This window comes from Stenotrophomonas beteli, assembly GCF_001431665.1.
Classification (GTDB): Bacteria; Pseudomonadota; Gammaproteobacteria; order Xanthomonadales; family Xanthomonadaceae; genus Stenotrophomonas; species Stenotrophomonas beteli.
In genome coordinates, this window is the sequence record NZ_LLXV01000037.1 from 1 (window position 1) to 56,071 (window position 56,071).

Annotated in this window: 50 protein-coding genes and 1 riboswitch (1 of these 51 cut by a window edge); of the genes, 31 read left to right on the forward strand and 19 right to left on the reverse strand. The window is 67.4% G+C overall.

Annotated elements, in window-relative coordinates:
- Positions 1–85 precede the first annotated feature (85 nt).
- The 3 genes from ARC23_RS09335 to ARC23_RS09345 all read left to right on the forward strand — a co-directional run bounded on the left by ARC23_RS09335 (position 86) and on the right by ARC23_RS09345 (position 2,552).
- The gene (locus ARC23_RS09335) at positions 86–403 is read left to right on the forward strand and encodes a DUF4156 domain-containing protein (RefSeq protein WP_057496977.1); all 318 of its coding nucleotides are present in this window, start codon (positions 86–88) and stop codon (positions 401–403) included.
- 101 nt (positions 404–504) lie between these two features.
- On the forward strand, positions 505–1,521 hold the full coding sequence (locus ARC23_RS09340) for a 3-oxoacyl-ACP synthase III (protein WP_057496978.1): 1,017 nt from the start codon (positions 505–507) through the stop codon (positions 1,519–1,521).
- Between the two features lie 140 nt (positions 1,522–1,661).
- Positions 1,662–2,552, forward strand: a complete 891-nt coding sequence (locus ARC23_RS09345; RefSeq protein WP_057496979.1) for an alpha/beta fold hydrolase — start codon at positions 1,662–1,664, stop codon at positions 2,550–2,552.
- 100 nt (positions 2,553–2,652) lie between these two features.
- Here ARC23_RS09345 and ARC23_RS09350 read toward each other — a convergent pair whose 3' ends face one another.
- Entirely contained in the window at positions 2,653–3,084 is a 432-nt protein-coding gene (locus ARC23_RS09350) for a YkgJ family cysteine cluster protein (RefSeq protein WP_057496980.1), read from the reverse strand.
- Between the two features lie 104 nt (positions 3,085–3,188).
- Between ARC23_RS09350 and oleC the strand changes: the two genes are divergently transcribed.
- The 3 genes from oleC (at position 3,189) to ARC23_RS20445 (ending at position 6,073) form a co-directional block, all read left to right on the forward strand.
- A complete protein-coding gene (gene oleC, locus ARC23_RS09355) occupies positions 3,189–4,847 on the forward strand; it encodes an olefin beta-lactone synthetase (protein ID WP_057496981.1) in 1,659 nt (552 codons plus the stop codon).
- Positions 4,844–5,836: a 2-alkyl-3-oxoalkanoate reductase gene (gene oleD / locus ARC23_RS09360; RefSeq protein ID WP_057496982.1), complete on the forward strand. Its 993-nt coding sequence runs from the start codon at positions 4,844–4,846 to the stop codon at positions 5,834–5,836. The genes oleC and oleD overlap by 4 nt, the downstream gene beginning before the upstream one ends.
- Positions 5,837–5,917: 81 nt before the next feature.
- A complete protein-coding gene (locus ARC23_RS20445; protein ID WP_005407633.1) occupies positions 5,918–6,073 on the forward strand; it encodes a DUF1328 domain-containing protein in 156 nt (51 codons plus the stop codon).
- Positions 6,074–6,149: 76 nt separating this feature from the next.
- Here ARC23_RS20445 and ddlA read toward each other — a convergent pair whose 3' ends face one another.
- The gene (gene ddlA, locus ARC23_RS09365; RefSeq protein ID WP_057496983.1) at positions 6,150–7,244 is read right to left on the reverse strand and encodes a D-alanine--D-alanine ligase; all 1,095 of its coding nucleotides are present in this window, start codon (positions 7,242–7,244) and stop codon (positions 6,150–6,152) included.
- 377 nt (positions 7,245–7,621) lie between these two features.
- On the opposite strand from ddlA, the gene ARC23_RS09370 reads away from it, so the two are divergent.
- From ARC23_RS09370 to ARC23_RS09385, 4 genes are all read left to right on the forward strand, one after another.
- Entirely contained in the window at positions 7,622–8,257 is a 636-nt protein-coding gene (locus ARC23_RS09370; RefSeq protein ID WP_057496984.1) for a ubiquinone biosynthesis accessory factor UbiJ, read from the forward strand.
- Entirely contained in the window at positions 8,254–9,909 is a 1,656-nt protein-coding gene (gene ubiB, locus ARC23_RS09375; RefSeq protein WP_057496985.1) for a ubiquinone biosynthesis regulatory protein kinase UbiB, read from the forward strand. The genes ARC23_RS09370 and ubiB overlap by 4 nt, the downstream gene beginning before the upstream one ends.
- A gap of 5 nt (positions 9,910–9,914) precedes the next feature.
- Positions 9,915–10,493 (forward strand): O-methyltransferase, encoded by a 579-nt coding sequence (locus ARC23_RS09380; RefSeq protein ID WP_057497018.1) that lies wholly within the window; start codon positions 9,915–9,917, stop codon positions 10,491–10,493.
- A 109-nt stretch (positions 10,494–10,602) separates the two neighbouring features.
- Positions 10,603–11,346 carry a pseudouridine synthase gene (locus ARC23_RS09385; protein WP_057496986.1) on the forward strand — a complete coding sequence of 248 codons (744 nt, stop codon included), beginning with the start codon at positions 10,603–10,605 and terminating at the stop codon, positions 11,344–11,346.
- 76 nt (positions 11,347–11,422) lie between these two features.
- On the opposite strand, the gene ARC23_RS09390 is transcribed toward ARC23_RS09385, so the two are convergent.
- Positions 11,423–11,941, reverse strand: a complete 519-nt coding sequence (locus ARC23_RS09390) for a DUF2059 domain-containing protein (RefSeq protein ID WP_057496987.1) — start codon at positions 11,939–11,941, stop codon at positions 11,423–11,425.
- Positions 11,942–12,075: 134 nt separating this feature from the next.
- Between ARC23_RS09390 and arfB the strand changes: the two genes are divergently transcribed.
- The 3 genes from arfB (at position 12,076) to dcp (ending at position 15,382) form a co-directional block, all read left to right on the forward strand.
- Positions 12,076–12,507, forward strand: a complete 432-nt coding sequence (gene arfB, locus ARC23_RS09395) for an alternative ribosome rescue aminoacyl-tRNA hydrolase ArfB (protein WP_057496988.1) — start codon at positions 12,076–12,078, stop codon at positions 12,505–12,507.
- 46 nt (positions 12,508–12,553) lie between these two features.
- Positions 12,554–13,114, forward strand: a complete 561-nt coding sequence (locus ARC23_RS09400; protein WP_235652498.1) for a lysophospholipid acyltransferase family protein — start codon at positions 12,554–12,556, stop codon at positions 13,112–13,114.
- Between the two features lie 111 nt (positions 13,115–13,225).
- Entirely contained in the window at positions 13,226–15,382 is a 2,157-nt protein-coding gene (gene dcp / locus ARC23_RS09405; protein ID WP_057496990.1) for a peptidyl-dipeptidase Dcp, read from the forward strand.
- A 185-nt stretch (positions 15,383–15,567) separates the two neighbouring features.
- Here dcp and ARC23_RS09410 read toward each other — a convergent pair whose 3' ends face one another.
- Positions 15,568–16,014 (reverse strand): 3-dehydroquinate dehydratase, encoded by a 447-nt coding sequence (locus tag ARC23_RS09410; RefSeq protein WP_004153636.1) that lies wholly within the window; start codon positions 16,012–16,014, stop codon positions 15,568–15,570.
- A 3-nt stretch (positions 16,015–16,017) separates the two neighbouring features.
- Positions 16,018–16,419 (reverse strand): hypothetical protein, encoded by a 402-nt coding sequence (locus ARC23_RS09415; RefSeq protein ID WP_057496991.1) that lies wholly within the window; start codon positions 16,417–16,419, stop codon positions 16,018–16,020.
- 275 nt (positions 16,420–16,694) lie between these two features.
- On the opposite strand from ARC23_RS09415, the gene lepB reads away from it, so the two are divergent.
- Positions 16,695–17,321, forward strand: coding sequence for a signal peptidase I (gene lepB, locus ARC23_RS09420; protein WP_057497019.1), 627 nt, complete (start codon positions 16,695–16,697; stop codon positions 17,319–17,321).
- Positions 17,322–17,442: 121 nt separating this feature from the next.
- Positions 17,443–18,699 carry an MFS transporter gene (locus tag ARC23_RS09425; protein WP_057496992.1) on the forward strand — a complete coding sequence of 419 codons (1,257 nt, stop codon included), beginning with the start codon at positions 17,443–17,445 and terminating at the stop codon, positions 18,697–18,699.
- 97 nt (positions 18,700–18,796) lie between these two features.
- Here the strand turns inward: ARC23_RS09425 and ARC23_RS09430 are convergent, their stop codons facing one another.
- Together ARC23_RS09430 and ARC23_RS09435 are read right to left on the reverse strand one after the other, a co-directional pair.
- The gene (locus ARC23_RS09430; protein ID WP_057496993.1) at positions 18,797–19,714 is read right to left on the reverse strand and encodes a LysR family transcriptional regulator; all 918 of its coding nucleotides are present in this window, start codon (positions 19,712–19,714) and stop codon (positions 18,797–18,799) included.
- Between the two features lie 311 nt (positions 19,715–20,025).
- A complete protein-coding gene (locus ARC23_RS09435; protein ID WP_057496994.1) occupies positions 20,026–20,994 on the reverse strand; it encodes a LysR family transcriptional regulator in 969 nt (322 codons plus the stop codon).
- A gap of 110 nt (positions 20,995–21,104) precedes the next feature.
- On the opposite strand from ARC23_RS09435, the gene aceB reads away from it, so the two are divergent.
- The 4 genes from aceB to ARC23_RS09455 all read left to right on the forward strand — a co-directional run bounded on the left by aceB (position 21,105) and on the right by ARC23_RS09455 (position 28,082).
- Positions 21,105–22,727, forward strand: coding sequence for a malate synthase A (gene aceB, locus ARC23_RS09440; RefSeq protein WP_057496995.1), 1,623 nt, complete (start codon positions 21,105–21,107; stop codon positions 22,725–22,727).
- 64 nt (positions 22,728–22,791) lie between these two features.
- The gene (gene aceA / locus ARC23_RS09445; RefSeq protein ID WP_019337654.1) at positions 22,792–24,093 is read left to right on the forward strand and encodes an isocitrate lyase; all 1,302 of its coding nucleotides are present in this window, start codon (positions 22,792–22,794) and stop codon (positions 24,091–24,093) included.
- A gap of 416 nt (positions 24,094–24,509) precedes the next feature.
- Complete coding sequence (locus tag ARC23_RS09450) at positions 24,510–25,553, forward strand: GGDEF domain-containing protein (protein ID WP_057496996.1); 1,044 nt, start codon at positions 24,510–24,512, stop codon at positions 25,551–25,553.
- A gap of 15 nt (positions 25,554–25,568) precedes the next feature.
- Positions 25,569–28,082, forward strand: coding sequence for a putative peptide modification system cyclase (locus ARC23_RS09455; RefSeq protein ID WP_057496997.1), 2,514 nt, complete (start codon positions 25,569–25,571; stop codon positions 28,080–28,082).
- Between the two features lie 7 nt (positions 28,083–28,089).
- Here ARC23_RS09455 and ARC23_RS09460 read toward each other — a convergent pair whose 3' ends face one another.
- The gene (locus ARC23_RS09460) at positions 28,090–28,374 is read right to left on the reverse strand and encodes an NHLP-related RiPP peptide (RefSeq protein WP_057496998.1); all 285 of its coding nucleotides are present in this window, start codon (positions 28,372–28,374) and stop codon (positions 28,090–28,092) included.
- Positions 28,375–28,493: 119 nt separating this feature from the next.
- Between ARC23_RS09460 and ARC23_RS09465 the strand changes: the two genes are divergently transcribed.
- Positions 28,494–29,657 (forward strand): putative peptide maturation dehydrogenase, encoded by a 1,164-nt coding sequence (locus ARC23_RS09465; protein WP_057496999.1) that lies wholly within the window; start codon positions 28,494–28,496, stop codon positions 29,655–29,657.
- 51 nt (positions 29,658–29,708) lie between these two features.
- On the opposite strand, the gene ARC23_RS09470 is transcribed toward ARC23_RS09465, so the two are convergent.
- Genes ARC23_RS09470 through ARC23_RS09480 form a run of 3 tightly spaced genes read right to left on the reverse strand, consistent with a single transcriptional unit; the run spans position 29,709 to position 34,517 of the window.
- Complete coding sequence (locus ARC23_RS09470; protein ID WP_080393056.1) at positions 29,709–31,724, reverse strand: acetyl-CoA carboxylase biotin carboxylase subunit; 2,016 nt, start codon at positions 31,722–31,724, stop codon at positions 29,709–29,711.
- Positions 31,725–31,732: 8 nt separating this feature from the next.
- Positions 31,733–33,343 carry a carboxyl transferase domain-containing protein gene (locus ARC23_RS09475; RefSeq protein ID WP_057497001.1) on the reverse strand — a complete coding sequence of 537 codons (1,611 nt, stop codon included), beginning with the start codon at positions 33,341–33,343 and terminating at the stop codon, positions 31,733–31,735.
- A 10-nt stretch (positions 33,344–33,353) separates the two neighbouring features.
- Entirely contained in the window at positions 33,354–34,517 is a 1,164-nt protein-coding gene (locus tag ARC23_RS09480; protein ID WP_057497002.1) for an isovaleryl-CoA dehydrogenase, read from the reverse strand.
- Positions 34,518–34,676: 159 nt separating this feature from the next.
- On the opposite strand from ARC23_RS09480, the gene ARC23_RS09485 reads away from it, so the two are divergent.
- From ARC23_RS09485 to ARC23_RS09495, 3 genes are all read left to right on the forward strand, one after another.
- Complete coding sequence (locus ARC23_RS09485) at positions 34,677–35,291, forward strand: TetR/AcrR family transcriptional regulator (protein ID WP_057497003.1); 615 nt, start codon at positions 34,677–34,679, stop codon at positions 35,289–35,291.
- Between the two features lie 201 nt (positions 35,292–35,492).
- Complete coding sequence (locus ARC23_RS09490; protein WP_057497004.1) at positions 35,493–36,011, forward strand: c-type cytochrome; 519 nt, start codon at positions 35,493–35,495, stop codon at positions 36,009–36,011.
- Positions 36,012–36,159: 148 nt separating this feature from the next.
- Positions 36,160–37,608 carry an ExeM/NucH family extracellular endonuclease gene (locus tag ARC23_RS09495; protein WP_057497005.1) on the forward strand — a complete coding sequence of 483 codons (1,449 nt, stop codon included), beginning with the start codon at positions 36,160–36,162 and terminating at the stop codon, positions 37,606–37,608.
- A 301-nt stretch (positions 37,609–37,909) separates the two neighbouring features.
- Here the strand turns inward: ARC23_RS09495 and ARC23_RS09500 are convergent, their stop codons facing one another.
- Positions 37,910–38,767 (reverse strand): EamA family transporter, encoded by an 858-nt coding sequence (locus ARC23_RS09500; protein ID WP_057497006.1) that lies wholly within the window; start codon positions 38,765–38,767, stop codon positions 37,910–37,912.
- Positions 38,768–38,810: 43 nt separating this feature from the next.
- On the opposite strand from ARC23_RS09500, the gene ARC23_RS09505 reads away from it, so the two are divergent.
- Both ARC23_RS09505 and zapE read left to right on the forward strand, forming a co-directional pair.
- On the forward strand, positions 38,811–39,482 hold the full coding sequence (locus tag ARC23_RS09505) for an alpha/beta hydrolase (protein WP_057497007.1): 672 nt from the start codon (positions 38,811–38,813) through the stop codon (positions 39,480–39,482).
- A complete protein-coding gene (zapE, locus tag ARC23_RS09510) occupies positions 39,479–40,579 on the forward strand; it encodes a cell division protein ZapE (RefSeq protein WP_057497008.1) in 1,101 nt (366 codons plus the stop codon). Before ARC23_RS09505 ends, zapE begins: the two co-directional genes overlap by 4 nt.
- Before the next feature lie 100 nt (positions 40,580–40,679).
- On the opposite strand, the gene ARC23_RS09515 is transcribed toward zapE, so the two are convergent.
- Positions 40,680–41,516 (reverse strand): DUF2884 family protein, encoded by an 837-nt coding sequence (locus tag ARC23_RS09515; RefSeq protein WP_057497009.1) that lies wholly within the window; start codon positions 41,514–41,516, stop codon positions 40,680–40,682.
- 536 nt (positions 41,517–42,052) lie between these two features.
- On the opposite strand from ARC23_RS09515, the gene ARC23_RS09520 reads away from it, so the two are divergent.
- Together ARC23_RS09520 and ARC23_RS09525 are read left to right on the forward strand one after the other, a co-directional pair.
- The gene (locus tag ARC23_RS09520; RefSeq protein WP_057497010.1) at positions 42,053–44,455 is read left to right on the forward strand and encodes a ribonucleoside-diphosphate reductase subunit alpha; all 2,403 of its coding nucleotides are present in this window, start codon (positions 42,053–42,055) and stop codon (positions 44,453–44,455) included.
- Positions 44,456–44,585: 130 nt separating this feature from the next.
- Positions 44,586–45,605, forward strand: coding sequence for a ribonucleotide-diphosphate reductase subunit beta (locus tag ARC23_RS09525; protein WP_005420683.1), 1,020 nt, complete (start codon positions 44,586–44,588; stop codon positions 45,603–45,605).
- Between the two features lie 166 nt (positions 45,606–45,771).
- Here the strand turns inward: ARC23_RS09525 and ARC23_RS09530 are convergent, their stop codons facing one another.
- On the reverse strand, positions 45,772–46,407 hold the full coding sequence (locus tag ARC23_RS09530) for a LysE family translocator (RefSeq protein ID WP_057497011.1): 636 nt from the start codon (positions 46,405–46,407) through the stop codon (positions 45,772–45,774).
- A 91-nt stretch (positions 46,408–46,498) separates the two neighbouring features.
- Between ARC23_RS09530 and ARC23_RS09535 the strand changes: the two genes are divergently transcribed.
- The 3 genes from ARC23_RS09535 to ARC23_RS09545 all read left to right on the forward strand — a co-directional run bounded on the left by ARC23_RS09535 (position 46,499) and on the right by ARC23_RS09545 (position 49,016).
- Complete coding sequence (locus ARC23_RS09535) at positions 46,499–46,903, forward strand: acyl-CoA thioesterase (protein ID WP_057497012.1); 405 nt, start codon at positions 46,499–46,501, stop codon at positions 46,901–46,903.
- 43 nt (positions 46,904–46,946) lie between these two features.
- A complete protein-coding gene (locus tag ARC23_RS09540; protein WP_057497013.1) occupies positions 46,947–47,753 on the forward strand; it encodes an NAD-dependent protein deacetylase in 807 nt (268 codons plus the stop codon).
- Between the two features lie 162 nt (positions 47,754–47,915).
- The gene (locus ARC23_RS09545) at positions 47,916–49,016 is read left to right on the forward strand and encodes an NADH:flavin oxidoreductase/NADH oxidase (RefSeq protein ID WP_080393057.1); all 1,101 of its coding nucleotides are present in this window, start codon (positions 47,916–47,918) and stop codon (positions 49,014–49,016) included.
- A 3-nt stretch (positions 49,017–49,019) separates the two neighbouring features.
- On the opposite strand, the gene ARC23_RS09550 is transcribed toward ARC23_RS09545, so the two are convergent.
- Entirely contained in the window at positions 49,020–49,931 is a 912-nt protein-coding gene (locus ARC23_RS09550; RefSeq protein WP_057497021.1) for a LysR family transcriptional regulator, read from the reverse strand.
- Between the two features lie 114 nt (positions 49,932–50,045).
- Between ARC23_RS09550 and purU the strand changes: the two genes are divergently transcribed.
- Positions 50,046–50,897 (forward strand): formyltetrahydrofolate deformylase, encoded by an 852-nt coding sequence (gene purU, locus ARC23_RS09555; RefSeq protein WP_057497022.1) that lies wholly within the window; start codon positions 50,046–50,048, stop codon positions 50,895–50,897.
- Positions 50,898–51,030: 133 nt separating this feature from the next.
- Here purU and pncA read toward each other — a convergent pair whose 3' ends face one another.
- The 4 genes from pncA to ARC23_RS09575 all read right to left on the reverse strand — a co-directional run.
- The gene (pncA, locus tag ARC23_RS09560) at positions 51,031–51,657 is read right to left on the reverse strand and encodes a bifunctional nicotinamidase/pyrazinamidase (protein ID WP_057497014.1); all 627 of its coding nucleotides are present in this window, start codon (positions 51,655–51,657) and stop codon (positions 51,031–51,033) included.
- A gap of 857 nt (positions 51,658–52,514) precedes the next feature.
- Positions 52,515–53,201, reverse strand: coding sequence for an epoxyqueuosine reductase QueH (locus ARC23_RS09565; protein WP_080393058.1), 687 nt, complete (start codon positions 53,199–53,201; stop codon positions 52,515–52,517).
- A 160-nt stretch (positions 53,202–53,361) separates the two neighbouring features.
- Positions 53,362–53,592, reverse strand: a riboswitch (cobalamin riboswitch).
- Between the two features lie 78 nt (positions 53,593–53,670).
- Complete coding sequence (locus tag ARC23_RS09570; RefSeq protein WP_057497015.1) at positions 53,671–55,080, reverse strand: nicotinate phosphoribosyltransferase; 1,410 nt, start codon at positions 55,078–55,080, stop codon at positions 53,671–53,673.
- Between the two features lie 64 nt (positions 55,081–55,144).
- A protein-coding gene (locus tag ARC23_RS09575; protein WP_057497016.1) for a bifunctional nicotinamide-nucleotide adenylyltransferase/Nudix hydroxylase crosses the window boundary here: on the reverse strand, positions 55,145–56,071 show its 3' portion. The gene runs 123 nt beyond the window's last position; only the last 927 of its 1,050 coding nucleotides appear in the window; its start codon lies off the right edge, out of view — the gene reads right to left on this strand; its stop codon occupies positions 55,145–55,147.

The window sequence follows — 56,071 nt, forward strand, 5'->3', positions numbered from 1 at the left end:
CGCAGGGGGCTCTGCCCCCGGCCCCGGCTACCCCCGATTCAGGCTGTTCAGGCAGAATCCCCCCAACCCCTTCCAGGATCTGCCCATGCGCATTCTGCTGCTGTCCTCCCTGCTGCTTACCGTCACCGCCTGTACCTGGGTGCCGATCGAACCGGCCGGCAAGGCGACCCGCGTGCTGCCGGCAGGGCCGGTACCGGCCGGCTGCATCGCCAAGGGCGAGGTGGTGGTGTCGGTCAAGAGCAAGGTCGGCTTCTACAACCGCAACCCGCTGCGCGTGCAGGAGGAGCTGGAAACCCTGGCCCGCAACGAGGCCCCTAGCGCCGGTGCCAACGCCGTGCAGGCCGCTGCCGCGCCCGCCGACGGCAGCCAGCGCTTTGCCGCGTTCCAGTGCCCGCCGCGCTGAACGCTTCACCATACGGGCAAGGCTGAATTCGTAAAGATGCGGTGAAAGCCCGGGGGTTATAGAATAGCGCCCCCTTTGCCTGAGCCTTGGCGCTAACCTCGATGCTCTTCAAGAATGTCTCGATCGCCGGCCTGGCACACGTCGATGCGCCGCATACGCTGACGACCAAGGAAATCAACGAACGCCTGCAGCCGACGCTGGATCGCCTGGGCATCCGCACCGACGTGCTTGGCGATATCGCCGGCGTCCACGCGCGCCGCCTGTGGGACAACGGCGTGCTGGCCTCGGACGCGGCCACCATGGCCGGCCGCAAGGCGCTGGAAGATGCCGGAATTGAAGCGACCCAGGTTGGGCTGCTGGTCAATACCTCGGTCAGCCGTGATTACCTGGAGCCGTCGACCGCGTCGATCGTGTCGGGCAATCTTGGCGTCAGCGACGAATGCATGACCTTCGACGTCGCCAATGCCTGCCTGGCCTTCATCAACGGCATGGATATCGCCGCGCGCATGATCGAGCGCGGTGATATCGACTATGCGCTGGTGGTGGATGGCGAGACCGCCAACCTGGTGTACGAGAAGACCCTGGAGCGGATGACCGCCCCGGATGTGTCCGCCGATGATTTCCGCAATGAGCTGGCGGCGCTGACCACCGGTTCGGGTGCGGCGGCGATGGTGATGGCGCGCTCGGAACTGGTGCCCGATGCGCCGCGCTACAAGGGTGGCGTGACCCGCTCGGCCACCGAGTGGAACCAGCTGTGCCTGGGCAACCTGGACCGCATGGTCACCGACACCCGCCTGCTGCTGATCGAAGGCATCAAGCTGGCGCAGAAGACCTTCGCCGCCGCCAAGATCGCACTCGGCTGGGCGGTGGAAGAACTGGACCAGTTCGTGATCCACCAGGTCAGCCAGCCGCACACCGCCGCGTTCATCAAGAACTTCGGCATCGACCCGAAGAAGGTCATGACCATCTTCGGTGAGCACGGCAACATCGGTCCGGCCTCGGTGCCGATCGTGCTGAGCAAGCTCAAGCAGCTGGGCAAGCTGAAGAAGGGCGATCGCATCGCGCTTCTGGGCATCGGCTCGGGCCTGAACTGCTCGATGGCTGAAGTGGTCTGGTAAGCAACCCGCTGCCCGATCTCCTGTAGAGCCGAGCCATGCTCGGCTCACGCGCGCAGCGCGGCTCTTCCGCAGCGGACCGGAGAGCAGCCGAGCATCGGCTCGGCTCTACATTGCGCCGCGACTCTCCTTAGGTGCTCCGCATGCGCGATCTTCCCGGTTACCCCGCCCACCCGCAGCGCTTCGAGGTTCGCCCCGGCCTGTCGATGAACTATCTCGACGAAGGCCCGCGCGACGGCGAGGTGGTGGTGATGGTGCATGGCAACCCGTCGTGGAGCTATTACTGGCGCACCCTGGTGGCCGGCCTGTCGGACAGGTACCGCTGCATCGTGCCGGACCACATCGGCATGGGCCTGTCGGACAAGCCCGATGACAGCCGCTACGAATACACCCTGCAGTCGCGCGTGGATGATCTTGATGCACTGCTCAGGCATCTGGGCATCACCGGCCCGGTCACCCTGGCCGTGCACGACTGGGGCGGCATGATCGGCTTCGGCTGGGCGCTGTCGCACCACGACCAGGTGAAGCGCCTGGTGGTGCTCAACACGGCCGCTTTCCCGATGCCGGCGGCGAAGAAGATGCCGTGGCAGATCGCGCTGGGCCGCCACTGGAAGATCGGCGAGTGGATCATCCGCACCTTCAACGCCTTCTCCTCCGGCGCCTCGTGGCTGGGCGTGGAGCGCAAGATGCCGGCCGATGTGCGCCGCGCCTATGTGTCGCCGTACAACAGCTGGGCCAACCGCATCAGCACCATCCGTTTCATGCAGGACATCCCGCTGTCGCCGGCCGACAAGGCGTGGTCGCTGCTGGAACGCGCCGGCAAGGCACTGCCCTCGTTCGCCGACCGCCCGGCCTTCCTCGGCTGGGGCCTGCGCGACTTCGTGTTCGACCACCATTTCCTGAAGGGTTTCCAGGCCGCGCTGCCGCAGGCCCAGGTGCACGTCTTCGAGGATGCCGGCCATTACGTGCTGGAAGACAAGCACGAGGTGCTGGTGCCTGGGATCCGCGCGTTCCTGGACGCCAACCCGATCTGATCGGTTCCCGGGGCGGATCCCGGTAGTGCCGGCCGCTGGCCGGCCAGCGCGCACTACGCGCCGGGTTCATGAGGTTGCCGGCCAGCGGCCGGCACTCCCCCTACGCGGCGACTGGCGCCTGCGGTGGCGAGGACGGGCTGTTGCCGTTGTCATCCGGATGGTCGTCGTCGTTGTCGGCCGCGTCGCGCCAGCGCCAGTCGGCCGGTGTCAGCGGGTCCAGCCCATAGGCGATGCGTGCCTTGTCACACTGCGGGCTGGCCTTGCCGTACTCCCACGATGCGTCCACCTCGCGGCATACGCTGGGCCGGTTGGGGTGGATGGTGCAGCGCGAATACACGCCGATCTGCGCATCCAGCGCCACGCAGCGCACCGGCTTGGAATGGGTGCCGCGCATGCACAGGCGGTGCGGGTCCAGTACTTCGGTGAGCTGGTGTGGCACGCCGCCGGGGGTGACCTCGTCCGATTCCATCCAGTGGAAGGCCACGCGGTATTGGGTGCAGCAGGCGCCGCAGGTCATGCAGGGATGTTGCATGGGCAAGCCGCCTCGGGCGGCAGTCGGAATCGGGAACGAGGGAGCGGATTTTCCACGAAGCGGGCCGTCGCGCAAGAAATTCCGTAAGCGGCGACAATGAACGGATGAACCGACCCTGCAATATCGCCGCACGGCTGCCTGAACTGGCGCGTGAACGCCCCGACCAGATCGCCATCCGCTGTCCGGGCCGCCGTAGCGCCGGCAATGGCATGGCCGCCTACGATGTCACCCTCACCTACCGTCAGCTGGACGCCCGCAGCGATGCCATGGCCGCCGGCCTCGCTGGCTACGGGATCGGCCGTGGCGTGCGCACGGTGGTGATGGTGCGGCCGTCACCGGAGTTCTTCCTGCTGATGTTCGCGCTGTTCAAGCTGGGTGCGGTGCCGGTACTGGTCGATCCGGGCATTGACCGGCGCGCGCTGAAGCAGTGCCTGGACGAGGCGCAGGCCGAAGCCTTCATCGGCATTCCGCTGGCCCATGTGGCGCGGCTGGCGCTGCGCTGGGCACCCTCGGCCACCCGCCTGGTCACGGTTGGGCGCCGGCTGGGCTGGGGTGGCACCACCCTGGCCGCACTGGAGCGCGCCGGGGCCAGCGCCGGGCCGATGCTGGCCGGCACCGATGGCGAGGACATGGCCGCGATCCTGTTCACCAGTGGCTCCACCGGTGTGCCCAAGGGCGTGGTTTACCGCCACCGCCACTTCGTCGGCCAGATCCAGCTGCTGGGCAGTGCCTTCGGCATGGAAGCGGGCGGGGTGGACCTGCCGACCTTCCCCCCGTTCGCGTTGTTCGATCCAGCGCTGGGGCTGACCTCGGTGATTCCGGACATGGACCCGACCCGGCCGGCACAGGCCGACCCGGCGCGCCTGCACGATGCCATCCAGCGTTTCGGCGTGACCCAGCTGTTCGGCTCGCCTGCATTGATGCGGGTGCTGGCCCGGCACGGCCGGTCGCTGACGGGCGTGACCCGGGTGACCTCGGCCGGTGCGCCGGTGCCGCCGGACGTGGTGGCCACCATCCGCAGCCTGCTGCCGGCCGACGCGCAGTTCTGGACGCCTTACGGTGCCACCGAGTGCCTGCCGGTGGCGGTGGTCGAAGGCCGCGAGCTGGAGCGTACGCGGGCGGCCACCGAGGGCGGTGCCGGCACCTGCGTGGGCAGCGTGGTTGCACCGAACGAGGTGCGCATCATCGCCATCGACGATGCGCCGCTGGCCGACTGGTCGCAGGCGCGCGTGCTGGGCGTGGGCGAGGTGGGTGAGATCACCGTGGCCGGGCCGACGGCCACCGACAGCTACTTCAACCGCCCGCAGGCCACCGCGGCGGCGAAGATCCGCGAGACGCTGGCCGATGGCAGCACGCGCGTGGTCCATCGCATGGGCGACGTCGGTTATTTCGATGCGCAGGGTCGCCTGTGGTTCTGCGGTCGCAAGACCCAGCGCGTTGAAACCGCGCGCGGGCCGCTGTACACCGAACAGGTCGAGCCGGTGTTCAACACCGTGGCCGGCGTGGCGCGTACTGCGCTGGTCGGCGTCGGTGCCCCGGGTGCGCAGGTACCGGTGCTGTGCGTGGAACTGCAGCGTGGCCAGTCCGACAGCCCGGCCCTGCAGGACGCCCTGCGCGCGCAGGCCGCCGCCCGCCTGCCCGAGGCCGGCCTGCAGCACTTCCTGGTGCATCCGGCGTTCCCGGTCGATATCCGTCACAACGCCAAGATCGGCCGCGAGAAGCTCGCCGCCTGGGCCAGCGCCGAACTGGAGAAGCGCGCATGAAGATCCTGGTCACCGGTGGGGGTGGTTTCCTGGGCCAGGCGCTGTGCCGCGGGCTGGTTGAACGCGGCCACCAGGTGCTGGCGTTCAACCGCAGTCATTACCCGGCGCTGCAGGCCCTGGGCGTGGGCCAGATCCGCGGCGACCTGGCCGATGCGCAGGCGGTACTGCATGCGGTGGCCGGAGTCGATGCGGTATTCCACAACGGTGCCAAGGCCGGCGCGTGGGGCAGCTATGACAGCTACCACCAGGCCAACGTGGTCGGCACCGACAACGTGATCGCGGCCTGCCGCGCGCATGGCATCGGCAGGCTGGTCTACACCTCCACGCCCAGCGTGACCCACCGCGCCACCCACCCGGTGGAAGGCCTGGGTGCCGACGAAGTGCCCTACGGCGAGGATTTCCAGGCCCCGTATGCGGCCACCAAGGCGATTGCCGAACAGCGCGTGCTGGCTGCCAACGACGCCTCGCTGGCGACGGTGGCGTTGCGCCCGCGCCTGATCTGGGGCCCGGGCGACCAGCAGCTGGTGCCGCGCCTGGCCGAACGTGCGCGGCATGGCCGCCTGCGCCTGGTCGGCGATGGCAGCAACAAGGTCGATACCACCTATATCGACAACGCCGCACTGGCGCACTTCCTCGCTTTCGAAGCGCTGGCCCCCGGCGCGGCCTGCGCAGGCAAGGCGTACTTCATTTCCAACGGCGAGCCGCTGCCGATGCGCGAGCTGGTCAACAAGCTGCTGCAGGCGGTGGGTGCCCCCACCGTGGACAAGGCGATCAGCTTCAAGACCGCCTACCGCATCGGTGCCGTGTGCGAGCGGCTGTGGCCGCTGCTGCGCCTGCGTGGGGAACCGCCGCTGACCCGCTTCCTGGCCGAACAGCTGTGCACGCCACACTGGTACAGCATGGAACCGGCGCGTCGCGATTTCGGCTACGTGCCGCAGGTCAGCATCGAAGAAGGCCTGCGCAGGCTGAAGGCTTCATCTGCTGCATAGATCGCCATCACTGGTTGCACACCGCCGGATCGGGAGGATGGACCCACGCCATCCAAGGCTCGACCACCCGCGAGGAGCGCCATGCTGCACTACGCCATTATTTTCTTTGTCATCGCCATCATCGCCGCCGTTCTGGGTTTCTCCGGAATTGCCGGCGCCGCAACGAACATCGCCTGGATCCTGTTCGTGGTGTTCCTGATCCTTGCGGTGATCTCGATGTTCCGCAAGCGCGGCTAGCCGGTAGTGCCGGCCGCTGGCCGGCATCGGTTTCCGCAGAGTCGAGCCATGCTCGACTCTGCGGGCGATCACCACGTTACACAGCGCTGTGCAGTCCGCGATCAGCTTCGTGGCGCTCCAGCGCCAGTTCGATCAGGCGGGTGATCAGCGTCGTGTAGTCGATGCCGCTGGCGCCCCACAGCTTCGGGTACATGCTGATACGGGTGAAGCCCGGCAGCGTGTTGACCTCGTTGATGATGATCTCACCGCCTGCGGTGAGGAATACGTCCACCCGCGCCATGCCCGCGCACTCCAGCGCCTGGTAGGCCTGCAGCGCGATCTGCTGGATGCGTGCCTGGGTGCCGGCATCGATATCGGCCGGCACCACCACCTCGGCGCCATCTTCGTTGATGTACTTGGTGTCGTAGGCGTAGAACTCGTCGTGCACCACCACCTCGCCGCACAGGCTGGCCTGCGGATGCGCGTTGCCCAGCACGGCACACTCGATCTCGCGGCCAACCACCGCCGACTCCACCAGCACCTTGTGGTCGTAGCGCAGCGCCAATGCCAGTGCCTCGGCGAAGCCTGCCGCATCCTTGACCTTGCTCACGCCCACCGACGAGCCCTGGTTGGCCGGCTTCACGAACAGCGGCAGGCCGAGCTGCGCGATCACCGCATCGGCATCGACTGCCGCCGCCTGATGGCGACGGATGCACAGCCACGGTGCTACCTGCAGGCCGGCATCGCGCAGCAGGCGCTTGGTTACGTCCTTGTCCATCGCCACGGCCGAGCCCAGCACCGGCGAACCGACGAAGGGCAGGCCGGCCATGCGCAGCAGCCCCTGCAGCGCACCGTCCTCGCCCAGCGGCCCGTGCACGATCGGCAGCACCACATCGATCTGGCCGAGCGCGGTGGACGCCTGCACCGGTTGCAGCTGCGCCTGCCCGGCCCCCGGCCGCAGCGCCAGCGTGGTGCCGGAAGGACGCAGCGCGATGCGTGCCGGATCATCGGCATTGAGCAGGAAGGTGTCCGGCTGGCTCAGGTGCCACTGGCCCTGCTTGTCGATGCCGATCAGCACCGGCTCGAAGCACTCGCGGTCGAGCGCGTCGAGGATGTTCTTCGCCGATTGCAGCGAAACTTCGTGCTCGGAGGAGGTGCCCCCGAAGATGATGCCGACCCGGGTCCGTGCCATGGGAAATGCGATGTCCTGTGCGTTGCGTGGCCTCATAGCATGAACCTTCACCGGCCCTCCGCGTGAGGCACAGATGAACCGGATATCCAACCACGCATGGCGTGGATCTACCGTGTCGACCAAGGTCGACACCTACCAACAGCCGAGGAAATCTGTCGAAGGCGGGGTGGGTCCGGTTGCGGGGGCGTGAGCCACATGGATGCGGCGACCGAGCCTACATGGACGTACTTGCAGCGTCCCCCCGCAACCGGCCCCCCCCGCCATCCCACGGATAACCAGCTTTTGATGTTGATCTTGCCCGCCAGCGGCCGGTGCCTCTGCGGGCGCCGGGCGGCAGCCCGGCCCAAGCCCCGCACCCACGCAGGTAGAATGCGCACATGGCTCTTTCCCTGCTCAAGTCCCTCAAGCCGGCCGCCGGCCGCGCGCTGCAGATCGCCCTGAACCGCGCGCTGGCGCTGGATCCGGATACCCGTCTTGCGCTGGCCGGCCTCGATGGCCGGCACATCGACCTGACCCTGGAGGCGCCTTCGCTGGCGATGCGCATCAGCGTCCAGGGTGATCAGCTGCGGGTCGGCCCGGTGGACGCGCAGGAAGCCGATCTGGCCGTGCGCAGCAGCCTGGCAGGCGTGCTGGCGCAGCTGCCGCTGCTGGCCAACGCACGGCGTGGCGACAATCACGGCAAGGGCCGCGTGCGCGTGGCCGGCGACGCCGAGCTGGCGCGGCGCCTGCAGCAGCTGGCCAAAGGCTTTGACCCGGACTGGCAGCATCCGTTCGTGAGCGTGTTCGGCGAGGTGCTGGGCGTACAGGTGGCCAACACCCTGCGCAGCGCCCTGCAGCACGCGCGCCAGGGGATGATCGACCTGGCCCACAGTGCCGCCGAATTCATCACCGAGGAATCGCGCGACGTGGTGCCGCGTGCCGAACTGGAGGCCTTCCACGATGACGTGGATGTGCTGCGCGATGATGTCGAGCGCCTCGGCGCGCGCGTGCAGCGCCTGCGGGGTGCCGCATGAAGGCCCTGTTGCGGGCCAGCCGTATCGGCCGGGTGATCCTGCGTTACCGCCTCGACGATCTGCTGCAGGGCACCCCGGCCGAGCGCTGGTTGCGCCTGGCCAAGCCGTTCGTGCCGCGTGCCTCCGCCGCCATCGCCGCACAGTCGCGTGGCGCACGCCTGCGCCTGGCGCTGCAGGACCTGGGCCCGATCTTCGTCAAGTTCGGCCAGATCCTGTCCACCCGTCGCGATCTGGTTCCGCCGGACGTGGCCAACGAACTGACCCTGCTGCAGGACCGGGTCAAGCCGTTCGACGGCGATACCGCGCGCCGCATCGTGGAAGAAGCGCTGGGCCTGCCGGTCAGCGAAGCGTTCGCCAGTTTCGATACCGAACCGCTGGCCTCGGCCTCGATCGCGCAGGTGCACGCGGCCACCCTGGCCGATGGCCGCCAGGTGGTGGTCAAGGTGCTGCGCCCGGGCATCGAGAAGCAGATCGATGCCGACATCGCGTTGCTCAATTCGCTGGCCACGCTGGTCGAGCGCACCCATCCGCGGGCCGACAAGATCCGGCCACGCGAAGTAGTGGCCGAGGTGGAAAACACGCTGGCCGCCGAGCTGGACCTGCAGCGCGAAGGCGCCAATGCCAGCGTGCTGCGCCGCTTCTGGGAAAACAGCGACGACCTGTACGTGCCGGAAGTGATCTGGAGCCACACCGCCGAGCGCGCGCTGACCCTGGAACGCGTGTGGGGCATCCCCTCCGATGACATCACCGCGCTGGACAAGGCCGGCATCGACCGCAAGGCGCTGGCCGCCAAGGGCGTGCGGGTGTTCTACACCCAGGTGTTCCGCGACAACTTCTTCCACGCCGATGCGCACGCCGGCAACATCTGGGTCGACACCGATCCGGCGCGCCGCGCCAACCCGCGTTTCATCGCGCTGGACTTCGGCATCATGGGCCAGCTGTCGCAGGAAGATCAGTACTACCTGGCCGAGAATTTCATGGCCATCTTCAACCGCGACTACCGCCGCATCGCCGAGCTGCACGTGCAGGCACGCTGGATGCCCGATCACGTGCGCATCGATGATCTGGAAGCGGCCGTGCGCTCGGTGTGCGAACCGTACTTCACCCGGCCGCTGTCGCAGATCTCGCTGGCCGAAGTGCTGATGAAGCTGTTCCGCGTGGCCCAGCGCTACCAGCTGACCCTGCAGCCGCAGCTGATCCTGCTGCAGAAGACCCTGCTGAATATCGAAGGCGTGGGCCGCCAGCTGGACCCGCAGATCGATATCTGGGCGGTGGCCAAGCCGGTGCTGGCGAAAATCCTGCGCGAGCGCTACAGCCCGCGCCGGGTGGTGCGCGAGATCGGCAAGCGCCTGCCGGAAATCATGACCCACGCGCCGGACATGCCACGCCTGGTGCATGCCTGGTTGACCCAGCAGGTGGAGGGCCGGCACGAACTGGCGATGCGCTCGCGCGATCTGGTCGCGCTCGATGCCAGCGTGCAGCGCCTGCAGAAGCGTGCGGTCGGCGCGATCACCGGAGTCGGCCTGCTGGCCATTGCCGCATTGATGTACGTGTTGCAGCCGCCGGGCTGGTACTGGGGTGACCTGCCGATGTGGAGCTGGTTGTCCGGTGCGGTGGGCGCGGTGGCGCTGGCGCGCGCGTGGTGGAAGTAACCGCCGTGCTGCAGGCGCTCAAGGATGAGCTGGCACGCTTTGGTGCCGACAACGACGCCCGCGAGCACGCGCGTGGCCGCCGCATGCTCAACATCACGCCCGATACCGGCGAGTTCCTGTCGGTGCTGGTCCGCTTCGGCGCTGCACGGCGGGTGCTGGAAATCGGCACCTCCAACGGCTATTCCACGCTGTGGCTGGCCGAGGCTGCCACAGCCATTGATGGCCATGTGACCACGCTGGAATACGCCGAGGACAAGGTGGCGATGGCACGTGACACCTTCGCGCGCAGTGGCCTGGCCGATCGCATCACGCTGGTCCACGACGATGCCGGGTCGTGGCTGGCACACGCCGCCGATGCCAGCATTGACCTGCTGTTCCTCGATTCGGACCGCGAACAGTACGCCGGCTGGTGGCCGCAGCTGCGCCGCGTGCTGCGGCCCGGTGGGCTGCTGGTGGTGGACAACGCCACCTCGCATGCGGAACAGATGGAACCGCTGCGAGCGCTGCTGGCCGCAGACGCGGACTTCAGCACCGGCCTGGTGCCGGTGGGCAACGGCGAGTTGCTGGCCGTGCGCAACGCCTGACTGCTCTACAGAGGTGGGTGCCAACCCTGGTTGGCACGCTGTTGCCGGTCGCGCCGGGCAGCCGAGCATGGGCTCGGCTCTACAGTAAGCAGGCCCTTATAATCCCGCGGTGAGCACCGAACCCGATACCCTCGCCGTGGTCGAGACTGAAACCGCGCCCCTGCAGCTGCTGCACCTGGATGAACGCCTGGCCGTGGTCAACAAGCCTGCCGGGCTGATGGTCCATGACAGCAAGCTGGCCCGTGGCGAAGACGATTTCCTGGCCGACCGCCTGCGCGAGCAGCTGGGCCGCCCGATCTTCCTCGTGCATCGCCTGGACCGGGCCACCAGCGGCTGCCTGCTGCTGGCCTTCGACCGCGAGACCGCCAGTGCGTTGGGCAAGGCGCTGATGGGCGGCGACGTGCTGAAGGACTACCTGACGGTGTGCCGCGGCTGGCCGGCCGAGCTGTCCTGGCAGGTCGATCACGATCTGGACGGTGGGCCGGGGAAGCCGGTGAAGAAGCCGGCGATCACCGACTTCCAGCGCCTGGCGACCGGCGAGCTGTCGGTGCCGGTCGGTGAGTTCAGCAGCTCGCGTTACGCGCTGCTGCGCTGCCAGCCGCAGACCGGGCGATTCCGGCAGATCCGCCGGCACCTCAAGCACCTGTCGCATCACATGATCGGCGACACCAGCCACGGTGATGGCCGCCACAACCGCATCTTCCGCATGCAGGGCGTGCACCGCATGCTGCTGCATGCCGAGCGCCTGCGCTTTCCGCATCCGGAGGGCGGCACTGTGGATGTACGTGCGCCGCTGGACCGTGAGTTCCAGAAAGCGCTGGACCTGTTTGGCTGGCAGGTGGATATCGCCTGACGGTAGTGCCGGCCGCTGGCCGGCAGCCGTCTGATTCCCGTTGTCCTGGGATTGCCGGCCAGCGGCCGGCACTACCTCATTTCTTTTCCGGTTCGTTGACGATGGCTTCCAGGTCCTTCTGCAGGTCCGCGAACAGCGGCTGCATGCGCGCCTGGATGGCCACCATCACGTTCTGCATCAGCGCCGGGGTCTTGTCCAGCAGGCTCTGGCCGGCCGAACTCTCGTAGAACTCGGCCATCGCCAGCACGTCTTCCTTGCTGAAGGTCTTCTTGTACAGGTCCACGTACATCGGCCGCAGCTGCTGCCACGACAGGGCCTGGCGCAGGGTCTGGCTGGTGCGGGCCTGGATCCGCTTGAGCTGTTCCTGCTGCTGCGCGTTGAGCTGGCGCTGCGCGGCCACCTGCTGGAACTGCTGCTGCTGCATCGCCTCGATCTGCGGCAGCATGGTGTCGATCATGCTCTGCGCGCGCGAGGCCGACAGCAGGCGGTTGATGTCGCCATCGGTCGGCGGCGCGGCCAGGGCCGGAACGCTGGCCACGGCCAGCGCCAGCAACAGGGCGGCGCGGCGCAGCAGGGCGGGTGCGAAGCGGGTCATGCGGAGCTTCCTGCGGTACATGGGATGGCCAGCATACCCGCAGCCAAGGCGAAGGCGGCGTGTTCGATGCCTGATCGGCGGCATACGGTGCGCGATGTCGCACTCCGGTACGTGGCTGCCGCTACAATGCGCGGATGGGCAGTGGACCGGTCACCATCAGCGCGCAGCTTGAAATCCCCGACGGCGAGATCGTCGAGCGGTTCGTGCGCGCCAGTGGCGCCGGCGGCCAGAACGTCAACAAGGTGTCCACCGCGGTGGAACTGCGTTTCGATGTGGCCAACTCGCCCTCGTTGCCCGAACCGTTGCGGCTGCGCCTGCTGGCGCGGCGTGACCGGCGGATGACCGGCGAAGGCGTGCTGGTCATCGATGCGCAACGTTTCCGGACCCAGGATCGCAATCGCGAGGATGCGCGCGAGCGGCTGGCGGCCTTCATCCAGGCCGGGCTGAGCGTGCCCAAGCCGCGCAAGGCCACCAAGCCGACCCTCGGGTCGAAACTGCGTCGTCTGGACGCCAAACGCGGGCGCGCGCAGATCAAGCGCGGGCGCTCATCACGTGACTGGGAGTGATTGCTTGAACAAGCCGACTTCGTTGCTGCCGGCCGTGCCGCCGCAGATGCCGCAGGTCAAACCCAACGCCTTCCTGCGCTGGCTGGCGCGCTGCACCCTGCGCATGGGCGGCTGGAAGGTGACCGGCACCCTGCCTGACATCCCCCGCCTGGTCTTCATCATCGCCCCGCACTCGTCCAACTGGGACGGGCTGTGGGGCATGGCCGCCAAGATCGCACTGGGCATGAAGGTGAAGGTGCTGGGCAAGGCCTCGCTGTTCTGGTGGCCGTTGGGCCCGCTGCTGCACAGGCTCGGCGTGATCCCGCTGGACCGCAGCTCGCCGCAGGGCACGGTGGGCCAGGCGGTGGACCTGCTGCGCAACAACGAGAAGATGTGGTTCGCCATCACCCCCGAGGGCACCCGCAAGGCGGTGAAGGACTGGAAGGCCGGCTTCCTGAAGATCGCGCGGATGGCCGACGTGCCGATCCTGGCCGCCTATTTCCACTACCCCGAGAAGACCATCGGCATCGGCCCGTTGTTCACGCCCAGCGGCGATGATGCTGCCGACATGGCCGCCATCCGCGAGTTCTACCGGCCGTGGATGGGCAAGACCCGCGGCACCGTCTGAGCCGCCCGCGGGCGGCCGCCTAGACGCCACGTCCGGCACATGCCGGGCATGCGCGACAGGAGTAGGGTGGAGGGCTGGTATCCCGTACCGTCTGCCCAAGGAGCGTTCCACATGTCGCGTACCGTAGTCCTGGCCGCCGCCATCAGCCTGGCGCTGGCGGCCTGTTCCGGCAAGGAGTCCACCCCCGTGTCCGATGCACAGAAGACCCCGGCCCAGCAGCCGGCCGAAGCGTCCACCAATCCGCTGCTGAGCGCCAGCACGCTGCCGTTCCAGGCGCCGCAGTTCGACAAGATCAAGGACAGCGACTACCTGCCGGCGTTCGAAGAAGGCATGCGCCAGCACCTGGCCGATGTGCGCAAGATCGCCGACAGCAGCGAACCGGCCACTTTCGACAACACCATCGTGGCGATGGAGCGCAGCGGCGAGACCCTGACGCGCGTGTCGCGCATCTTCTTCGGCCTGGTGCAGGCCGATACCAACGACGCACGCCAGAAGATCCAGGAAGAGGTGGCGCCGAAGCTGGCCGCACACCAGGACGAGATCAACCTCGACCCGAAGCTGTTCGCCCGCGTGAAGTCGATCTATGACCAGCGCGACACGCTGGAGCTGGACCCGGTGCAGAAGCGCCTGGTCGAGCACTACTACGATGGCCTGGTGCGCGCCGGTGCGCAGCTGTCCGACGCTGACAAGGCGACCCTGCGCAAGCTCAACGTGGAAGAGACCACCCTCTCCACCCAGTTCCACACCCGCCTGGTGGCTGCCACCGCTGCGGCGGCCGTGGTTGTCGACGACAAGGCCAAGCTGGCCGGCCTGGACGAGGATGCGATCAACAACGCCGCGGCCGCCGCGAAGGACCGCAAGCTGGATGGCAAGTTCCTGCTGCCGCTGCAGAACACCACCCAGCAGCCGGTGCTCGGCTCGCTGAGCGACCGCGACCAGCGCGCCGCCGTGCTGAAGGCCTCGGAAACCCGCGCCGAGCGCGGCGATGCCAACGACACCCGGCAGACCGTGCAGCGCCTGGCCCAGCTGCGTGCGCAGAAGGCCAAGCTGCTCGGTTTCGACACCTTCGCCGACTACCAGCTGGGCGACCAGATGGCCAAGACCCCGGCCGCCGCGCTGAAGCTGCTGACCGACACCGTACCGGCCGCCACCGCCAAGGCCCGCGCCGAAGCCGGCGAGATCCAGAAGGTGATCGACGCGCAGAAGGGCGGCTTCCAGGTCGCCGCGTCGGACTGGGATTTCTACGCCGAGCAGGTGCGCAAGGCCAAGTACGATCTGGATGAGTCGCAGATCAAGCCGTACTTCGAACTGGATAACGTGCTGCAGAACGGCGTCTTCTACGCCGCTACCCAGCTGTACGGCATCACCTTCAAGCCGCGCACCGACATCCCGACCTACAACCCGGACATGAAGGTGTACGAGGTGTTCGACAAGGACGGCACCTCGCTGGCGCTGTTCTACACCGATTACTTCAAGCGTGACAGCAAGTCCGGCGGCGCCTGGATGGACGTGTTCGTCGAACAGGACGGCCTGACCGGTGCCAAGCCGGTGGTCTACAACGTCTGCAACTTCACCAAGCCGGCCGCCGGCCAGCCTGCGCTGATCAGCTTCGACGACGTCACCACCATGTTCCATGAGTTCGGCCATGCACTGCATGGCATGTTCTCGAACGTGAAGTACCCGTCGATCGCCGGTACGGCCACGTCGCGTGATTTCGTCGAGTTCCCGTCGCAGTTCAACGAGCACTGGGCGCTGGACCCGAAGGTGTTCGCCAACTACGCCAAGCACTACAAGACCGGCGAGGCGATGCCGCAGGAACTGGTCGACAAGATCCTCAAGGCGCGCAGCTTCAACCAGGGCTATGCGACCACCGAGTACCTGTCGGCCGCACTGCTGGACCTGGCCTGGCACACGCAGAAGGCCGATGCGCCGCTGCAGGATGTCGGCGCCTTTGAAGCCAGCGCGCTGAAGAAGTTCAAGGTCGACCTGCCGCAGGTGCCGCCGCGTTACCGCACCACCTACTTCGACCACATCTGGGGTGGCGGTTACTCGGCCGGTTACTACGCCTACTTCTGGGCCGAAGTGCTCGACCATGACGCCTACCAGTGGTTCACCGAGCACGGTGGCCTGACGGCCGCCAACGGCCAGGAGTTCCGCGACAAGATCCTCTCGCGCGGCAACAGCGTGGAGCTGTCGACCCTGTACCGCGATTTCCGCGGCAAGGACCCGTCGGTGGAGCCGCTGCTGAAGTTCCGCGGGCTGAAATAAGAAAACGAAAACGGCGGGGGAAACCCCGCCGTTTTTCATTATGTAGCGTCGAGCCATGCTCGACTGGTTTTTGTAGAGCCGAGCCCATGCTCGGCTGATGCTTCCTGGAAGGGCAGCCGAGCAAGGGCTCGGCTCTACAAGGGCGGGAAAGCCAGTCGGGCATGGCTCGACTCTACAGAAGCGCGTTAGGTCCCCACGTGCACCCGGTTGGCCTGTTCGGCCAACCCCAGGTGGTCCAGCGCGATATCCAGCGCCAGTACGTAGCTCTGCGCGCCATACCCGGCGGCGATGCCCAGGCGCTGGCCGACACCGGCCGGCAGGCACGGCTCGGCCACCGCGCCGTCGTCATGCACTTCCACGTAGGCGTTGTGCAGGTAGGGCAACAGGCGTTGCAGGCGCAGGCTGTTGGCACACGCACCCGGATCGAGCAGGGTTACCTCGCCGCGGCTGTGGTCAGCCACGCGCAGCGCATCCAGCAGCTCCTGCTCCGAACCGCAGGCGCGGATCGCCACGCTGGTGCCGGCGTCGATCGCACGATGCACCAGCGATTTCAGTACCGGTGCCGGCAGCGGCATGGCAGTGCGGATCAGCGCACCGGCGGCTTCCGGGCCACGGATGATGAAGATCGACATGGCTCAGCCCTCCTGCGCCAGGCGACGGCCGACAATGGCCAGCGACAGCGGATAGCCGGCCTGTTGGCTGCGCTGGTCGATCACCACGGCAGCCGGCCCGTGCTGCAGGCGCAGGCGCGCATCCAGGCCGCGCTCGCTCGGCGCCTGCAACTCGATGTACTGCGCCGGCAGCCGTTCCAGTGCCGCTTGCAGTGCGCCACCCTCGGCCTGCCACTGCGCTTCGTCGGCCACACCGACATCCAGCAGTACCCAGTCGGCCGAGCGTGCCTGCGGCTGGCACAGGCATTGGCGCACTTCGGACAGGCTGGCGCAGTCGCTGCACAGCACGCGGTGGCCGGACAGCTGCGCCGGCAGCTGCGGGCGCGGTGCCGACGCAGGCGCGTGGCGGATCACCAGGAGGGTCATACAACACCTTGCGGAATGCGCCCTGCGGCGCGGTGGGCACACGATGCGCGCGCTGCCCGTAAAGGTGCGATGCCGGCGGCCGGGCCGGGGCGTAAAACCTGCGTAACCCTTCCTGTAGAGCCGAGCCTACGCTCGGCTGCTCTGCGCCCCAGTCGGGCAACCTCGACGCTACAAGGAACAAGCCGAGCGTGGGCTCGGCTCTACAGGACCGCGGCGCGGGAACCTCTCCGGCCCGGATGTGGTCTGATGCCGATACCATCTACCCGGAGCCTGTCATGGATGCTGTTGCCCGCCCCCCCTTTTTCGAACGCGCGCTGGCCTGGCTGAAGAAGGAGGCGCTGCCGCTGCTGGTGATGCTCGGCCTGCTCGCCGCCGCGCGCGATACGCTGGCCAACCACTACGTGGTGCCGAGCGGTTCGATGCAACCCACCCTGCAGCCCGGCGACCGGGTGGTGGTGGACATGCGCGCCTATGGCCTGCGCCTGCCGTTCACCGGCAAGGAACTGCTGGCCACCGGCACCCCGCAACGCGGCGAGGTGGCGGTGTTCGATTCGCCGGCCGACGGCACCCGGCTGATCAAGCGCATTGCTGCGGTCGCCGGTGACCATGTGCAGATGCGCGAGGGCCACCTGAGCATCAATGGCCAGCCGCTGCAGATGGCCGACCTGCAGGACGTGGAAGCCTTCGGCGAGCGTCGCGCCCGCCTCGACCTGGACATGGGCGGTGGGCCGGACATCGCCGATCTGGTGGTGCCGGCCGGCAAGCTGCTGGTGCTGGGTGACCACCGTGGCAACAGCTTCGATGGGCGCTTCTTCGGGTTCGTCGACGCCGACAAGGTCTATGGCCGCGCGGTGGCGGTGTATTACCGCCGTGGCGACGGCTTCGAGTGGCAGCGCCTGTAGGCTGAATTGATACTTTTCATATATCAATCATGATCCAACGGGTTATGGATCGACTGGATGGACGGGCCTAGTCTGGGCCCGTTCCTCTCCACCTGGCCGCCCCCACCGACCCATCGATCCCATGACTGGCGAAACCGCGGCGACCATTGAGGGCCGCCCTTCCACTCGCGATACCGGCACCGACACCCGCATCCAGCAGGGCACGCCGGCCTTCCGCCGCACCGCGCTGGCGTTGTTCCTGGCCGGCTTCTCCACCTTTGGCCTGCTGTACACGGTGCAGCCGCTGCTGCCCGAGTTCAGCCGCCACTTCGGTGTGTCCGCGGCCGGCAGCGCGATGTCGCTGTCGCTGACCACCGGCACGCTGGCGGTGGCGATGCTGCTGGCCGGCCTGCTCTCCGATGCCGTGGGCCGCCGCCCGTTGATGATCGCCGCCTTGCTGGCTTCGGCCGTGCTGTCGCTGTGCACCGCACTGGTGGATGACTGGACCATGCTGCTGGTGCTGCGCACCCTGCTCGGCCTGGCGCTGAGTGGCGTGCCGGCGGTGGCGATGACTTACCTGGTCGAGGAAATGGACAGCCGCGCGCTGGGCCTGGCGATGGGCCTGTACATCGGCGGCAACGCCATTGGTGGCATGAGCGGGCGCCTGCTGGCGGGCATCATCGCCGACCACTGGGGCTGGCGCTGGGGCATCGGTGTGGTCTCGATCATCGCCATCGCCAGCACCGTGCTGTTGTGGCTTCAACTGCCGCCCTCGCGCCATTTCCAGGCCAGGCGCGGTGGCCTGCGCCACCTGCCGTCGCGCTGGCGCACGCTGTTCGCCGACCCGGGCCTGCCGTGGCTGTTTGCCACCTCGTTCGTGCTGATGGGCGTGTTCGTCACCCTCTACAACTACCTCGGTTACCACCTGCTGGCGCCGCCGTACCACCTCAGCCAGACCGTGGTCGGGCTGATCTTCAGTGTCTACCTGGTGGGCACCTTCAGCTCGGCGTGGATGGGCCAGCAGGCCACGCGGCATGGACGTGGCCGCATCCTGTCGATCTCGTTCGCGCTGATCGGCGCCGGCATCGCGCTGCTGGCGATGCCGTGGCTGAGCACGATGGCCCTGGGCATCGCGCTGGTGACCTTCGGCTTCTTTGGCGGCCATTCGGTGGCCAGCAGCTGGGTTGGCAGCCGTGCCGGTGCGATGCGTGCCGAAGCCTCGGCGCTGTACCTGTTCGCCTATTACCTTGGGTCCAGCGTGCTGGGGGGCGTGGGCGGCCTGGCCTATGCGGCCTGGGACTGGCGTGGCGTGTGCGCGTTCGCCGCCGTGCTGACCCTGATGGGTGGTGGCATCGTCTGGGCGCTGCAGCAGCGCGCCCCGCAGCCGGTCACTGCGTGACGCCCGCTGGGCAGGCGGCTTTGCCGAGGTAGAGTCGACTGTTAGTCGAATGCTCTTCCATCAGATCGCAAAACCCCGCGCTGCGCGCGATAGTCGACTAACAGTCGACTCTACCGGCGAACGCTCCGCGCAGCAGCCCGGCGAAGTTGCGGATCAACGGCGTCACCCGTTCGCGATGCCAGGCCAGCTGCACCTCCGAATGCGCACCGGCATCGGCCAGTGCCACGAAGCGCGCGCCTTCCACCCGGATGTGATCGCATGACGAGGGCAGGATAGCCGCACCGAGCCCTGCAGCGGCCAGGCTGATCAGGGTCGAGGCTTCACCCGCTTCCTGCACGATGCGCGGCGTGAACCCGGCGGCCGCGCACAACGCGATCATGTGGTCATGGATGCCGGCGCCCGCACTGCGGCGGAACGCTACGAACGGCTCCTGCGCGAAGTCGCGCAGCGCCAGCGTGCCCTGTTTCGACAGCCTGCGCAGGGCAGGGTGGTCGGCGTGCACGATCAGCGCCAGCGGGTCGACGAACAGGCTGTGTGCTACCAGTTCCGGCGGCAGCGCGCGCTTGCGGATGATGCCGACGTCCAGCGTGCCGTCGAGCAGCGCATCGATCTGCTGCAGCGTGTTCATCTCGCTCAGCTGCAGCCGTACCTGCGGATGCTGCTGGCGGTAATGCAGGATCGAGCGCGGAATCTGCGGTGACAGCGGCGTGGCCCGGGTCAGCCCGATGTGCAGCTCGCCCTGCTCGCCGCGCTGCGCGCGCTGCACCTCGTCCACCGCCGCTTCCACCTGCTGCACGATCGCGCGCGCCCGTTCCTGCAGCAATTCGCCAGCGGCGGTCAGCTGCACCCGGCGATGGCTGCGCACGAACAGGCGCGCACCGATCCGTTCCTCCAGCTGGCGGATCTGCTGGCTGAGCGGCGGCTGCGACATGCCCAGCCGCTCCGCCGCCTGGCCGAAGTGCAGCGTATCGGCAACGGCCAGGAAGTAACGCAGATGGCGAAGTTCGATGGACATGCGGCCAGTCTATGCGTCGCCAGCCACAAATGGGGCCAGATCATTCGTACGTCATCCACGCATCGCGTGGATCTACCGTGTCGACCAAGGTCGACACCTACCCACAGCAGCAGATACCAACAGCAGCAGGAATCTGTCAGAGGCGGGGCGGTGTGGGTGGGCAGGACCGTTGGCGCCATGGATGGCGCCATCGAGCCCCCAAGGATGGGTTTACGGCGTGTCCTGCCCGCCCACACCGCCCCGCCATCCACGGATAGCAGGCTTTTGCTGTTGCTTCAGCAGGTGCAGGGCGCAGCCCTGCCGGCAAACCCTCACCGCTCCGAATGCCCGCTCTGGTCGTAATCGCGCGGGCTGAACAGCTCCGGCTGGATCAGTTCGATGAACGCCCGCGCCTGCGCCGACAGCGCCTTGCCCCGGCGCACGATCACGCCATAGCTGCGCTGGGGGAACCAACGCTTCATCGACCGCGCCGCCAGCCGTTCGCGGTCGGCCTCGTTCAGGCACAGCGCCGGCACAATGGAAATGCCCATGCCCATCGCCACGTACTGCTTGATCACCTCCCAGCCGCCCACCTCCAGCGCCACGGTGTAGGCGATGCGGTGGCGCTGGAACACCTGGTCGACCAGGCGGTAGGTGATCTGCCGCTTCGGTGGCAGCACCAGCGGATAGCGCGCGATGTCGGCCAGCTCCAGCTCACCCCCGCTGGCCAGCGGATGATCGTGCGGCGCGATCAACACCTGCTCGAAACGGTAGGCCGGGGCATAGGTCAGGTCGGCCGGCACATCGGTCATCGAGCCGATCGCCAGGTCGGCGGCATCTTCGCGCAGCAGGTCGGTACCGTCGGCGCTGATCGCGTTGTGCAGGGTCAGGCGCACGTCCGGGTGATGCAGGCGGAAGCGTTCGACGATCTTCGGCAACAGGTACAGGATGGTGGAACTGTTGGCGGCGATGTTCAGCTCGCCCGCGTCCAGGCCGCGCACCTTGTCGCGGAAGCGCGCCTCCAGCCCGTCCAGGTTCTCCACCAACGGCTGCGCCATTTCGTACAGCAGCTGGCCCTCCCGGCTGGGTACCAGGCGCCGGCCACTGCGCTCGAACAGGGGCACCCCCAGCTCCCGTTCCAGCGCCTGCAGCTGCAGGCTGATGGCGGGCTGGCTGACGAAAAGTGCCTCAGCCGCCCGTGAGACCGAACCCAGCCGCACCGTCTGGCAGAACGCGCGCAGCGGCTTCAGCCGGTCGGATTTATAGGAAAAACGCGGACTTGGCGGGGTGCGTGTGCTCATCGTGTTACGAGTATTAGCACAACTTATGTAGAACATTGCAAAAACTGTTTTGCCAAATACTCAGGCCCAGCGGCACCGTGGAGTCGTTCCCCCACCGCTGGAGTCGCCCCATGTCCGCCGTCGCTTCCGCTGTTTCCACCCCTGCCAGCAAGGCCACCCCCGGTATCGCCCTGGCGACCCGCGTGGCCGGCCAGGACATCGTGCTGCCGGCGCCGCTGCTGGCCCTGCTGGTGTCGCTGCACCGTGCGGTGGAACCGGGCCGGCAGGCACGGCTGCAGGCCCGCCGCGAGCGCCAGGCGTTCTTCGACCAGGGCGGCCTGCCGGACTTCCGCGAGGACACCGCCGCGATCCGCAGCGGCGACTGGCGCGTTGCGCCGCTGCCGGCCGCGCTGCAGGACCGCCGCGTCGAGATCACTGGCCCGACCGACCCGAAGATGGTCATCAACGCGCTGAACTCCGGCGCCAGGGTGTTCATGGCCGACTTCGAGGATTCGACCTCGCCGACCTGGCGCAACCTGCTGGCCGGGCAGCAGTCGCTGGCGGCGGCGGTGCGCGGTGATCTGCAATTCACCGCCGCCAATGGCAAGCACTACAGCCTGCGCCCCTACGATGAGCAGGCGGTGCTGATCGTGCGCCCGCGTGGCTGGCACCTGGACGAGAAGCACGTGGCGATCGATGGCCAGCCGCTGGCCGGTGGCCTGTTCGACGCGGCGGTGTTCGCCTTCCACAACGCGCGCACGTTGCAGGCCAAGGATCGCGGCCCGTACTTCTACCTGCCCAAGCTGCAGAGCATGGAAGAGGCCGCGCTGTGGGAGACCGCGCTGTCGCACATCGAAGGGATGCTCGGCCTGCCGCATGGCCAGATCAAGGTCACCGTGCTGATCGAAACGCTGCCGGCGGTGTTCGAGATGGACGAGATCCTGCACGCACTGCGTGACCGCATCGTCGGCCTGAACTGCGGGCGCTGGGACTACATCTTCTCCTACCTGAAGACCTTCCGCCGCCATGCCGACCGCGTGCTGCCCGAGCGCGGCCAGGTGACCATGACCCAGCCGTTCCTGAAGGCCTATTCGGAGCTGCTGATCCAGACCTGCCATCGCCGTGGCGCGCATGCGATGGGTGGCATGGCCGCGCAGATCCCGATCAACAACGATGCGGCCGCCAACGAACAGGCGATGGCCCGGGTGCGCGCCGACAAGCTGCGTGAAGTCAGCGCCGGCCATGACGGCACCTGGGTCGCGCACCCGGCGCTGATTCCGGTGGCGATGGCGATCTTCGACGAACACATGCCTACCGCGAACCAGCACAGCGTGCTGCGCCAGGACGTGCGCGTCGGCCGCGACGAACTGATCGCGCGCCCGCCCGGCACCATCACTCGTGCCGGCTTCGAAGGCAACGTGGAAGTCTGCGTGCGCTACCTGGCCGCGTGGCTGGATGGCAACGGCTGCGTGCCGATCCATCACCTGATGGAGGACGCGGCCACCGCCGAGATCAGCCGCAGCCAGCTGTGGCAGTGGCTGCACACGCCGGACCAGCAGCTCGACGACGGTACCGCGATCGACCTGGCCCTGCTCGACGCCACCCTGGCGCAGCTGCCGGCACGGCTGGGCGATACCCGCGCGCTGCCCGGCGGGGCCCGCATCGGCGAAGCCATCACCCTGCTGGCCGAACTGAGCCGCAGCAACGAACTGACCGATTTCCTGACCCTGCCGGCCTACGCGCGCATCGACTGACTGCCGCCCGCGTTTTCCGCCGTTTCCCTCCCCGCTGCACCAAAGAACCGAACTGGAGAAAGACATGAGCAAGCTGCCCACTGCCGAACAGATCCAGCACGACTGGGATACCAACCCGCGCTGGGAAGGCATCCAGCGCAACTACAGCGCCGCCGACGTGGTGCGCCTGCGCGGCACCGTGCACATCGAGCATTCGCTGGCCCGGTTGGGTGCGGAGAAGCTGTGGGCGTCGCTGCACGAGCGCGAGTTCGTCAACGCGCTGGGTGCGCTGACCGGCAACCAGGCGATGCAGCAGGTCAAGGCGGGCCTGAAGGCGATCTACCTGTCCGGCTGGCAGGTAGCCGCCGATGCCAACCTGGCCGGCCAGATGTACCCGGACCAGTCGCTGTACCCGGCCGATTCGGTGCCGGCGGTGGTCAAGCGCATCAACAACACCCTGCTGCGCGCCGATCAGCTGCATCACGCTGAAGGCAAGGACGACATCGACTTCCTGCAGCCGATCGTGGCCGATGCCGAAGCCGGCTTCGGCGGCGTGCTCAATGCGTTCGAACTGATGAAGGCGATGATCGAGGCCGGTGCCGCTGGCGTGCACTTCGAAGACCAGCTGGCGTCGGTGAAGAAGTGCGGCCACATGGGCGGCAAGGTGCTGGTGCCGACCCGTGAGGCGATCGAAAAGCTCAATGCCGCGCGCCTGGCCGCCGACGTGCTGGGCGTGCCGACCCTGCTGGTGGCGCGTACCGATGCCGAGGCAGCGGACCTGCTGACCAGCGACATCGACGGCAACGACAAGCCGTTCACCACCGGCGAGCGCACCGTCGAAGGCTTCTACAAGACCCGCAATGGCCTGGACCAGGCGATCAGCCGGGGCCTGGCCTATGCGCCCTATGCCGATCTGGTGTGGTGCGAGACCGGCAAGCCGGACCTGGAATTCGCACGCAGGTTTGCCGAGGCGATCCATGCGAAGTTCCCGGGCAAGCTGCTGGCCTACAACTGCTCGCCCAGCTTCAACTGGAAGAAGAACCTGGACGACGCCACCATCGCCAAATTCCAGCGCGAGCTGGGCAGCTACGGCTACAAGTTCCAGTTCATCACCCTGGCTGGCTTCCATGCACTGAACTACGGCATGTTCAACCTGGCCCATGGCTACGCGCGCCGCCAGATGAGCGCGTTCGTGGAACTGCAGGAGGCCGAGTTCGAAGCGGCCGAGCGTGGCTTCACCGCGGTCAAGCACCAGCGCGAGGTCGGCACCGGTTACTTCGATGCGGTCACCCAGGCGATCCAGCAGGGGCAGTCATCCACCACCGCATTGACCGGTTCGACCGAAGAAGAACAGTTCCACGGCGGGCGCAGCGAACGCGCCGCGTGATCCGGTCTGCCGGCCGCGGGCGGGCAACCACGTGATCCTTCGGGTACCACAGGGAAGCCGGCCAGCGGCCGGCTCTACCGAAGCCTCGAAATCCGATCAGGGTGGCCAGGGAAGGGCCAGACAACGCCGGCCGGTCGGGGGACCTGCCGGCGTTGTTGTATCCAGGCCATGGTGCGGGTTGCGTGGCGCGTCAATCCGGCGCACCGGCGCGACGGCAACTTGGCCCGATCCCTGTGAAATCCGCCATCGGCTTGATCCATCAGGAGTTTTGCGTGGACAGGGGTGACCGGAACGGGCCACGCGGCATCTTCACATCACGGACGTGCACCAAAGGCTCAAAATGGGATAGGGCGCACACTTTAAAGCGGTGCTATGCTCCGCGGCTCACCAGGGGACGCTGGCGGCGGGTGCAGGGAATGACCGGCAGGGGTGCGGCCGAGAACAGTGATGTGACGACAGGTATCGCCCGCGTGGCGATGGCCGAGATCGTGCATGCGCTGCTGTCCGATGCCGAGGTCGCATTGTTCGCCAGATTCGCCCGCCCATGCAAGCTTCATGCCGGACAGTGGTTGTTCCAGCGTGGACACCGTGGCGAGCGCATGTATGTGATCCTCCAGGGCCAGATCGAGCTGGACTTCGGTGAGGACCTGGTAATCAAGACGCTCGGCCAGCACGAGTTCTTCGGTGAGCTGGGCCTGCTGGTCGGCGATCACCTGCGCAGCGCCAGTGCGCGCGCGCTGGATGAGTGCGAAGTACTGGAGCTGGGCCCGAGTGATTTCCACCGCCTGGTCGAATCCGATCCCGGCCTGGTGGCCTACTTCCTGCGCCGCACGATCATGCGCGTGCTGACCAACGAACAGGCCCTGATCAGCCAGCTGCGGCGGCGCAACCACGACCTGGAAACCGCGCTGGACAACCTGTACATCACCACCCACCAGCTCACCCACACCCGCGAGCTGGTGCGCACCGACGAGCTGACCGGACTGCACAACCGCCGCGGCCTGACCCTGTACCTGCAGGAGTGCCGCGCCCACGCCGATGGCCCGCCGCAGGCGCTGCTGCTGATCGACTGCGACCGCTTCAAGCAGATCAACGACCGCCACGGCCATCAGGCCGGCGACCGCGTGCTGCAGAGCATGGGCAACATCCTGCGTTCGATGGCCGGTGAGCAGGACCTGGCCTGCCGGCTCGGAGGCGACGAGTTCTGCCTGATCCTGCGCCGTGGCAACCACCAGATCGTGCAGCACGCAGCCGAGTTCATTCTCAGCGCGGTGCACGGCCTGCTCGAACGCAGCCATGGCACGCCGCACGTGAGCCTGGTCAGTATCGGTGCCAGCCTGCTGGTGGCCGACGCGGACTGGAGCGAGTGGTACGCCAGCGCCGACCGCGCGCTGTACCAGGCCAAGCGCGATGGCGGCAATTGCCTGCGCTGGGGCGATGGCCCCGTCAACGGATCATGAGCGGCAGAGGTGGCAATGGACGGCATCCAGGATTCCCTTCCGGTGCAGAGCCCGCAGGTGCGGACCCTGTTGTTCACCGACCTGTGCGACTCGCTGCAGCTGGTCGAGCGCATTGGCGACATCAGCGCCGCTGAGCTGTTCCAGCAGCACGACCGGCTGGTGCTGGGCCTGCAGCAGCGCTGGAACGGGCAGCTGATCGATCGCTCCGACGGCCTGTTCATGCTGTTCGAGCGCACCATCGATGGGGTCGGCTTCGCCCTGTCCTACCAGAGCGCGGTGGAAGCGCTGGGTCGCGAACGCGGCATCGTGCTGCGCGCGCGCGCCGGGCTGCACGTGGGCGATGTGCTGCTGTGGAACAACAGTGCCGAGGCCATGGCCCACGGTGCCAAGCCGGTGGAAGTGGAGGGCCTGGCCAAGCCGATGGCCGCCCGCCTGATGCAGCTGGCGTGGCCGGGGCAGGTCCTGCTGTCGGCCAGCGCGGAAAAGATGGCACGTCGGGCCAGCGGCGAACTGCCGTGGGCGGCCGATGAGCTGCGCTGGAAGGACCACGGCTGCTGGCGGTTCAAGGGCATCAGCGAGCGCCAGGAAGTTTTCGAGGTCGGTCTGCGTGGCAGCGCGCCGTTGCGCAGGCCGCGTTCGGGCGAAAAGGCCTGGCGTGATCTGCCGCTGTGGCGGCGGCCGGCCGCACTGGTGACCGAGGCTGCGCTGGCGTTGGCGCTGGGGGTGCTGCTGTGGACGCTGCTGCGGCCGGCACCGGCGATTGCCTTTGCCGAGCGTGACTGGGTGATCGTGTCGGCCGTGCACAATGCCACTGCGTACCCGCAGCTGGACAGCAGCCTGGAGCAGGCGCTGTACATCAGCCTGGGGCAGTCGCGGTTCGTCAACATCCTCAGCGAACTGAAGGTGCGCGACACCCTGCAGCTGATGCAGCGGCCGCCGCAGGCACGGCTGGACCGCAGCCTGGCCATTGAAGTGGCGCTGCGCGATGGCGTGCGCGCGGTGCTGGTGCCCAGCGTGCTGGAACTCAACGGCAAGGTGCGGGTCAGTGTCGAAGTGGTCGATCCGCGCAGCGGGCAGACCGTCTACACCCGCTTCGCCGACGGTCGCGGGCTGGATTCGATCCTGGCCTCCACCGACCATGTGGTCGCGGCGCTGCGCACCGACCTGGGCGAGGCCCTGCGTGATGTCGGTCGCGACCAGCGGCCGCTGCCGACCGTGGCCACCGCCAACCTCGATGCGCTGCATGCCTATGCCAAGGGCGTGGATGCCACGGCGGCAGCACGCTATGACGACGCGCTGATGTTCTTCGAACAGGCCACCCGGCTCGACCCCGGGTTCGCCTTTGCCTATGTCGGGCAGATGAACATCCAGCACGCCAAGGGCAACCTGGAGCAGGCCGCCGCGCTGTACCAGAAGGCGGTCAGCCAGCGTGCGCACCTGACCGCGCGTGACCAGCTCTACCTGGACGCGTGGGCCGCCGACTTCCAGGGCGCTCCGCCGGCACGCATCGCTGACCGATGGCGGATGCTGACCGAGCTGTACCCGGATGATCCGGCGGGCTGGATGAACTACGCTAAGATCCTCTACACGCAGGGTGACTACGACGGTGCCCTGGCCGCCGCGCAGCCGTTGCTGGCCCGGCAGCATTCCCGCCGTGCACTGGTGCTGGTGTTCGTGGCGCGGGTGCAGCTGGCGCGTGGCGAGATCGACGCCGCCCAAGCTGCCCTGCGCGGCGCACGCCTGCATCCGGGCTGGAACGGTGATGCGATGGAACCGCTGCTGCTGGCCCTGTCAGGTGATTTCGATGCGGCCAATGCTGGCTTCGCAGCGATGCCTTCCTCTGGGCTGGGCGCGCGCATGCTGCGTGCAGCGGTCCTGGGAATGCAGGATCGCCGCAGCGAAGCGGCCAATGACATGCAGCAGGCCGCCGCGCAGTGCACGACCGGCTCCGGCCTGTGCGACATCCTGGCGTTGCAGGCGCTGGCCTGGCGTGGCCAGCAGCCGGTGAGCGCCGCGTCCCAGGCCTACCAGCAGGTGCTCGACCGGACGTTGCAGGCGATTGATCGTTCGCAGCCGGCACCGGCCCGGCGCAACGCCTTCATTGCACTTGCCGCGGCCTACCACGCCGTGCGCGCCGGCCAGGGCACGCTGGTGGCGCAGCGACGGGAGGCGTTGCAGGCGCTGCCCGAACGCGATGCAGACCCACGCCTGCGCGAGCTGTGGAACCTGTTGCAGGCGCGCATCGCGCTCGACCAGGGCCGGCTGGCGCAGGCCCAGTCGCTGCTGGCCCAGCAACCCGCTGCGAGCCTGTTCCAATGGCGGGTGCTGCAGATGGACCTGGCCACGGCCAGTGGCGACCACGCCACGGCCCTGCGCCACGCACAGTGGCTGCAACGCCACGTCGGCCTGGCATTCGCCGAAGATGTCGGCGACTACGCGCTGCTTCCGCTGAACGCGATGGACGTGCAGCGGTTGACGTCGATCCGGCCCGCCCCGCAGGCGGGCAAGGACGCGTCAGCCGCGCCCTGAGGCCGGTTTACGGATCCAGTCCCGGCAGGCCATCCTCGAACAGGAACGGCACGGTGAACGCGGCGCGCACGTCCAGCAGCTGGTGCATGCGCGCTGCGGCGTTGGCGAACTCCGCCTTGCCGCCCAACGAGGCCAGTGGTGCATGGCAGGCGCGCACAGTCTCCTCGTCGGCGCCGAGCGCAAGCAGCGCCTGGCCCGGGTCCCTGGCAAATTCGGCACGGAAGGCATCATCGCTGGACAGTCGTTCCAGCAGCTGCCGGACAACGTCGGCGGAGAGGGGCGAGGCAGACATGGGATACGACCGCAAGGTTGGGAAAATGGAAATATCGGCGGCAAGGCCGCGAAGTTGATGGGCGTGCGTGCATGCCACGCTATGATCGGCGCCCTGCACAACCGTGGGATGCCATCGCGATGAGATTCCGTCGTTGCCGGACGCTGTTCGTCGAACCGGTGGAACGTCCTGCCTTCAATCTGGATGCACTGCTGGCTGGTGGAACGGGCGTGCAGCTGCAACCGGTGCTGCAGGTACACGCCGCGCACCTGCCGACCGTGCAGGTGGTCGATGCGGCCAGCTGTGCCTGGTTGCTGGCCTGCAGCGCCGAGCACTGGCAGTCGTTGCCGCAGGCGCCGGAGGCGCGCAGCCGCGTGCTGGCGCTGCTGCAGCAGGGGCTGCTGGTCAGCGATGACCCGGCCCACGCCGAGGGGTTCGCGGCCGAGCAGCGGCTGCGCGACAGCCATTGGTGGCCGCTGTCGGCCCTGCATTACCAGCAGTCGTGCTGGGACGGCGTGGACAGCGTGCAGGACATGGAGCAGCACCAGCTGGTGACGGCACGCGATCTGGTGCGCAGCTTCGGCAACCCGCCGCCGGAAGCACCGCCGCGGTTGCCCGGCGCATTACCGCTGCCACGTTGCCAGGATGATCCGATGCAGCCGCTGTTGCAGGCACGGGCCACCTGCCGCAATTTTGATGGCGCGCGCGCGTTGCCGCTGCCATTGCTGGCGCGCGTGCTGCAACAGGTGCTGATGGCCCAGGCGCAGGTGGAAACCGATCCCGGGGTGCGCTTCCTGAAGAAGAACGTACCCTCGGCCGGCAGCCTGCATCCGCTGGAAGCCTATCTGCTGGTGCGCAACGTGGAGGGTCTGGCGCCGGGCCTGTACCACTACCATGCGCTGGCCCATGAACTCGGGCGGCTGCCAGGCCAGGTGGACGATCCGGCGGCATTGGGCCTGCGCCTGCTGGCTGGCCAGCACTGGTTCGCCGATGCGCCGGTGCTGCTGGTGCTGGTGTGCCGGTTCGAACGCAACTACTGGAAGTACCGCAACCATGCCAAGGCCTATCGCGCGGTCACGCTCGATGCCGGGCATGTCTCGCAGGCGCTGTATGCGGCCGCGACCGCGCAGGGCCTGGGGGCGTTCGTCACCGCCGCCATCAACGAAGCCGAGGCCGGGCGCGCGTTCGGGCTGCGGCCGATGGCCGAGGGCGCACTGGCCATCTGCGGGCTGGGCTGGCGCAAGGCCGAAAAGACCACCGCGGAACTGGATCCGGGTGGCCACGTGTGGCCGCTGCCGGGCTGATGGCCAGCGGCCTGCGCCGTCGCCGGGCCACAGGGCCCGGCCACGCCACGCTCAGGCGGCGTCGAAGTCCACCAGCACCGCACCATCACCGACCTGGTCGCCGGCCTTGGCGCGATAGCCCTTCACCGTGCCGTCGGCCGGTGCCTGCAGGGTGTGCTCCATCTTCATCGCCTCCAGCACCACCAGCGGCGTACCGCGCTTGACCTCGGTGCCGGCCGCGACCAGCGTGGCCACGATCCTGCCGGGCATCGGTGCCAGCAGGCTGCCGGCGTCGGCCACGGCATGGTCCGATTCACTCACCGGATCGTGCAGGGTGAAGCGATGCTGGCCATCGGCACCGAACAGGTACAGCTGGTCACCGTCGCGCAGCAGCTGCAGTGTCCAGCGGCGGCCGCCCAGCTGCACGGTCAGCGCGTGCGCGTCGGCCGTGCCGATGGCCAGCACCGGCGCGGCGTCATCGCACTGCACGCGCCAGCCGTCAGCCTGCGACCACACCTTCAGACAGTGCCGGCGCTCGCCCTGCTGCAAGGGCAGCACGCGTGGCGCACGGGCGCCCAGGCGCCAGCCGTCCTGAGCCTGCCACGGCGAATGCGGGTCGCGCGCGTCGGTGCTGGCACCGGCAGTGCTTGCAACCGCGGCCACGGCGGCCAGCTGCCACAAGGCATCATCCGTGTCGCCCACTGCATTCAATACGGCCTGTTCGCGTTCGATCAGTGCGGTATCCAGCTTGGCGTGCGCGAACGAATCGGTGTTCACCAGGCGGCGCAGGAAGCCGGCATTGGTTGTCACGCCCACCACCTGGCAGTCCGCAAGCGCCTGGCTCATGCGGCGCAGTGCGGCGTCGCGGTCCACGTCCCAGACGATCAGCTTGGCAATCATCGGATCGTAGTAAGGGGTGATGCTGTCGCCTTCCTCCACGCCGGTATCCACGCGCACATGGGCCGACGGCGTGGGCAGGCGCAGGCGGCGCAGGGTGCCGGTGGACGGCAGGAAGCCGCGGTCGGCATCTTCGGCGTACAGGCGTGCTTCGATGGCATGACCGTGAATCGCCAGCTCTTCCTGGCGCAGCGGCAGCGGCTGGCCCGAGGCCACGCGCAGCTGCCACTCCACCAGATCGGTACCGGTGATGTACTCGGTCACCGGGTGTTCGACCTGCAGGCGGGTGTTCATTTCCATGAAGTAGAAATCGCCGTCCGGGCCGGCGATGAATTCCACCGTGCCGGCACCGACGTAGCCCACCGCACGCGCGGCATCGACCGCGGCCTTGCCCATCGCAGCACGACGTTCCGCGCTCATGCCCGGGGCCGGCGCTTCTTCCAGCACCTTCTGGTGGCGGCGCTGCACCGAGCAGTCGCGCTCGAACAGGTAGACCGCCTCACCGTGGCTGTCGCCAAATACCTGGATCTCGATATGGCGCGGGCGCTCGACGTACTTCTCGACCAGCACGTGGTCATTGCCGAACGCCGAGGCCGCTTCGCGCTGGCAGCTGGCCAGCGCATCGACGAAGTCCTCGCTGCGCTCGACCTTGCGCATGCCCTTGCCACCGCCGCCGGCACTGGCCTTGATCAGCACCGGGTAGCCGATGGCGTCGGCCTGTGCACGCAGGAAGTCCGGCGCCTGCTGGTCGCCGTGGTAGCCCGGGGTGAGTGGCACGCCGGCCTGGGCCATCAGCGCCTTGGCCGCACTCTTGTCGCCCATCGCGCGGATGGCGCTGGCCGGCGGGCCGATGAAAGTGATGCCCGCAGCGGCACAGGCATCGGCGAAGTCCGCATTTTCGGACAGGAAACCGTAGCCGGGGTGAATGGCCTGCGCGCCGGTCGCGCGTGCGGCCTCGAGCAGGACGTCGCCGCGCAGGTAACTCTCGCGTGCGGCGGCCGGGCCGATGTGGATGGCTTCATCGGCCAGCCGCACGTGGCGCGCGTTGCGGTCGGCATCGGAGTACACCGCCACGGTGGCGATGCCGAGGCGACGGCAGGTGGCGATGACGCGGCAGGCGATCTCGCCACGGTTGGCGATCAGGATCTTGGTGAACATGGCAACGGGCTTCATGGGAGCGTGCTCGGTCATGGCATCGGTTACATGCGGAACACGCCGAAGCGCGTCTGCTGCGGGGCGGCGTTGAGGCTGGCCGACAGCGCCAGCGCCAGTACCCGGCGGGTGTCGGCCGGATCGATCACGCCGTCGTCCCACAGGCGGGCACTGGCGTAGTAGGGGTGGCCCTGCTGTTCGAACTGCTCGCGGATCGGCGCCTTGAACGCGTCTTCTTCCGCAGCCGGCCACTGGCCACCCTTGGCTTCGATGCCATCGCGCTTGACCGTGGCCAGCACGCTGGCGGCCTGCTCGCCGCCCATCACGCCGATGCGTGCGTTGGGCCACATCCACAGGAAGTTCGGCGAATACGCGCGGCCACACATGCCGTAGTTGCCGGCACCGAACGAGCCGCCGATCACCACGGTGAACTTGGGCACCCTGGCGCAGGCCACCGCCATCACCAGCTTGGCGCCGTCTTTTGCGATGCCACCCTGTTCGTACTTGCGGCCGACCATGAAGCCGGTGATGTTCTGCAGGAACACCAGCGGAATGTTGCGCTGGGTGCACAGCTCGATGAAATGCGCGCCCTTCAGGGCCGACTCGGAGAACAGGATGCCGTTGTTGGCGATGATGCCGATCGGGTAACCGTTCAGATGCGCGAAGCCGGTGACCAGCGTTGCGCCGTAGCGCGGCTTGAACTCATCGAAACGCGAGCCATCGACCAGGCGTGCGATCACTTCACGTACGTCGTAGGGCTTGCGTGTATCGGCCGGGATCACGCCATACAGCTCATGGGCCGGCAGCAGCGGCTCTTCGGGTGGCTGCACCGCCATCACCGGTTCCGGCTTGCGCCAGTTCAACTGCGCGATGATCGCGCGCACCCGTGCCAGCGCCTGCAGATCATTGTCGGCCATGTGGTCGGCCACGCCGGAGATGCGCGTGTGCACATCGGCGCCGCCCAGTTCCTCGGCCGTCACCACTTCACCGGTAGCCGCCTTCACCAGCGGCGGGCCGCCGAGGAAGATCGTGCCCTGTTCGCGCACGATCACTGTTTCATCGCTCATCGCCGGCACGTAGGCGCCACCGGCGGTGCAGCTGCCCATCACGCAGGCGATCTGCGGAATGCCCTGCGCCGACAGATTGGCCTGGTTGTAGAAGATGCGGCCGAAATGGTCGCGGTCGGGGAAGACCTCGTCCTGCAGCGGCAGGAACGCGCCACCGGAGTCGACCAGGTAGATGCACGGCAGGTGGTTCTGCTCGGCGATCTCCTGCGCGCGCAGGTGCTTCTTCACCGTCATCGGGTAATAAGTGCCGCCCTTGACAGTGGCGTCGTTGGCCACGATCACGCACTCCACGCCGCTCACCCGGCCGATCCCGGCCACCACGCCCGCGGCGGGCACGGCGTCGTCATACATGCCGTGCGCGGCCAGTGGCGCGATTTCGAGGAAGGCGCTGCCCGGGTCGAGCAGGGTGTCGATGCGGTCGCGCACCAGCAGCTTGCCGCGTGCGGTGTGCTTGGCACGCGCAGCCTCGCTGCCGCCCAGCGCGGTGCGGGCGAGGGTGGCGTGCAGGTCATCGACCACGGACTGCATGGCCGCGCGGTTGCTTTCAAACGTTTCGCTGCCCGGTTGCAGCTGGCTGTTCAGGACGGTCATGGCGGTGGCCTTACAGGGTGCGCTGGAACAGTTCGCGGCCGATCAGCATGCGGCGGATCTCCGAGGTGCCGGCGCCGATTTCATACAGCTTGGCGTCGCGCCACAGACGGCCGGTGGGGTACTCATTGATGTAGCCGTTGCCACCGAGGATCTGGATCGCCTGGCCGGTCAGCCAGGTGGCCTTCTCGGCGGCGTACAGGATCGCACCGGCCGCATCCTGGCGGGTGGTGCGGCCCTGGTCGCAGGCGCGCGCCACGGCGTACACGTAGGCGCGGCACGCGCCCAGGCCCACGTACATGTCGGCGATCTTGGCCTGGATCAGCTGGAAGCTGCCGATCGCTTCGCCGAACTGGTGGCGTTCGTGCACATAGGGCATGACCACGTCCATCGCTGCGGCCATCAGGCCCAGCGGGCCACCGGACAGCACCACGCGTTCGTAGTCCAGGCCGGACATCAGCACGCGCACGCCGCCGCCCACCGCACCAAGCACGTTCTCTTCGGGAATCTCGCAGTCCTGGAACACCAGTTCACAGGTGGGCGAAGAACGCATGCCCAGCTTGTCCAGCTTCTGCGCGGTGGAGAAGCCCTTCATGCCCTTCTCGACCAGGAAGGCGGTGATGCCTTTGGCGCCGGCCTCCATGTCGGTCTTGGCGTAAACCACCAGCACGTCGGCATCCGGGCCGTTGGTGATCCACATCTTGTTGCCGTTGAGCACGTAGCGGTCGCCGCGCTTGTCCGCGCGCAGCTTCATCGACACCACGTCCGAACCGGCGCCCGGTTCGCTCATTGCCAGCGCGCCCACCTTGGCGCCGCTGCACAGGTCCGGCAGGAAGCGCTGCTTCTGTTGCTCGCTGCCGTTCCTGCGCAGCTGGTTCACGCACAGGTTGGAATGCGCGCCATAGGACAGGCCGATGCCACCGGAGGCACGCGAGATTTCTTCCATCGCCACCACGTGGGCCAGGTAGCCCATGCCGGTACCACCGTATGCTTCTTCCACGGTGAGGCCGAGCAGGCCCTGTTCGCCCAGCTTCGGCCACAGGGCCAGCGGGAACTGGTTGGTCGCATCGGCCTCGGCGGCGAGCGGGGCAATCTCGGCGGCGGCAAAATGGGCCACGCTCTGGCGCAGCAGGTCGATGTCTTCGCCAAGATCGAAGTTCAGGGATGGCACGTGCATTGTGGTGGCTCCACGGCGGGATGGCAGGAAATGGACGCACCCGGCGGGGGAGCGGGCGGCGGTCTGCAGGACCGCTGCCCGCACGGGCGATGGCCCCAGCGTAGCGGGGTTCGGGTAAGAAGTGAATACGAATTCAAAAATTGAAACTAGAATCAGAACATGGCCTACAAACGCTCTGCATTGATGGAAGAACGCCTGGCGGGCGCCCGTGAACGGATCCTGCTGGCCACCCGCGAGCTGGTCGCGACCGGCGGCTGGCGCAACGCCCCGGTGACCGCCGTGGCGACCCAGGCGGGGGTGTCCACCGGCCTGATCTACCGCCACTTCCCGTCCAAGGCCGAGCTGTTCGTGGAAGTGCTCAACGCCGCCGTGGCCCACGAGGTCGCGATCATGGAGCGCATCGCCAGTGGCCCGGAGGCCGCCAGCGAGCGGTTGCGGCTGGCGATCACCGCCTTCGTCCGCCGCGCCCTGGCCGGGCCGGGGCTGGCGCACGCCTTCATCGTCGAACCGGTCGATCCGGATGTGGAAGCCGAGCGCATGCGCGGTCGTCGCGCGTTCGGCGACGTGTTCCTGCGGCTGGTGGAGGAGGGCGTGGCGGCCGGTGAGCTGCCGGCGCAGGACGCGCATGTGGCCGCCGCCTGCCTGGTGGGTGCCTTCACCGAGGCGATGGTCGGCCCTACCGCGCCCAGCCGCGAAGCGCACCGCGACGAAGACGCGCTGGTGGATGCGATCTGCAGCTTCTGCCTGCGCGCGATCGGCGTCCCGGTTTTGTAGGGTCGAGCCATGCTCGACTGCTTTTGCCTGTTGCCGGGGTCGGATCCCTTTTGCGCGCAGAAGGGATCCGACCCCAGCCCCGGCATGCTGCGCCGCACCAGCAATGACGCCTGTTGTCGCACGCAAGGCGCGTTCTATACTCGGTCCATCACGCAGTCGCTCAGCCGTGGTCCAACGACTATCAGCCAGGGGTAACGAAGAGTGCGGAATTACGATCTGGAGTTCCTGAAACGCTTCTCCATGGTGATCGCGCTGTTGATGGCCATCACCCTCGGCCTGATCCTCCTTGCCGCTTACATCCACACCCGGATTCCGCCCGAGGTGTCGCCCACGGCAGCCAAGCGCACCGAACAGCGCATCTCGCCCACCGGTGCGGTCTATGCCGGCAGTACCGGCGCCGCCGCCCAGGCCGCGGCCAAGGCCGCCGCGCTGGCCAAGGCCGCGTCGCAGGTGGCCTACGGCGGCACCAAGGACGGCAAGGTCATCTTCGACAACCTGTGCACCGCCTGCCACACCACCGGTGTCGGCCAGGCCCCGACGCTGGATCACGCGCACTGGGACAAGCGCCTGGCACAGGGCAAGGACACCCTCTACAAGCACGCCATCGAGGGCTACACCGGCCCCGACGGCGGCATCATGCCGCCCAAGGGCGGCAACCCGGCACTGACCGAGGAACAGATCCACGCGACCGTGGACTGGATGCTGGGCAACCTGAAGTAGACGGTGAACGGCGGAGCCTCGGAACGGGGCTAGTGCCGCCCCGGTCGCCGCCTGCGGCTTTGCCCACCCAGGTCAAAACCCTGCCCGCAAGCGGGGCTTCGCATTTCGGGGTTAGTCTGTGCCCCCTCTTGCCTGGAATCGCCCGTCGATGCGCCGCCGCTCCCTTGCCCTTGCCCTGTCCCTGCTGTTGCCGGCCAGCGCCTTCGCCCAGGCCCAGCCGCAGGCCGCACCGGCCCCGGTAGCGCCCGCCGCGCGCGGCGGCGCCACCGTGGTGCTGACCGCAGCGCCCTCGGACTGGCGCGCGTTGGATGGCCAGCGCGTGCGCATCGCTGCGCCGCTGACCCTGGCCGGCACCGATGGCCTGGAGCGGTTCGGCCAGCTCACCGTGGCGTTCGATGGCCGCCTCTGGCAGCCGACCGAAGTGGCGGCACCGGGCACCGCCGGCTACGCGCAGGTGATGGCCGACAACCAGCGCCGTCGCCTGCTGCTGGATGATGGCAGCGACGCGCGTGACCCGGGCAGCGTGGCCTACCTGCCGGGCAACGCGGTGCTGCGCACCGGCATGCAGCTGCGCACGGTGGAAGGCACGGTACGCGTGGATGCGCAGGGCCGCCCCCGCCTGAAGGTGGAGGGCGTGCTGAAGCTGCCGGAACTGAAGCGCCCGGCCGTGCCGACGGTGCCGGGCAGCCTGCAGATCGCCGCGTTCAACCTGGAGAACTTCTTCAATGGCGATGGCCAGGGTGGCGGCTTCCCGACACTGCGCGGCGCGCGCACGCTGGACGAGCACAAGGCGCAGGTGGCCAAGCTGGTCGCCACCATCAGCGCCCTCGATACCGACATCGCCGCGCTGATGGAACTGGAAAACGACGGCTACGGTCCGCAGTCGGCCATTGCCGAACTTCTGGCCGCGCTCAATGCATTGCCGCGCACCGACCCGAACGACGAATGGGTGGCCGTTGATCCAGGCGAAGGCCCGGGTACCAATCCGATCCGGGTCGGCATCATCTACAAGCGTGGGTCGTTCAAGCCGCTGGGCCAGCCGCTGACGCGGGTCGATGGCCCGTTTGCCGAACACAGCCGCGCGCCGCTGGCGCAGGCCTTCCAGGGCAAGGGCGCGCCGTTCATGGTGGTGGCCAACCACTTCAAGTCGAAGGGCTGCCGCGATGCCAGCGGTGCCGATGCCGACCAGAACGACGGCCAGGGCTGCTGGAACGCCACCCGCGTCGAATCGGCGCGCCAGCTCAGCCAGTGGGTCAATGCCGAAGCCGCGCGCCTGAAGGTGAAGGACATCGTGCTGCTGGGCGACTTCAATGCCTACGCGATGGAAGATCCCATCCGCACCCTGCATGACCTGGGCTGGCAGGATGCGTTCAAGGTGGCCAAGGTCGAGCACCCCTACAGCTACGTCTACAACGGCTACAGCGGCCGCCTCGACCACGCCCTGCTGAGCCCGGGCATGGCCGGGCGCCTGCGTGGTGCCGCCGAATGGCACAGCAATGCCGACGAGCAGGACGCCAGCGGCTACCAGGGCCGCAACGTGCAGGGCCCGTGGCGCAGCTCCGACCACGACCCGCTGCTGCTGGGCTTCGACAGATAAGGTTCGGCGGGGATCTGCTCTGGGAGGGACCTTGATCGGCACGGATGCTGCCGTTGCTTTTGATCTACCAGTCCGCCTTCAAGCGAGCCGAGCATCGCAGGTGAATCAGGGGCGAAGAGGCGCCGATGTCTGAGCGCAGCGAGTTCGGCGCTGTCCCCTGATTCACCGAGAAGCGCAGGGAACCGGTGCACAGCACCGGCTCGCGGCTGGCGGCGCGTTTCTTTTGGTTACTTTTCTTTTCGCGCGAAAAGAAAAGTGACATCCCACCGCGGGCGCGGAAATGGCCCGCCGCAACCAACGCTCACCCCCAGGCGATCAACCCGATCGCCAGCACCGCCAGCGCCAGGCCGGCGCGGTTCCACTTCGTGGTGGCCTCGCCGAAGGCGAATACGCCCACCAGCGCGCCCAGCACCACCACGCCGATGTTCATGCCGGCGAACACGGTGGCCGGGCTGTCCGGCATCGCCTGGTGCGCGTGCACATAGAAGAGGATGTTGCCGCCATTGAGCAGGCCCAGCAGCGCACCGGCGCCGAGGTTGCGCCAGCCCAGCCGGCTGCGACCGCTGAAGTGCCGCCACAGCTGCAATGCCAGCATCAGCACGAAGGCCACGCTGAAGCTGGCCAGCACCGCCGCCATCGACGGCGTGCCCGACAGGGCCACCTGCTTGAGCAGTACGTCCACCACCGCGAAGCCGGCCCATACGCCCAGCAGCCAGCCCCAGCCACCGGGCGAGGATGCCAGTGCCGGGCCGCGCGGGCGCAGGCTGATCGCCACCATGGCAACCAGGCCCAGCGCCAGCCCGGCCAGCTTCCATGGCGTGGTGGTCTGTCCGAAGAACAGGAAGGCGGCAGCCAATGACAGCAGCAGTGACAGCCGCTGCGCGACATCGCTGCGGACGATGCCGGCCACCGCCACCGCGCGGCCCAGCACCAGGAAAATCGAGGGCAGCACCACTGCCAGCGCCAGCAATGACAGCCACGGCGCGTGCGGCGCGCGCAGCGCATCCAGCGGCGGCTGCAGCACCACGGCGGTGAGCGTTGCCGCCACCAGATAGTTCCAGGTGACCATCTGCGCAACATCCAGCTGGCGGCGTGCGGCCACCTTCAACACCACTGAAACCAGCACGCTGCAGATCACGGCCAAAGACAGGTAGAGCATGGGACGGGCACAGGGCAGGGGCGGGGGACGGTATCATGGTGCCATGCACAAGCACTCGTTCCCCGTCGCCCCCGGCGAAACCGCCTGCCTCGAACTGGACGGCCCGGCCGGCCCGCTGGAAGTGGTCGTCGACCTGCCCAAGGCCGATGTGCCGGTGCAGCCGATCGTGGCCATCATCTGCCACCCGCTGTCCACCGAAGGCGGCACCCTGCACAACAAGGTGGTCACCATGACCGCCACCACCCTGCGCGAGCTTGGCATCGCCACGGTGCGCTTCAACTTCCGCAGCGTCGGTGGTTCGGCCGGTACCTTCGATGGCGGCGTGGGCGAGCAGGACGACCTGAAGGCTGTCGCCGCCTGGGTGCGCAGCCAGCGCCCGGACGATCGCCTGTGGCTGGCCGGCTTCAGCTTCGGGTCGTTCGTCTCGCTGAAGGCGGCAGGCGAACTGCAGCCGGAGGCGCTGATCTCGATCGCACCGCCGGCCGGCCGCTGGGATTTCGACGGCGTGCAACCGCCGGCGCGCTGGCTGGTGATCCAGGGCGAGCAGGACGAGATCGTCGACCCGCAGGCGGTCTACCAGTGGCTGGACACGCTCGATTTCCCGCATGAGCTGGTGCGCATGCCCGACACCAGCCACTTCTTCCACCGCAAGCTGATCGACCTGCGCGGCGCGCTCACCCACGGCGTCAAGCACTGGCTGGGCGCGGCGGCATGAGTGCCGCCGAGCTGACGCCTTCGCAGCGCTATGCCGAAGGAGTCGCCCGTGGCGACTGGCAGGACGACCCGGCCCAGCATGCGGCACTGGCCGAGCTGGACCGCATCCATCGGGGCCTGGTCGACAGCGCCGAGGATGGCTGGCTGGACCGCCTGTCCTCGTTCTGGAAGAAGCCCGAGCCGGTCAAGGGCCTGTACTTCTGGGGCGGCGTCGGCCGCGGCAAGACCTTCCTGGTGGACCTGTTCTACGACGGGCTGCCGATCAAGCAGAAGTACCGCACCCACTTCCACCGCTTCATGCGCAGCGTCCATGAGCGCCTGCGCGAGCACCAGGGACAGAGCGACCCGCTGGCCAAGATCGCCCAGGAATGGCGCAGCAACCTGCGCGTGCTGGTGCTGGACGAGTTCTTCGTCACCGACATCGGCGACGCCATGCTGCTGGCACGTTTGCTGGAGCGCCTGTTCGCCGAGGGCGTGACCCTGGTCACCACCTCCAACACGGCGGTGGAGAACCTGTACCTCAACGGGCTGCAGCGCGAGAGCTTCCTGCCGGCCATCGGCCTGCTGCAGCGTTTCTGCGTGGAGCTGTATGCCGAAGGCACCGAGGACTACCGCATGCGCGCGCTGACCCGCTCGCCGGTGTACCGCGCGCCGCTTGCCGCTGACAGTGATGCCTGGCTGGCCACGCGCTGGACCGAACTCAGCGGCGGCCAGCCGGCCAAGCCCGGCAACATCGAGATCGAGGGCCGCAAGATTCCGGTACGCGGCCGTGGCAAGAGCATTGCCTGGTTCGATTTCGCCGCGCTGTGCGAGGGCCCGCGCGGGCCGTCGGATTACATCGAGATCGCGCACGAGTTCAACACGGTGCTGCTGGGCGGTATTCCCGCCTTCGACCGCCTGAACGAAGATGCCGCGCGCCGCTTCGTCAACCTGATCGACGAACTGTACGACCGCCACGTCAATCTGGTGTGCACCGCCAGCACCTCGCCGATCGAGCTGTACACCGGCCAGCGCCTGCAGGGCGCGTTCGAACGCACCGCCTCGCGCCTGATCGAGATGCAGAGCGCCGAGTACCTGGGCACCCCGCACCGGGCGTGAGGGCGATTTACTATAGAGCCGAGCCCACGCTCGGCTGCTTCTGAATGATGTGCCGAAAAGGAGCCGAGCATGGGCTCGGCTCTACTACAGCACGGCGCAGTTATCGGGTCGGCGCCACGGCATTCCCGCGCGGTTGCTCATCCGGCCCGGCCGACACCTGCAGGCGGGTGTCGGTGGCGTGTTCGACCTGGATCCCGTCGCTGCGCTCCAGCAGCCGCAGCGGTTGGCCCTGGTAGCGCACCTCCAGCGCGTCGTGGGTGTCAGCCAGCGACTGCACCAACGGGCACAACGCCTGCGCGCGGGCTTCGATGCGCTCGGCGCGGCCTTCCAGCTGCTGCTCCATCTGTGCGTCCAGGCGGTCGGCGCGCGCTTCCATGGCGTCGCTGCGGCCGGTGAAGATCTGCCAGAGCATGCTGCGGGCGATGGAAGCGGACAGTGATTCGGCCATGTCCTGCACCTTGGCCTCGAAGCCCGGCCCGAACACCGCCTGTTCCCAGTAGCCCTTGCCCAGCGTGCCACCGATCCAGTCGTCGGCCTGCCGGCGCAGGCGCCGCACCTTGCGGCTGTTGGCGGTACCGGTCAGGCTTTCATAGACCCCGTCAAGCACGTCGAAACTCAGCCCGCTCACTTCGTGGGCCAGCGCCGTGGCCGCCGGCATCAACTGGCGGGCACCGGCCTCCAGCTGCCGCAGGCGCGCCGCGTCGGCGGCGCTGACCGGCACGATCGTATCGTCCAGGCTCAGCACTCCATCGTGGAACACCACCTCGTGCGGTGCCTGCGGTCCGTGCCTCAGCCAGATGCCACCGCTGTCCACCAGCACGTCGTAATCGGTGCGGATGCCGCACTGGTCCGCGCGCAGCTTCGGCGCGTCGGCAGCCTGCGCCGGGGCCAGCAGCAAGGCCGACAGCAGAGCGAGGGTGGGCAGGCGCAGGTCCATGGCGACGGTCCGTGTGGCGAGCCTGCAGCATCTGCCTGCCGGGCCGCGCCGGCATCGGCCGGAAGTCACCCGTCCACCGGATTCCCACCGGCTGCCCACCATCTATCCACAGGGTTGTCCCTGGCCAGTTTCATCACTGTCATGTGAAGCTGTCATTGTTCCGTTTTCGCGGTGCGTTGTACCACCGCAATGGCGCCCTCCGGGCTTGACTGCGCAGCCCGTTCCGGCAGGTCTGAAGCGTCTGATCCGGGCGCCGATGGCACGATCCTTGCGGCGCAAGGGATTGCCGAATTTCACTACATTTGGCGTTGACGGCCCCCATCACCCCCACTATCTTGTGGCTGTCGGTCGCAACAACCCCAGGTATGGGGGTCCGCCGCGGGGTCTGTCGGATACCCGCACGCAACCGTCAACGGCAGTGGCAGGCGCAGGGTCTCATCCCCTGCGACGCCGTGCTGCCATCCTGGGCTGTCATGTCCCGGGCCGCGTCACCCGATGCATCGAGCACCCCCAATCACGCCAAGAGGACACACGCCGTGAGCACCGAATCCAGCGCCACCATCGAGAAGGAAAGCGAGTTCCTGTTGACGTCGCCGCCGACGGCCAACGCGATGAGTGTGACCAAGCGCAACGGGACCACCGAACTGGTGGACCTGAACAAGATCGTGCGCGCGGTGCAGCGTTCCTCTGAAGGCCTGCACGCCGTCGATCCGATGCGCGTGGCCACCCGCACCATTTCCGGGCTGTACAACGGCGCCACCACCCGCGAGCTGGACGAACTGTCCATCCGTACCGCCGCGCTGCTGATCGGTGAAGAGCCCGAGTACGGCCGCCTTGCCGCGCGCCTGCTGGCCAACTACATCGCCAAGGAAGTCTCGGGCCAGGAAATCTACGCCTTCTCGCAGTCGGTCAGCCGTGGCCACGAAGTGGGCCTGATCAACGACCGCCTGCTGAACTTCGTGCAGACCAACGCACGCAAGCTCAACGATGCCATCGACATCTCGCTGGACCTGAACTTCGATTACTTCGGCCTGCGTACCCTGTACGACCGCTACCTGCTGCGCCACCCGCACACCCGCAAGGTGATCGAGACCCCGCAGCAGTTCTTCCTGCGCATCGCCAGTGCGCTGAGCGAGGACGTGTCCGAAACCCTGGCGCTGTACAAGCGCATGGGCAACCTGGACTACCTGCCGTCCAGCCCGACCCTGTTCAACTCCGGCACCACCCACGAACAGCTGTCCTCGTGCTTCCTGCTGGATTCGCCGCAGGATTCGCTGGAGTCGATCTACGCCAAGTACGGCGATATCGCCCAGCTGTCCAAGTTCTCCGGCGGCATCGGCGTCAGCTACACCCGCGTGCGTTCGCGTGGTTCGCTCATCAAGTCCACCAACGGCCATTCCAACGGCATCGTGCCGTGGCTGAAGACCATGGATTCGTCCGTGGCCGCAGTGAACCAGGGCGGCAAGCGCAAGGGCGCGGCCTGCGTGTACCTGGAAACCTGGCACGCCGACATCGAGGACTTCCTGGAGCTGCGTGACAACACCGGTGACGAAGCCCGCCGTACCCACAACCTGAACCTGGCCAACTGGGTGCCGGACCTGTTCATGAAGCGCGTCGAAGCCGACCAGGAATGGTCGCTGTTCGATCCGCGCGTGGTGCCCGAATTCACCGACCTGTTCGGCGAAGCCTTCGAAGCGGCCTATGTGCAGGCCGAAGCGCAGGGCAAGGCCAGCCGCACCATCTCCGCGCGCAAGCTGTATGCCCGCATGATGCGTACGCTGGCCGAGACCGGCAACGGCTGGATGACCTTCAAGGACAAGTGCAACCGCGCCAGCAACCAGACCCTGCGCGCCGGCAACGTGATCCACCTGTCCAACCTGTGCACGGAAATCCTGGAAGTCACCTCCAACGATGAAACCGCGGTGTGCAACCTGGGTTCGATCAACCTGGGCAACCACTTCGACGAGCACAACGACTTCGATTTCGAGAAGCTGGCCGAGACCGTGCGCCTGGCCGTGCGCCAGCTCGACCGCGTCATCGACCTGAACTTCTACCCGATCGAAACCGCCCGTCGCGCCAACCTGCGCTGGCGGCCGGTCGGCCTGGGCTGCATGGGCCTGCAGGACGTGTTCTTCCGCAAGCGCCTGCCGTTCGACAGCGCCGAAGCCCGCGCGTTGTCGAAGAAGATTGCCGAAGCGATCTACTTCCACGCGCTGGAAACGTCCTGCGAGCTGGCCCAGGAACGTGGCAAGCACCCGTCGTTCAATGACACCCGTGCCGCCGGTGGCGAACTGCAGTTCGATGCCTGGAACGTGGTGCCGGAAGATACCGCGCGCTGGGATGCCCTGCGTGCGCGCATCAAGGAACATGGCCTGCGCAACTCGCTGATGATCGCGATCGCGCCGACCGCGACCATCGCCTCGATCGCTGGCTGCTACGAGTGCGTCGAGCCGCAGGTGTCCAACCTGTTCAAGCGCGAGACCCTGTCCGGCGACTTCCTGCAGGTCAACCGCTACCTGGTCAACGAGCTGAAGAAGCTGGGCCTGTGGACCGCCGACATGCGCGATGCCATCAAGCTGGCCGAAGGTTCCATCGCTGGCGTTGCGCAGATTCCGGAAACCCTGCGCGAGGTCTACCGCACCGCGTGGGAACTGCCGATGCGTTCGCTGATCGACATGGCCGCCGAGCGTGGTGCATTCATCGACCAGTCGGCCTCGCTCAACCTGTTCATGGAAAGCCCGAACATCGGCGCGATGTCGTCCATGTACATGTACGCCTGGAAGCAGGGCATCAAGACCACCTACTACCTGCGTTCGCGTCCGGCCACCAAGATCGCCAAGACCACGGTGAGCAGCGCGGCCCCGGCCAAGGTGTTCAGCCCGGACGAAGCCATCGCCTGCTCGCTGGAAAACCCGGAAGCCTGCGAGGCGTGCCAGTAAGACGCGCCGTGCCGGCCCCGCCGGCACCTCGCACCTGTAGAGCCGAGCCATGCTCGGCTGCAGCACGGAAACACCAAGGTAGCGCCGGGCCATGCCCGGCGTTTTGACCCGAGAATTCAAGGAAACACCCATGGCCGACAAGCCCAAGCAGATGCTGCTCGATCCCGGTTTTGAACTGACCCTGCGCCCGATGCGCTACCCGCAGTTCTATGACATGTACCGGAATGCGATCAAGAACACCTGGACGGTGGAAGAGATCAACTTCCAGATCGACATCACCGACCTGCACAGCAAGATGTCGCCGGGTGAGCGCCACCTGATCCACCGCCTGGTCGCGTTCTTCGCCACCGGCGATTCGATCGTGTCCAACAACCTGGTGCTGAACCTGTACCAGCATCTCAATGCGCCGGAAGCGCGCATGTACCTGTCGCGCCAGCTGTATGAAGAAGCACTGCACGTGCAGTTCTACCTGACCCTGCTCGACAACTACCTGCCGGACCCGGAAGAGCGCGCCAAGGCGTTCTCGGCGGTGGAGAACATCGACTCGATCAAGAAAAAGGCCGATTTCTGCTTCAAGTGGATCGACTCGATCCAGGACCTGACCCGCATCGAGACCCGCGAACAGCGCCGCCAGTTCCTGCTCAACCAGATCTGCTTCGCTGCCTGCATCGAAGGCCTGTTCTTCTTCGCTGCGTTCGCCTACGTGTACTACTTCCGTTCGCGTGGCCTGCTGCCGGGCCTGGCCTCGGGCACCAACTGGGTGTTCCGCGACGAGAGCGCGCACATGGAGTTCGCGTTCGAGTCGGTGCGCGTGGTGCGTGAGGAAGAGCCGGACCTGTTCGACGACGAGATGAAGCAGCAGGTCTACGACATGCTGGCCGAAGCCATCGAGTGCGAAGTGCAGTTCGCCGAGGACGTGCTGTCCGGCGGCGTGGCTGGTATCTCCACCCGCGACATGCGCCAGTACCTGCAGCACTGTGCCGACCAGCACTTCGCCAAGCTGGGCATGGAAAAGAAGTACAACGTGCGCAACCCGCTGCCGTTCATGGAACTGCAGGACGTGCAGGAACTGACCAACTTCTTCGAACGCCGCGTCTCGGCCTACCAGGTCGGCGTGCAGGGCGAAGTCGCCTTCGACATGAACTTCTGATCGAAGCGGTCAGGCCTGTCGCAACGAGAAACCCCGGCCAGCGCCGGGGTTTTTCGTTTCTGTAGAGTCGAGCCATACTCGACTGCGGTGCTTTTGTAGAGTCGAGCCATGCTCGACTGATCTTCGCAAACAGCAGTCGAGCACGGCTCGACTCTACAAGGAGCGGCTACCGCCGCCCTTCCACCGCCATGCGTACCGCCAGCCCGGCCAGCACCGTGCCCATCAACCAGCGCTGCACCATCTGCCAGGTGGGGCGTGCGGCCAGGAAGCCGGCGATGCTGCCGGCGGTCAGCGCGATCATGCCGTTCACGCTGACGCTGACCAGGATCTGGGTGGAGCCCAGCACGATCGACTGCATCAGTACGCTGCCTTCGCTGTCCGGATGCAGGAACTGCGGCAGCAGCGACAGGTACATCACCGCCACTTTCGGGTTCAGCAGATTGGTCAGGAAGCCCATCGTGAACAGCTTGCGCGGGCTGTCCTGCGGCAGGTCGCGCACTGCAAACGGTGAGCGGCCGCCGGGCTTGAGCGCCTGCCAGGCCAGGTACAGCAGGTACAGTGCGCCGCCGATGCGCAATGCGTCGTAGGCGAACGGTACGGTCATCAGCAGGGCGGTGATGCCCAGCGCCGCGCACAGCATGTAGAACACGAAGCCCAGCGCGACGCCACCCAGCGAGATCAGGCCCGCCATCGGTCCCTGGCAGATCGAGCGGGAGATGACGTAGATCATGTTCGGCCCAGGGGTGAGCACCATGGCCAGCGAAACCAGCGCAAAGGCCAACAGGTCGGAAGTGGCGGGCATGGTCAGTCCTGGCAGTGGGCGTGGCGCAGTGTAGCGCCGCCTGCACGGGACCTGGCCTAAAATTGCCACACCCCACACCGATATTCCCGCCATGACCCCGATCCCCGAGACTGTGCCGCCCATCGAAGTGCGCATGGCCGAAATCGTCTTCCCCAACCACACCAACCACATGGGCACCCTGTTCGGTGGCCAGGCGCTGGCGTGGATGGACAAGGCCGCGTTCCTGGCCGCCGCCCGCTATTCGCGCCGCACGGTGGTGACCGCACGTAGCGACCAGGTCGACTTCAAGCTGCCGATCCGCATCGGGCAGATGGTGGAAACCATCGGCCGCATCGTCGAGGTCGGCCGCAGCTCGATGAAGGTCGAAGTGGAGCTGATTGCCGAAGACCTGCACAGCGGCGAGCGCAAGCTGTGTACCCGCGGCCACTTCGTGATGATCGCGCTGGGTGAAGACGGCCACCCCACCGCCGTGCCGCCGCTGCCTGCTGCGCCCTGAGCCGATGCTTGCGGGGGCGTCCCGACGCCCCCATCTGAAGACCATGACCCCGCCGCTGACCGACTTCATCGACCGCGCCCAGCGCCTGTTCGTGCTGACCGGCGCCGGCTGCAGCACCGCTTCGGGCATTCCCGATTACCGCGACACCGACGGCCAGTGGAAGCGCACGCCGCCGGTGACCTACCAGGCCTTCATGGGCGAGGCGGCCACCCGCCAGCGTTACTGGGCGCGCAGCCTGCTGGGCTGGCCGCGCTTCGGCCTGGCCCAGCCCAACGGCTCCCACCAGGCGCTGGCCGCGCTGGAGGCCCGGGGCAAGCTGCAGGTGCTGCTGACCCAGAACGTGGACGGCCTGCACCAGCGCGCCGGCAGCCACAACGTGATCGACCTGCATGGCCGCCTGGATCTGCTGCGCTGCATGGGCTGCGAGCGCCGCAGTGGCCGCGAGGAATTCCAGCAGCGGCTGCTCGATGCCAACCCCGGCTGGGATGCCCTGGAGGCCGGCATCGCCCCCGATGGCGACGCCGATCTGGAGACCGATTTCTCCCGCTTCAGGGTGCCCGAGTGCCCGCACTGCGGCGGGGTGTTGAAGCCGGACGTGGTGTTCTTCGGCGAAAACGTGCCGCGTGAGCGCGTCGCGGCCGTGCACGCGCACCTGCAGCAGGCCGACGCCGTGCTGGTGGTGGGTTCCTCGCTGATGGTCTATTCGGGCTTCCGCTTCGTGCAGGCCGCCGCCAGGGCAGGGTTGCCGGTAGCGGCGCTGAACCGCGGGCGCACCCGTGCCGACGACCTGCTGCAGTTCAAGGATGAACGCGACTGCGGCGAGGCCCTGGCCACGTGGGCTTCGCGCTGAGCCGAGCATGGGCTCGGCGCTACAAGGGGCGAGGCTTCTGTAGGGCCGAGCCCACGCTGGGCTGCAGCAGGCCCCACGAAACAGCGATCCATCCACACGGTTGATTCGCAGCCCGTGCGGCGGTGCAATACGCTCCCCCATCCGCCTGTCCCCCGCATTGCCGTGACCCAGCTGTTTTCGCCGATCTCGCTCGGCCCCCTCACCCTGTCCAACCGCATCGTCATCGCACCGATGTGCCAGTACTCCGCCGAAGACGGCCGCGCCAGCGACTGGCACGCCATGCACCTGGGCAACCTGGCGCAGTCCGGCGCCGGCCTGCTGATCCTCGAAGCCACGGCGGTGGAACCGCGCGGCCGCATCAGCTGGGCCGACCTGGGCCTGTGGGACGACGGTACCGAAGCGGCACTGGCACAGGTGCTGGCCAGCGTCCGCCGCTGGTCGCCGATGCCGCTGGGCATCCAGCTCGGCCACGCCGGTCGCAAGGCGTCCGTGAAGCGTCCTTGGGACGGCGGCGGCCAGTTGCCAGCCGATGATGCGCGTGGCTGGCCCACCGTGGCGCCGTCGCCGCTGCCGTTCCATGCCGGCGATCCGGCACCGCAGGAACTGGATGAGGCCGGCATCGCCGAGGTCATCGCCGCCTTCGCCGCCAGTGCGGTGCGCGCCGAGCGCTTGGGCTTCGAGCTGATCGAGCTGCATGCCGCGCACGGTTATCTGCTGCACCAGTTCCTGTCGCCGCTGAGCAACCACCGCACCGATGGCTACGGTGGCTCGCTGCCGAACCGCCTGCGCATGCTGGTGGAAGTGTTCGATGCGGTGCGCGCGGCGGTGTCGGACAAGGTCGCGGTGGGCGTGCGTATTTCCGCCAGCGACTGGGTCGATGGCGGTTGGGATCTGGTGCAGAGCGAAGCGCTGGCGCAGGTGCTGGACGCACGCGGCTGCAACTTCCTGCACGTTTCCAGCGGTGGGCTGGATGAACGGCAGAAGATCGCCGTCGGCCCGGGTTACCAGGTGCCGTTCGCGGCGGCGATCAAGGCCAAGGTGCGCATGCCCGTCATCGCCGTGGGCATGATCACCGAGCCCGAGCAGGCCGAATCGATCCTGCGCCATCGCCACGCCGATGCCGTGGCCCTGGCGCGCGGCATCCTCTACGACCCGCGCTGGCCGTGGCATGCCGCTGCCGCACTGCGCGAGAGCGTGGAACCGGCGCCACAATACCTGCGCTGCGAGCCGCGCGATGCGCGCGGCGTGTTCAAGACGCGCTGAGGCTCACACCCGCCAGGCCGGCGCGATGCCGGCCTGAAGGTGTTCGAACAGCGCGCGGATCTTGGCGGTGAAATCGCGGCGGTCGCTGACGCAGAAGTAGACCTCCATCGGTTCCGGGCGCCACGCGGTGTCGGCGCCGAACACCGCCTGCAGGCGGCCATCGCGCAGGTACGGCTCGGCCACGAATGCGGCCAGCCGGGTGATGCCGGCACCGGCCGCCGCCAGCGTCGCCAGCGCATCGATGTCATCGCAGACCATGCTCGGTGGCAGCGCGGCGTCCACGCGCTGGCCGTCCTTCAGCAGGCCCCAGCGCAATGGCCGGCCATCGGTTGGGAAGCGGTGCAGCAACCCGCGATGACCGCCCAGATCGGAAGGCTGTTGCGGGGTGCCGTGCGCCTTCAGGTAGGCCGGCGAGGCACAGAACACGAACGGAACACGCGCCAGCTGCCGCGCGACCACGCCGTCCTCCAGCTGCGCCCCGATGCGGATGCTGGCATCCACCGCTTCCGGCCCATGCTGCACGGCGCGGTCGGTCAGGCGCAGCTCCAGCTGCAGTTGTGGGTGGCGCTGCTGCAGTGAAGGCAACAAGGGGGCAAGCACGTGGCGACCGAAGGCGCTGCTGCTGGCGATGCGCAGCGGCCCGGCCGGCTCGATGTCGCCGGAGGTGACCATCGCCTGCGCGCGTGCCAGGTCGGCTTCGATGTGACGCACCTGCGCCAGGTACAGCGCACCGGCCTCGCTGAGTGCCAGCTGGCGCGTGCTGCGGTTCAGCAGCCGCACGCCCAGATGGGCCTCGAGCCGGTTGATGTTCTGGCCGACAGCGGTGGCGCTGATGCCAAGGGTACGGGCCGCAGCGGCGATGCTGCCCGTCTCTGCGGTGCGGGTGAAGCTGCGGATCAATTGCAACAGGTTCATGACCGGCCAGCTTGCCACGGGATCGTCCAAGTATCGCTTGGGACAGAACCAAGCCCTTCGCTTGCATCGGTGACCACCGCTCCGATCGACACCCTGCTGGCCTACACTATGATGATGCGCCCCGACTCCATCCTCACCCTGTCCTGCCCCGACCGTACCGGCATCGTCTACCGTGTGTCCGGCCTGTTGTTCGACCACGGCTGCAACATCCTCGACGCCCAGCAGTTCGGTGACGAGGAGAGCGGCCGCTTCTTCCTGCGCGTGCATTTCGACCGCGACGCCGGCCTGCCGCTGGACACGGTGCATGCGGCGATGGCCACCCTGGCGGCCGACTTCGGCATGGACTGGCAGCTGCACGATGGTCGTCGCCGTGCGCGCCTGCTGGTGCTGGTCAGCAAGCAGGGGCACTGCCTCAACGATCTGCTGTTCCGCGCCCACAGTGGCCAGCTGAAGGTGGACATCGCCGCAGTGGCGTCCAACCACGCCGACTTCGCGCCGCTGGCTGCGTCCTACCAGGTGCCGTTCCATCATCTGCCGGTGAACGCGGAAACGCGCACGGTGCAGGAGCAGCAGATCATCGATCTGGTCGAGCGCGAACGTATCGACCTGGTGGTGCTGGCGCGCTACATGCAGATCCTGTCACCCACGCTGTGCCGCGCATTGGCGGGCCGCGCGATCAACATCCACCACAGCTTCCTGCCCAGCTTCAAGGGCGCGCAGCCGTACCACCAGGCCCACGCGCGCGGGGTCAAGATCATCGGCGCCACCGCGCACTACGTGACCGAAGACCTGGACGAAGGCCCGATCATCGAACAGGACGTGGCCCGCGTCGACCATGCGATGGCGCCGCGCGAGCTGGTGCGGCTGGGCAGCGATACCGAATCGCTGGTGCTGGCGCGCGCCGTGCGCCGCCATGTGGAGCACCGCATCCTGCTCAACGGCCACCGCACGGTGGTGTTCCGGTAACGCGCTGCCCCTTCCGCGTCCGCCGGGCATGGCCCGGCGCTACCCACGGGTGTGATCCGGTAGTGCCGGCCGCTGGCCGGCAACTGCAGGGATCCAGGCGTTGCCGGCCAGCGGCCGGCACTACCGTTGTGGGTCAGGCGGTCGCGATTCCCGCCTTGCCAAGCGCCTCGCGCACCATCGCGTCGTTGGCTTCGGTCACCGGCCGGGTCAGGTCCCACAGGAACTTCACCCGGAAGCCGGATTTCACCGCGTCCTGCGCGCTCCACAGCACGCAGTAGTCGCGGGCCAGCCCGCACACGTGCACTTCGCGGATGCGGCGCTCGTGCAGCCAGCCGGCCAGGCCGGTCGGCGGGCGCTCACCGTCGGGGCCGTGGTTCTCGCGGAAGGCGCTGTACGAATCCACCTGCGGGCGCGTGCCCTTGCGCAGGATCAGGTCGGCCGAGGTCCAGTCCACGCCTGGGTGCAGCACGGCGCCTGCGCTGCCCTGGACGCAGTGGTCGGGCCACAGGGTCTGCGGCTGCGCGTGCAGCAGGATGGTCTCGAACGGGCGCTGGCCGGGGTGCTGGCTGGCAAACGAGGCGTGGTCGGCCGGGTGCCAGTCCTGTGTCGCCACCACGGTGCGGTAGCGGCGCTGTGCCAGCAGATCGGCAATCGGTACCACCAGCGCATCACCCTGATCGCAGGCCAGGGTGCCGCCGGGCATGAAGTCCGGCTGCAGGTCGATCACCAGCAGGGCGACATCGGCAGGCAGGGCAGTCATGGCAAAGAGGTCGGGCTGCAACGTATCTCTTTGAACCTACACCATTGTATGGACGTTCACTAGATGATTTCGTCACAAAAGGTGCATTCGCTCTTTACATCTGGAGGTGGTTCAGGTAGTCTGAGATCTGGATAAAAAAATCCACCCCGGAGCCAATGAAGGTCCCGAGGGGCTCTTTAAAACATTGATGTATAAGAATTTAGGCTCTTGGACGCGCCAACGTCCTCAGAACCTAAATTAGGTCCGAGGCGTAGGGAGTTGAGGGTGCTTCACTCTCTGCGTCACTCGTTCAGTCTTCATTCAGACTTTCGCTTGAAGGGCGGGTTTGATTGGAACAATCCGCCAATTATAGCAGCTTGTCAATTGATTTGGACAGCCTTGCTATCTAGGTGGATTGGATGGACGGATCGGTACCAGTGGGCACCCTCCAACTCAATGGAGGTAGCCATGTCGAATTCTCGTCCGAAGACGGTGTTCGTGCGCAACTACTCTCGCTTCCGATTCGGGAAGTGGGAGAGCGTATGCAATCACTGGCGCTCGGCCCCTGGGGCCTAAGCGTCACACCTCACGAGGGGGCTTCGCCCCCTCGTGAGGAACTTCGAGACAGTAACGGCAGAGCTCCTTCCGTCCATCCAAAAAAGGAATGATCATGACCAGTAAATCTTCATCAAAGACTACGGCACATAGAAGCTCGGTATCTGGCCGCTTTATCTCGCAGAGCTACGCGTTGAAGCATCCAAGCACCACTCAGCGCGAAAGAAATCCGAAGCCGTCTCCCAAAAAGTAATTGAAGAAAGAGCCCGCGATCTTTGATCGCGGGCTCTTTGTGTTCTGGTCCGTCTCAAGGAAGGAAATGACTAATCCTTGGGGATTTTCGGTTCGTCCTGCCCGTAGTAAAGCAGGCCGATCCTGATCCGCTCGCGGCCATTCTCGCGGCGATGGCGGTTGGCATCGCGCAGCGAGTACACGCAGCCGCAGTATTCCTGCTGGTAGAACTGCTCGCGCTTGCTGATCTCGATCATGCGGCTGGCACCGCCGCCCTTGCGCCAGTTGTAGTCCCAGTACTGCAGGCCTTCATAGCGCGAGGCGGCGCGGATGCCGCAGTCGTTGATCTGCGCCATGTTCTTCCAGCGCGAGATGCCCAGCGAAGAACTGATGGTGTCGTAGCCGTGCTCGTGCGCGTACAGCGCAGTGCGCTCGAAGCGCATGTCGAAGCACATCGTGCAGCGGATGCCGCGTTCGGGTTCGTTTTCCATGCCGCGTGCACGGCTGAACCAGTTGTCGGTGTCGTAGTCGCAGTCGATGAAAGGAATGCCGTGCTGCTCGGCGAAGCGGATGTTCTCCTGCTTGCGCAGCTCGTACTCCTTCACCGGATGGATGTTGGGGTTGTAGAAGAAGATCGCGTAGTCGATCCCGGAGGCGGTGATCGCCTCCATCACTTCGCCGGAGCAGGGCGCGCAGCACGAATGCAGCAGCAGGCGCTTGCCGTCGGCCGGCAGGGTCAGGGTGGGGCGTTGGAGCTCGGTCATCGTCAGGTACCGCATGGACCGCCGGCAACGGCGGGGGCCCATGCATCAGCGCGTGGGAAGCAGATCCGGGCAGATTCCGCGGAAAGGACGCGCGCGGCCGCGCCGCCTGCACGTGCAGGACGACGACGGCCCCGGCACCCTCCCCGCGGAGAGTCCAGGTCGAATCAGGGGACGGTCGTGTCCCCCGGCCGGGGCCGGTCTTCGGGCTGATGGACTCGGGCCGCAGCCCACCTACTCCCTGCCGCTTCCCAGGCGCGAGCCCAGTGCTGTTGGCAGGATTCGTTTCCATCCACCGCTGCGGGGCAGCTCCGGAATGGGCGCGCCAGGCGCCTTCACCGGATTCCCGTTTAAATCCGTCCCAGCGCCCGGGAGCGATGGGAGAGATACCTTCGGCGTGTGCAAAGTGGACCGGTTGGCCGCAGGGGTCAAGGCCCGGGGTCGGATCCCGTTGCCACGCAACGGGCTCTGACCCCCGGAAACGCCTTCAGCGCGCCGCCGCCGCCCGGGCCCGGATGTCGTCCAGCCGCTGGTCGTGCAGCAGGCGCCCGTTCTCCCACACGGTCACCATCGCGTCCTCCCAGCCGTCCGGCAGGGTGTCGTCGCCGTTGGCCGGCAGTGGCACCGTATGCAGGCTGCCATCGTCCAGGCGGCGCAGCAGGCGCATGCGGCCGCGCTTGCTGGCCTTGCCGGCATCGGTGACCGGATCCTTGTAGACGTCGATCCACTCACCCTCGACCCGCGCCGCCGAGCACTTCAGTGCGAACTTCTGCGTATCGCGGTCCAGCCGCTGCAGCAGCGCACCGCCCATGCCGAAGGCCACGTTGTCGGCGGCGTAGCCGTCGTCGGTGATGCGCTGCAGGATGGCGCGGATCGTATCCGGGTTGATGCCATCGCCCTGGATCACCCGCACATGGTTGAGCACGCGGTAGCCCTTGCCGTTGATCACGTGGCCGAACGCTTCATCGAGCCGGCGCAGGCTTTCGGCCACCACCTCCACCGGGTCGCCCGAATCCGGGCGGATGACCAGGGTGGCGCCCGAGGCGATCACTTCATCGCGCAGGGTGGTACCCCAGTGCTCGCTGATCGCGCGGTAGATGTCATAGCTGTCCGACACGACCGCTACTATCGCCCCAGGTTTGCCGAACTGGCGCAGCATGTTGCGGTAGGCGTCCACTTCGCGCTCGCGGCCCCAACTGGTGATGGTGCTGTGCTCGGCGGCGGGAATCGAATAGCCGGCCATCGGCGCGTGATAGTGCGCGCGGGCCAGGCACAGGGCCGATACGGTATCGGTGCCGAGGAAGTTGACCAGGTGCGCGGCACCGCCCAGCGCGGCCGATTCCAGGCTCGATACACCGCGCGCGCCGAAGTCATGCAGCTTGAACGGCAGCTGCCCCTGCGGATCGTCGCTGGTCTGCAGCAGGAACGCGGCAATGGTCTGCCGTGCGTGCCAGCTGATGGTGGCCACGGTGACCGGGTACCACACGCGCAGCAGCAGCGTTTCCAGGTAAGACGGCACCCAGAACGCGGCCGGATCGGTCGATTCGATGGTCATCAGTGCCTGGTGGGTGGGCACCACGCTGCCCTCGGGCACGGCACGGATGCGTACCGGCAGGTGGCCGCCAAGCCGGTCGACAATATCGCGCCAGCCGGTCTCGTTGAACGGTTCGCCATGTGCGGCGAACACCGCCGCAGCGTCGTCGATGTCGGCGTGGGTGACCGGCCGTGCCAGCGCGTCCTTGAGGATCGCCTGCAGGCCGAAGAACACCGTGCGATCGTGCAGGCCGCCACGCGATTCGACGTAGAAGAACGTGGCATCGGTACCCGGAGGGTACTGCAGCCAATGGCTGGCCTTGTAGCTGTCGGTATTGAGGAGAAGATTATCGAGATAGTGCATGACGGAAGCTCCTTCGCGTCGGGTGGCACCCGCGGTCTATCCGCCGGTGGGGAGGGCGGGCCTGTCAGCCGCGGCCGAGGAAATACTCCAGGATGTGCAGGTGGTCTTCGAACAGCTGCGGGCCCATGTCCAGGGCTTCACTCACTGGAATCCAGCGCGCCTTGTCGGCGTCGTCGCCGCCGCGCACCGGCGGCAGGTCACCGGCGGGGAATTCGAAGTGGAAACCGTGGGTGATGGTGCGGCCGCGCTGGCTGCGGTCGGGGTGGTCGAAGACCTGCTGGCCCTTCAGTGACCCCTTCAGCACCGGCAGCGGGATCTTCAGCCGGGTTTCCTCGCGCAGTTCGCGCAGGCAGCTGTCGAGCAGGCTCTGTTCCTGGCCGACGAAACCGCCGGGCAATGCCCACAACCCCTTGCCGGGTTCCGAGCGGCGGCGCACCAGCAGCACGTGGCCCGAATGCACCACCACCGCATCGGTGGTGACGAAGGTGGGCGCGTACGGCGCATCCTTCCACGCCGCCTTGTACTGTTCGATGAAGCGGTACTCGGCCACCAGCTGGCCATACGCAGGCGCGCTCTTGCGGAACGCTTCGAGCATGTCGTACACCGGCGCCGGTACATTGCCACGCAGCATCAGCAGTGCGCCGTGGAAGTCGACGTCGCCGGCTTCGAACAGGTAGCGCCGCAGCTCGGTGGCCGACAGGGTGGCGGTGTGTTGCACGTCCACCAGCGGCCACTGCGGGAATTCCCGCAGGTAGTAGCTGGACGCGTCCTTGTCCATGCCGATCAGCCCCACCCTGGCATCGGCGGCGGCGCCGTCGTTGCGCAGGGCGTCAGCCACCTGGCGCTGCACGTTGGCGATCCACTGTGCTTCGTTGTACAGGTGATCGCGCAGCGGGCGGATCAGCAGGCGGTCGGTGTGGCCATCGAGGGCCGCCTGGATCATCACGGCGCGTTCGGCCACGGTCCAGGGATTGCGGAGGCTGCGGGGGGT

What these genes read in the sequence shown, in the direction of transcription:
- ARC23_RS09335 (WP_057496977.1), top strand. Translation starts at nt 86, where the DNA reads ATGCGCATTCTGCTGCTGTCCTCCCTGCTGCTTACCGTCACCGCCTGT.
- ARC23_RS09340 (WP_057496978.1), top strand. Translation starts at nt 505, where the DNA reads ATGCTCTTCAAGAATGTCTCGATCGCCGGCCTGGCACACGTCGATGCG.
- ARC23_RS09345 (WP_057496979.1), top strand. Translation starts at nt 1,662, where the DNA reads ATGCGCGATCTTCCCGGTTACCCCGCCCACCCGCAGCGCTTCGAGGTT.
- ARC23_RS09350 (WP_057496980.1), bottom strand. Translation starts at nt 3,084, where the DNA reads ATGCAACATCCCTGCATGACCTGCGGCGCCTGCTGCACCCAATACCGC.
- oleC (WP_057496981.1), top strand. Translation starts at nt 3,189, where the DNA reads ATGAACCGACCCTGCAATATCGCCGCACGGCTGCCTGAACTGGCGCGT.
- oleD (WP_057496982.1), top strand. Translation starts at nt 4,844, where the DNA reads ATGAAGATCCTGGTCACCGGTGGGGGTGGTTTCCTGGGCCAGGCGCTG.
- ARC23_RS20445 (WP_005407633.1), top strand. Translation starts at nt 5,918, where the DNA reads ATGCTGCACTACGCCATTATTTTCTTTGTCATCGCCATCATCGCCGCC.
- ddlA (WP_057496983.1), bottom strand. Translation starts at nt 7,244, where the DNA reads ATGGCACGGACCCGGGTCGGCATCATCTTCGGGGGCACCTCCTCCGAG.
- ARC23_RS09370 (WP_057496984.1), top strand. Translation starts at nt 7,622, where the DNA reads ATGGCTCTTTCCCTGCTCAAGTCCCTCAAGCCGGCCGCCGGCCGCGCG.
- ubiB (WP_057496985.1), top strand. Translation starts at nt 8,254, where the DNA reads ATGAAGGCCCTGTTGCGGGCCAGCCGTATCGGCCGGGTGATCCTGCGT.
- ARC23_RS09390 (WP_057496987.1), bottom strand. Translation starts at nt 11,941, where the DNA reads ATGACCCGCTTCGCACCCGCCCTGCTGCGCCGCGCCGCCCTGTTGCTG.
- arfB (WP_057496988.1), top strand. Translation starts at nt 12,076, where the DNA reads ATGGGCAGTGGACCGGTCACCATCAGCGCGCAGCTTGAAATCCCCGAC.
- ARC23_RS09400 (WP_235652498.1), top strand. Translation starts at nt 12,554, where the DNA reads ATGCCGCAGGTCAAACCCAACGCCTTCCTGCGCTGGCTGGCGCGCTGC.
- dcp (WP_057496990.1), top strand. Translation starts at nt 13,226, where the DNA reads ATGTCGCGTACCGTAGTCCTGGCCGCCGCCATCAGCCTGGCGCTGGCG.
- ARC23_RS09410 (WP_004153636.1), bottom strand. Translation starts at nt 16,014, where the DNA reads ATGTCGATCTTCATCATCCGTGGCCCGGAAGCCGCCGGTGCGCTGATC.
- ARC23_RS09415 (WP_057496991.1), bottom strand. Translation starts at nt 16,419, where the DNA reads ATGACCCTCCTGGTGATCCGCCACGCGCCTGCGTCGGCACCGCGCCCG.
- lepB (WP_057497019.1), top strand. Translation starts at nt 16,695, where the DNA reads ATGGATGCTGTTGCCCGCCCCCCCTTTTTCGAACGCGCGCTGGCCTGG.
- ARC23_RS09425 (WP_057496992.1), top strand. Translation starts at nt 17,443, where the DNA reads ATGACTGGCGAAACCGCGGCGACCATTGAGGGCCGCCCTTCCACTCGC.
- ARC23_RS09430 (WP_057496993.1), bottom strand. Translation starts at nt 19,714, where the DNA reads ATGTCCATCGAACTTCGCCATCTGCGTTACTTCCTGGCCGTTGCCGAT.
- ARC23_RS09435 (WP_057496994.1), bottom strand. Translation starts at nt 20,994, where the DNA reads ATGAGCACACGCACCCCGCCAAGTCCGCGTTTTTCCTATAAATCCGAC.
- aceB (WP_057496995.1), top strand. Translation starts at nt 21,105, where the DNA reads ATGTCCGCCGTCGCTTCCGCTGTTTCCACCCCTGCCAGCAAGGCCACC.
- aceA (WP_019337654.1), top strand. Translation starts at nt 22,792, where the DNA reads ATGAGCAAGCTGCCCACTGCCGAACAGATCCAGCACGACTGGGATACC.
- ARC23_RS09450 (WP_057496996.1), top strand. Translation starts at nt 24,510, where the DNA reads ATGACCGGCAGGGGTGCGGCCGAGAACAGTGATGTGACGACAGGTATC.
- ARC23_RS09455 (WP_057496997.1), top strand. Translation starts at nt 25,569, where the DNA reads ATGGACGGCATCCAGGATTCCCTTCCGGTGCAGAGCCCGCAGGTGCGG.
- ARC23_RS09460 (WP_057496998.1), bottom strand. Translation starts at nt 28,374, where the DNA reads ATGTCTGCCTCGCCCCTCTCCGCCGACGTTGTCCGGCAGCTGCTGGAA.
- ARC23_RS09465 (WP_057496999.1), top strand. Translation starts at nt 28,494, where the DNA reads ATGAGATTCCGTCGTTGCCGGACGCTGTTCGTCGAACCGGTGGAACGT.
- ARC23_RS09470 (WP_080393056.1), bottom strand. Translation starts at nt 31,724, where the DNA reads ATGACCGAGCACGCTCCCATGAAGCCCGTTGCCATGTTCACCAAGATC.
- ARC23_RS09475 (WP_057497001.1), bottom strand. Translation starts at nt 33,343, where the DNA reads ATGACCGTCCTGAACAGCCAGCTGCAACCGGGCAGCGAAACGTTTGAA.
- ARC23_RS09480 (WP_057497002.1), bottom strand. Translation starts at nt 34,517, where the DNA reads ATGCACGTGCCATCCCTGAACTTCGATCTTGGCGAAGACATCGACCTG.
- ARC23_RS09485 (WP_057497003.1), top strand. Translation starts at nt 34,677, where the DNA reads ATGGCCTACAAACGCTCTGCATTGATGGAAGAACGCCTGGCGGGCGCC.
- ARC23_RS09495 (WP_057497005.1), top strand. Translation starts at nt 36,160, where the DNA reads ATGCGCCGCCGCTCCCTTGCCCTTGCCCTGTCCCTGCTGTTGCCGGCC.
- ARC23_RS09500 (WP_057497006.1), bottom strand. Translation starts at nt 38,767, where the DNA reads ATGCTCTACCTGTCTTTGGCCGTGATCTGCAGCGTGCTGGTTTCAGTG.
- ARC23_RS09505 (WP_057497007.1), top strand. Translation starts at nt 38,811, where the DNA reads ATGCACAAGCACTCGTTCCCCGTCGCCCCCGGCGAAACCGCCTGCCTC.
- zapE (WP_057497008.1), top strand. Translation starts at nt 39,479, where the DNA reads ATGAGTGCCGCCGAGCTGACGCCTTCGCAGCGCTATGCCGAAGGAGTC.
- ARC23_RS09515 (WP_057497009.1), bottom strand. Translation starts at nt 41,516, where the DNA reads ATGGACCTGCGCCTGCCCACCCTCGCTCTGCTGTCGGCCTTGCTGCTG.
- ARC23_RS09525 (WP_005420683.1), top strand. Translation starts at nt 44,586, where the DNA reads ATGGCCGACAAGCCCAAGCAGATGCTGCTCGATCCCGGTTTTGAACTG.
- ARC23_RS09530 (WP_057497011.1), bottom strand. Translation starts at nt 46,407, where the DNA reads ATGCCCGCCACTTCCGACCTGTTGGCCTTTGCGCTGGTTTCGCTGGCC.
- ARC23_RS09535 (WP_057497012.1), top strand. Translation starts at nt 46,499, where the DNA reads ATGACCCCGATCCCCGAGACTGTGCCGCCCATCGAAGTGCGCATGGCC.
- ARC23_RS09540 (WP_057497013.1), top strand. Translation starts at nt 46,947, where the DNA reads ATGACCCCGCCGCTGACCGACTTCATCGACCGCGCCCAGCGCCTGTTC.
- ARC23_RS09550 (WP_057497021.1), bottom strand. Translation starts at nt 49,931, where the DNA reads ATGAACCTGTTGCAATTGATCCGCAGCTTCACCCGCACCGCAGAGACG.
- purU (WP_057497022.1), top strand. Translation starts at nt 50,046, where the DNA reads ATGCGCCCCGACTCCATCCTCACCCTGTCCTGCCCCGACCGTACCGGC.
- pncA (WP_057497014.1), bottom strand. Translation starts at nt 51,657, where the DNA reads ATGACTGCCCTGCCTGCCGATGTCGCCCTGCTGGTGATCGACCTGCAG.
- ARC23_RS09565 (WP_080393058.1), bottom strand. Translation starts at nt 53,201, where the DNA reads ATGCGGTACCTGACGATGACCGAGCTCCAACGCCCCACCCTGACCCTG.
- ARC23_RS09570 (WP_057497015.1), bottom strand. Translation starts at nt 55,080, where the DNA reads ATGCACTATCTCGATAATCTTCTCCTCAATACCGACAGCTACAAGGCC.